The 57671-nt window shown below is 48.9% G+C and carries 56 protein-coding genes and 1 pseudogene (2 of these 57 running past the window's edge); 20 read left to right on the top strand and 37 right to left on the bottom strand.

Going from position 1 to position 57671, the window contains the following annotated elements; all coding sequences use genetic code 11:
- From ABDB98_RS02055 to ABDB98_RS02035, 5 genes are all read right to left on the bottom strand, one after another.
- Positions 1-67, bottom strand: partial view of a 3-hydroxyacyl-ACP dehydratase FabZ family protein gene (locus ABDB98_RS02055; protein ID WP_016937238.1) — the start only. 329 nt of this gene lie to the left of the window's left edge; the window shows 67 of its 396 coding nt (coding positions 1-67); it begins with the start codon at positions 65-67; its stop codon lies beyond the left edge, outside the window.
- A gap of 69 nt (positions 68-136) precedes the next feature.
- Positions 137-1258, bottom strand: coding sequence for a mannitol-1-phosphate 5-dehydrogenase (locus ABDB98_RS02050; protein ID WP_438421204.1), 1122 nt, complete (start codon positions 1256-1258; stop codon positions 137-139).
- A 1-nt stretch (position 1259) separates the two neighbouring features.
- Positions 1260-1691 carry a PTS sugar transporter subunit IIA gene (locus ABDB98_RS02045; RefSeq protein WP_012116817.1) on the bottom strand — a complete coding sequence of 144 codons (432 nt, stop codon included), beginning with the start codon at positions 1689-1691 and terminating at the stop codon, positions 1260-1262.
- Between the two features lie 25 nt (positions 1692-1716).
- The gene (locus ABDB98_RS02040; protein WP_438421203.1) at positions 1717-3150 is read right to left on the bottom strand and encodes a PTS mannitol transporter subunit IICB; all 1434 of its coding nucleotides are present in this window, start codon (positions 3148-3150) and stop codon (positions 1717-1719) included.
- 182 nt (positions 3151-3332) lie between these two features.
- Positions 3333-3674, bottom strand: coding sequence for a hypothetical protein (locus tag ABDB98_RS02035; RefSeq protein WP_060963596.1), 342 nt, complete (start codon positions 3672-3674; stop codon positions 3333-3335).
- Between the two features lie 176 nt (positions 3675-3850).
- Between ABDB98_RS02035 and ABDB98_RS02030 the strand changes: the two genes are divergently transcribed.
- Genes ABDB98_RS02030 through ABDB98_RS02020 form a run of 3 tightly spaced genes read left to right on the top strand, consistent with a single transcriptional unit; the run spans position 3851 to position 6705 of the window.
- Positions 3851-4423, top strand: coding sequence for a DeoR family transcriptional regulator (locus ABDB98_RS02030; protein ID WP_438421202.1), 573 nt, complete (start codon positions 3851-3853; stop codon positions 4421-4423).
- Positions 4424-4455: 32 nt separating this feature from the next.
- On the top strand, positions 4456-6081 hold the full coding sequence (locus tag ABDB98_RS02025) for a copper resistance CopC/CopD family protein (protein WP_438421201.1): 1626 nt from the start codon (positions 4456-4458) through the stop codon (positions 6079-6081).
- Between the two features lie 12 nt (positions 6082-6093).
- Entirely contained in the window at positions 6094-6705 is a 612-nt protein-coding gene (locus tag ABDB98_RS02020) for a YcnI family copper-binding membrane protein (RefSeq protein ID WP_016937244.1), read from the top strand.
- Positions 6706-6750: 45 nt separating this feature from the next.
- Here the strand turns inward: ABDB98_RS02020 and gdh are convergent, their stop codons facing one another.
- From gdh to gabT, 4 genes are all read right to left on the bottom strand, one after another.
- Complete coding sequence (gdh, locus tag ABDB98_RS02015) at positions 6751-7536, bottom strand: glucose 1-dehydrogenase (protein WP_438421200.1); 786 nt, start codon at positions 7534-7536, stop codon at positions 6751-6753.
- A gap of 21 nt (positions 7537-7557) precedes the next feature.
- Positions 7558-8421: a RhaT/GlcU family sugar-proton symporter gene (locus ABDB98_RS02010; RefSeq protein ID WP_016937246.1), complete on the bottom strand. Its 864-nt coding sequence runs from the start codon at positions 8419-8421 to the stop codon at positions 7558-7560.
- Positions 8422-8576: 155 nt separating this feature from the next.
- Positions 8577-9965, bottom strand: a complete 1389-nt coding sequence (gene gabD, locus ABDB98_RS02005; RefSeq protein WP_045926242.1) for a succinate-semialdehyde dehydrogenase — start codon at positions 9963-9965, stop codon at positions 8577-8579.
- Positions 9966-10070: 105 nt separating this feature from the next.
- Positions 10071-11378, bottom strand: a complete 1308-nt coding sequence (gene gabT / locus ABDB98_RS02000; RefSeq protein WP_438421199.1) for a 4-aminobutyrate--2-oxoglutarate transaminase — start codon at positions 11376-11378, stop codon at positions 10071-10073.
- A gap of 109 nt (positions 11379-11487) precedes the next feature.
- Between gabT and ABDB98_RS01995 the strand changes: the two genes are divergently transcribed.
- The gene (locus tag ABDB98_RS01995; protein ID WP_438421198.1) at positions 11488-12897 is read left to right on the top strand and encodes a PLP-dependent aminotransferase family protein; all 1410 of its coding nucleotides are present in this window, start codon (positions 11488-11490) and stop codon (positions 12895-12897) included.
- A 26-nt stretch (positions 12898-12923) separates the two neighbouring features.
- Here ABDB98_RS01995 and ABDB98_RS01990 read toward each other — a convergent pair whose 3' ends face one another.
- Positions 12924-13238 carry an ArsR/SmtB family transcription factor gene (locus ABDB98_RS01990; RefSeq protein ID WP_003156322.1) on the bottom strand — a complete coding sequence of 105 codons (315 nt, stop codon included), beginning with the start codon at positions 13236-13238 and terminating at the stop codon, positions 12924-12926.
- A 141-nt stretch (positions 13239-13379) separates the two neighbouring features.
- Between ABDB98_RS01990 and ABDB98_RS01985 the strand changes: the two genes are divergently transcribed.
- The 4 genes from ABDB98_RS01985 (at position 13380) to ABDB98_RS01970 (ending at position 16909) form a co-directional block, all read left to right on the top strand.
- Positions 13380-13667 (top strand): putative quinol monooxygenase, encoded by a 288-nt coding sequence (locus tag ABDB98_RS01985; protein ID WP_060963601.1) that lies wholly within the window; start codon positions 13380-13382, stop codon positions 13665-13667.
- Between the two features lie 16 nt (positions 13668-13683).
- Positions 13684-14430, top strand: coding sequence for an oxygen-insensitive NADPH nitroreductase (gene nfsA / locus ABDB98_RS01980; protein ID WP_060963602.1), 747 nt, complete (start codon positions 13684-13686; stop codon positions 14428-14430).
- A gap of 161 nt (positions 14431-14591) precedes the next feature.
- Entirely contained in the window at positions 14592-15467 is an 876-nt protein-coding gene (locus ABDB98_RS01975) for a TetR/AcrR family transcriptional regulator (protein ID WP_438421197.1), read from the top strand.
- A gap of 17 nt (positions 15468-15484) precedes the next feature.
- A complete protein-coding gene (locus tag ABDB98_RS01970) occupies positions 15485-16909 on the top strand; it encodes an MDR family MFS transporter (RefSeq protein ID WP_047476239.1) in 1425 nt (474 codons plus the stop codon).
- Between the two features lie 41 nt (positions 16910-16950).
- Here the strand turns inward: ABDB98_RS01970 and ABDB98_RS01965 are convergent, their stop codons facing one another.
- Genes ABDB98_RS01965 through ABDB98_RS01950 form a run of 4 tightly spaced genes read right to left on the bottom strand, consistent with a single transcriptional unit; the run spans position 16951 to position 20559 of the window.
- Positions 16951-17895 carry a siderophore ABC transporter substrate-binding protein gene (locus tag ABDB98_RS01965; RefSeq protein ID WP_438421196.1) on the bottom strand — a complete coding sequence of 315 codons (945 nt, stop codon included), beginning with the start codon at positions 17893-17895 and terminating at the stop codon, positions 16951-16953.
- A gap of 21 nt (positions 17896-17916) precedes the next feature.
- Positions 17917-18675, bottom strand: a complete 759-nt coding sequence (locus ABDB98_RS01960; protein WP_047476235.1) for an iron ABC transporter ATP-binding protein — start codon at positions 18673-18675, stop codon at positions 17917-17919.
- On the bottom strand, positions 18669-19616 hold the full coding sequence (locus ABDB98_RS01955) for an iron chelate uptake ABC transporter family permease subunit (RefSeq protein ID WP_045926247.1): 948 nt from the start codon (positions 19614-19616) through the stop codon (positions 18669-18671). The genes ABDB98_RS01960 and ABDB98_RS01955 overlap by 7 nt, the downstream gene beginning before the upstream one ends.
- The gene (locus ABDB98_RS01950) at positions 19606-20559 is read right to left on the bottom strand and encodes an ABC transporter permease (RefSeq protein ID WP_016937258.1); all 954 of its coding nucleotides are present in this window, start codon (positions 20557-20559) and stop codon (positions 19606-19608) included. Before ABDB98_RS01950 ends, ABDB98_RS01955 begins: the two co-directional genes overlap by 11 nt.
- 415 nt (positions 20560-20974) lie before the next feature.
- On the opposite strand from ABDB98_RS01950, the gene ABDB98_RS01945 reads away from it, so the two are divergent.
- The gene (locus tag ABDB98_RS01945; RefSeq protein WP_438421195.1) at positions 20975-22339 is read left to right on the top strand and encodes an aspartate kinase; all 1365 of its coding nucleotides are present in this window, start codon (positions 20975-20977) and stop codon (positions 22337-22339) included.
- Between the two features lie 97 nt (positions 22340-22436).
- A complete protein-coding gene (locus tag ABDB98_RS01940; protein WP_016937260.1) occupies positions 22437-22535 on the top strand; it encodes a YjcZ family sporulation protein in 99 nt (32 codons plus the stop codon).
- Positions 22536-22678: 143 nt separating this feature from the next.
- Here ABDB98_RS01940 and ABDB98_RS01935 read toward each other — a convergent pair whose 3' ends face one another.
- From ABDB98_RS01935 to ABDB98_RS01920, 4 genes are all read right to left on the bottom strand, one after another.
- Positions 22679-22798, bottom strand: a complete 120-nt coding sequence (locus ABDB98_RS01935; RefSeq protein WP_016937261.1) for a PhrC/PhrF family phosphatase-inhibitory pheromone — start codon at positions 22796-22798, stop codon at positions 22679-22681.
- Positions 22782-23930, bottom strand: coding sequence for a tetratricopeptide repeat protein (locus ABDB98_RS01930; protein WP_438421194.1), 1149 nt, complete (start codon positions 23928-23930; stop codon positions 22782-22784). The genes ABDB98_RS01935 and ABDB98_RS01930 overlap by 17 nt, the downstream gene beginning before the upstream one ends.
- Before the next feature lie 153 nt (positions 23931-24083).
- Complete coding sequence (locus ABDB98_RS01925; RefSeq protein WP_162492439.1) at positions 24084-25517, bottom strand: sensor histidine kinase; 1434 nt, start codon at positions 25515-25517, stop codon at positions 24084-24086.
- On the bottom strand, positions 25504-26187 hold the full coding sequence (locus ABDB98_RS01920; protein WP_060963609.1) for a response regulator transcription factor: 684 nt from the start codon (positions 26185-26187) through the stop codon (positions 25504-25506). Before ABDB98_RS01920 ends, ABDB98_RS01925 begins: the two co-directional genes overlap by 14 nt.
- Positions 26188-26399: 212 nt before the next feature.
- Here ABDB98_RS01920 and ABDB98_RS01915 point away from each other — a divergent pair, with 212 nt between their 5' ends.
- On the top strand, positions 26400-27842 hold the full coding sequence (locus ABDB98_RS01915; protein ID WP_438421192.1) for an ABC transporter permease: 1443 nt from the start codon (positions 26400-26402) through the stop codon (positions 27840-27842).
- A 14-nt stretch (positions 27843-27856) separates the two neighbouring features.
- A complete protein-coding gene (locus ABDB98_RS01910) occupies positions 27857-28540 on the top strand; it encodes an ABC transporter ATP-binding protein (protein ID WP_438421191.1) in 684 nt (227 codons plus the stop codon).
- A gap of 104 nt (positions 28541-28644) precedes the next feature.
- On the opposite strand, the gene ABDB98_RS01905 is transcribed toward ABDB98_RS01910, so the two are convergent.
- The 10 genes from ABDB98_RS01905 to gerKA all read right to left on the bottom strand — a co-directional run bounded on the left by ABDB98_RS01905 (position 28645) and on the right by gerKA (position 39432).
- Positions 28645-29991, bottom strand: coding sequence for an MmgE/PrpD family protein (locus ABDB98_RS01905; protein ID WP_438421190.1), 1347 nt, complete (start codon positions 29989-29991; stop codon positions 28645-28647).
- Positions 29988-31139 carry a M20 peptidase aminoacylase family protein gene (locus tag ABDB98_RS01900; RefSeq protein WP_438421189.1) on the bottom strand — a complete coding sequence of 384 codons (1152 nt, stop codon included), beginning with the start codon at positions 31137-31139 and terminating at the stop codon, positions 29988-29990. Before ABDB98_RS01900 ends, ABDB98_RS01905 begins: the two co-directional genes overlap by 4 nt.
- A 17-nt stretch (positions 31140-31156) precedes the next feature.
- Positions 31157-31906 (bottom strand): amino acid ABC transporter ATP-binding protein, encoded by a 750-nt coding sequence (locus ABDB98_RS01895; protein WP_060963614.1) that lies wholly within the window; start codon positions 31904-31906, stop codon positions 31157-31159.
- A 13-nt stretch (positions 31907-31919) separates the two neighbouring features.
- A complete protein-coding gene (locus ABDB98_RS01890) occupies positions 31920-32594 on the bottom strand; it encodes an amino acid ABC transporter permease (protein WP_016937270.1) in 675 nt (224 codons plus the stop codon).
- Positions 32595-32616: 22 nt separating this feature from the next.
- The gene (locus ABDB98_RS01885; protein WP_060963615.1) at positions 32617-33408 is read right to left on the bottom strand and encodes an amino acid ABC transporter substrate-binding protein; all 792 of its coding nucleotides are present in this window, start codon (positions 33406-33408) and stop codon (positions 32617-32619) included.
- A gap of 28 nt (positions 33409-33436) precedes the next feature.
- Positions 33437-33928, bottom strand: a complete 492-nt coding sequence (locus ABDB98_RS01880) for a GNAT family N-acetyltransferase (protein ID WP_016937272.1) — start codon at positions 33926-33928, stop codon at positions 33437-33439.
- A 13-nt stretch (positions 33929-33941) separates the two neighbouring features.
- On the bottom strand, positions 33942-35264 hold the full coding sequence (locus tag ABDB98_RS01875; protein WP_047476218.1) for an LLM class flavin-dependent oxidoreductase: 1323 nt from the start codon (positions 35262-35264) through the stop codon (positions 33942-33944).
- A 171-nt stretch (positions 35265-35435) separates the two neighbouring features.
- Positions 35436-36554 carry a GerAB/ArcD/ProY family transporter gene (locus tag ABDB98_RS01870; RefSeq protein ID WP_438421188.1) on the bottom strand — a complete coding sequence of 373 codons (1119 nt, stop codon included), beginning with the start codon at positions 36552-36554 and terminating at the stop codon, positions 35436-35438.
- Between the two features lie 24 nt (positions 36555-36578).
- On the bottom strand, positions 36579-37805 hold the full coding sequence (locus ABDB98_RS01865; RefSeq protein WP_438421187.1) for a Ger(x)C family spore germination protein: 1227 nt from the start codon (positions 37803-37805) through the stop codon (positions 36579-36581).
- Positions 37792-39432 (bottom strand): spore germination protein GerKA, encoded by a 1641-nt coding sequence (gene gerKA, locus ABDB98_RS01860; protein WP_438421186.1) that lies wholly within the window; start codon positions 39430-39432, stop codon positions 37792-37794. Before gerKA ends, ABDB98_RS01865 begins: the two co-directional genes overlap by 14 nt.
- A 121-nt stretch (positions 39433-39553) precedes the next feature.
- Between gerKA and ABDB98_RS01855 the strand changes: the two genes are divergently transcribed.
- A complete protein-coding gene (locus ABDB98_RS01855; RefSeq protein WP_060963620.1) occupies positions 39554-39775 on the top strand; it encodes a hypothetical protein in 222 nt (73 codons plus the stop codon).
- A gap of 92 nt (positions 39776-39867) precedes the next feature.
- Here the strand turns inward: ABDB98_RS01855 and ABDB98_RS01850 are convergent, their stop codons facing one another.
- Positions 39868-41613 (bottom strand): right-handed parallel beta-helix repeat-containing protein, encoded by a 1746-nt coding sequence (locus ABDB98_RS01850; protein ID WP_438421185.1) that lies wholly within the window; start codon positions 41611-41613, stop codon positions 39868-39870.
- Positions 41614-41890: 277 nt separating this feature from the next.
- On the opposite strand from ABDB98_RS01850, the gene ABDB98_RS01845 reads away from it, so the two are divergent.
- On the top strand, positions 41891-43369 hold the full coding sequence (locus ABDB98_RS01845) for a peptide MFS transporter (protein WP_438421184.1): 1479 nt from the start codon (positions 41891-41893) through the stop codon (positions 43367-43369).
- Between the two features lie 41 nt (positions 43370-43410).
- Here the strand turns inward: ABDB98_RS01845 and ABDB98_RS01840 are convergent, their stop codons facing one another.
- The 4 genes and pseudogenes from ABDB98_RS01840 to ABDB98_RS01825 form a co-directional block, all read right to left on the bottom strand.
- Positions 43411-43872 (bottom strand): pyridoxamine 5'-phosphate oxidase family protein, encoded by a 462-nt coding sequence (locus ABDB98_RS01840; protein WP_438421183.1) that lies wholly within the window; start codon positions 43870-43872, stop codon positions 43411-43413.
- Complete coding sequence (locus tag ABDB98_RS01835) at positions 43872-44099, bottom strand: non-oxidative hydroxyarylic acid decarboxylases subunit D (RefSeq protein ID WP_060963624.1); 228 nt, start codon at positions 44097-44099, stop codon at positions 43872-43874. Before ABDB98_RS01835 ends, ABDB98_RS01840 begins: the two co-directional genes overlap by 1 nt.
- 17 nt (positions 44100-44116) lie before the next feature.
- A complete protein-coding gene (bsdC, locus tag ABDB98_RS01830) occupies positions 44117-45538 on the bottom strand; it encodes a phenolic acid decarboxylase BsdC (protein WP_016937282.1) in 1422 nt (473 codons plus the stop codon).
- A 2-nt stretch (positions 45539-45540) separates the two neighbouring features.
- Positions 45541-46160, bottom strand: a pseudogene (locus ABDB98_RS01825) (non-oxidative hydroxyarylic acid decarboxylases subunit B).
- A gap of 85 nt (positions 46161-46245) precedes the next feature.
- Between ABDB98_RS01825 and ABDB98_RS01820 the strand changes: the two are divergent.
- The 6 genes from ABDB98_RS01820 (at position 46246) to ABDB98_RS01795 (ending at position 50994) form a co-directional block, all read left to right on the top strand.
- On the top strand, positions 46246-47118 hold the full coding sequence (locus tag ABDB98_RS01820; protein ID WP_438421182.1) for a LysR family transcriptional regulator: 873 nt from the start codon (positions 46246-46248) through the stop codon (positions 47116-47118).
- 129 nt (positions 47119-47247) lie between these two features.
- Complete coding sequence (gene tcyA, locus ABDB98_RS01815) at positions 47248-48045, top strand: cystine ABC transporter substrate-binding lipoprotein TcyA (RefSeq protein ID WP_016937284.1); 798 nt, start codon at positions 47248-47250, stop codon at positions 48043-48045.
- On the top strand, positions 48032-48736 hold the full coding sequence (locus tag ABDB98_RS01810) for an amino acid ABC transporter permease (RefSeq protein ID WP_016937285.1): 705 nt from the start codon (positions 48032-48034) through the stop codon (positions 48734-48736). The genes tcyA and ABDB98_RS01810 overlap by 14 nt, the downstream gene beginning before the upstream one ends.
- A gap of 12 nt (positions 48737-48748) precedes the next feature.
- Positions 48749-49492 (top strand): cystine ABC transporter ATP-binding protein TcyC, encoded by a 744-nt coding sequence (gene tcyC / locus ABDB98_RS01805; RefSeq protein ID WP_060963627.1) that lies wholly within the window; start codon positions 48749-48751, stop codon positions 49490-49492.
- Between the two features lie 99 nt (positions 49493-49591).
- Positions 49592-50221, top strand: a complete 630-nt coding sequence (locus tag ABDB98_RS01800) for a YczE/YyaS/YitT family protein (RefSeq protein ID WP_438421181.1) — start codon at positions 49592-49594, stop codon at positions 50219-50221.
- Positions 50222-50319: 98 nt separating this feature from the next.
- Positions 50320-50994 carry a 4'-phosphopantetheinyl transferase family protein gene (locus ABDB98_RS01795; RefSeq protein WP_438421180.1) on the top strand — a complete coding sequence of 225 codons (675 nt, stop codon included), beginning with the start codon at positions 50320-50322 and terminating at the stop codon, positions 50992-50994.
- Positions 50995-51029: 35 nt separating this feature from the next.
- Here ABDB98_RS01795 and ABDB98_RS01790 read toward each other — a convergent pair whose 3' ends face one another.
- From ABDB98_RS01790 to srfAB, 4 genes are all read right to left on the bottom strand, one after another.
- Positions 51030-52340: an aminotransferase class I/II-fold pyridoxal phosphate-dependent enzyme gene (locus tag ABDB98_RS01790; protein ID WP_438421179.1), complete on the bottom strand. Its 1311-nt coding sequence runs from the start codon at positions 52338-52340 to the stop codon at positions 51030-51032.
- Positions 52341-52461: 121 nt separating this feature from the next.
- The gene (gene srfAD, locus ABDB98_RS01785) at positions 52462-53193 is read right to left on the bottom strand and encodes a surfactin biosynthesis thioesterase SrfAD (RefSeq protein ID WP_016937291.1); all 732 of its coding nucleotides are present in this window, start codon (positions 53191-53193) and stop codon (positions 52462-52464) included.
- A gap of 18 nt (positions 53194-53211) precedes the next feature.
- Positions 53212-57048: a surfactin non-ribosomal peptide synthetase SrfAC gene (gene srfAC / locus ABDB98_RS01780; RefSeq protein WP_438421178.1), complete on the bottom strand. Its 3837-nt coding sequence runs from the start codon at positions 57046-57048 to the stop codon at positions 53212-53214.
- 34 nt (positions 57049-57082) lie between these two features.
- On the bottom strand, positions 57083-57671 hold the 3' portion of the coding sequence (gene srfAB / locus ABDB98_RS01775) for a surfactin non-ribosomal peptide synthetase SrfAB (protein ID WP_438421177.1). Its footprint extends 10172 nt past the window's final position; 589 of the gene's 10761 nt are visible here — the last part of the coding sequence; its start codon lies beyond the right edge, outside the window; the stop codon is at positions 57083-57085.

Below are 57671 nucleotides of genomic sequence, written 5' to 3'. Positions count from 1 at the left end.
CTTCGCTGTTTGTCGTGCCGTCAATCAAAAGAAACGGAAAACGGTGGGGTAAGAGCTTTTGAGTCATCATACAGCCTCCCTTCTCCCACATTATAACAGAAGAAAAAAAAGCCGCGTCCCCCGACGCGGGTTCATCTTATTGATTCAGTTTTTTGAGCACGATGCCGTGCAGCGGCTCATGCGGCTGAATACCGCAAATGTCTTGCAGAACACCGCTTGTTCCTTTTTCCGCGATAAGCTTCTGCAGCTCAACCGCTTCCGGATCATCCTGATAGTCAAAGCGCAGGGCGGCGGCGATGCCTTCCGCCAGCGCGTTCGGTTCTTTTATTTTTTTGGCCGGTCCTACTAATCTATCATTCGCTCCGAGTTTTCTGAGCGGTGATCTGGCGACTCTTGTCACATCATCCGTGATGTATTCATTTTCAAAACGGCCGATGATTTTCTTCATGTACTGCTCGTGTTCAGCTTGCTTAAAGCCGTACGCTTTCACCAAGTACTCGCCCGTTTCTGAAAGTGCATCGTACACGACACGCCGGATTTCAGGATGGTCGATGGCCTCTTTGACGGTTTTTAATCCGCGCTGATAGCCGACGTACGCCGTCACGGCATGCCCGGTATTGACGGTAAACAGCTTTCTCTCGATGAAAGGTGTAAGATCATCCGTAAATATCGCACCTTTAAGTGCCGGCTGACCGCCGGCAAAGCCGGTTCTGTCTATAACCCATTCAAAAAACGGCTCTACGGATACTTTCAGCGGGTCTTCATGGTGCTGAATCGGCACGATCCGGTCCACCGCAGAATCAGGGAAGCCGACCGTCCGGTTCACGAGTTCCCGCTCCCCTTCCGTCAAATGTCCGAAAACTTCTTTTTTCAGAAAACGGCTGCCGCCGATCATATTTTCACAGGCAATGATATTGAGAGGCTCAGAGGACGTTCTGCGCTTCAGCCCTTCCGCGATCGACGGGGCGATGAGCCTGAGAACGTTTGGGCCCACCGCCGTCGTAATGATCGCCGCGTCATTGATCAGCCTGTACAGCTCTTGTTCTTGCACCGCGCTGTTGATGGCTGAAACGGGGCCGATAATTTCTGTCTGCCGGCCGCCGTCGGCAAGCTCCACGGTATATTCCTTCTTATCATTGAGAAGACCGACCATCGTTTCATTCACATCAGCGAAAACTACGTCATAGCCGGAATGATGGAGCAAAGCGCCGATAAAGCCCCGCCCGATATTTCCCGCTCCGAAATGAAGGGCAATCATGTCAGTTCACCTCGCTGAAAATCGCGGCCAGTTCTTCTTCCGTCTTTGCACTGATCAGCCGCTCGATGTTTTCTTCCTCTGAGCAGATGATGGCGATGTTTGACAGAATGTCTAAGTGTTCATTGTTTTTTCCGGCAATACCGAAAACGACCTTTGCCGTATTGCCTTCACCGTATTCCACCCCGTCCGGAATCTGGATGACGGAAATGCCTGAATGAAGCACCTCATCCTTCGCATCTTCCGTGCCGTGCGGGATCGCAATGAAATTCCCCATGAACGTGGATGATGTTTCTTCACGTTCGAACATTTTTTCCACATAGCCGTTTTTCACGTAACCGTTATCAATCAACGTCTGTCCCGCCAGGCGGATGGCATCCTCTTTTGAATTCACTGTCTGGTTCAGTTTGATGTTCGCTTTAGCCAATACTTCCATGATGAAAATCCCTCTTTCTGTTTGATTAGTTTTTAAGCTTTTCAATCAGTTCATCGTATTTCGGGCTGTTCAAGAAATTATCAACCGAAATGTGCACCGCCTGCGGCAGCTTCGCTTTCGCGCGGTCAGTCAGGTCCTTATGCGTAATGACGATATCCGCGTCATTCGGAAGATTATTGATTGATGTATTTGTCACATCAATGTCAAGTTCTGCTTTTTTCACTTTGTTTCTTAAAATGGAGGCGCCCATTGCGCTCGATCCCATACCCGCGTCGCACGCGAAGATAATGCGGCTGACTTGGTCAGCGGACATATCAGCGGCGCTGTTTTCCGGCTCTTCCTCTTTGTCCGCCAATGCGGCCGCCGCTTCGCTTTTCCTGCCTTTCATTTCCTGCATTTTTTCCGCTGCGGCTGTCAAATCTTCTTCGCCCGCTTTAGACGATTTCAAAATAAGCGCCGAGACGATAAACGATACGGCCGCTGCCACGATGACGCCCGCCAGCACGCCGAGATAGCTTCCCTTCGGTGTCAGCGCCAAAATGGCGATGATGCTGCCCGGAGATGATGCGGCGACAAGACCTGCGTTAAAAATCGAGAATGTGAGCAGTCCGCTCGCTCCCCCGGCGATCGCAGCGAGGATCAGCATCGGTTTCATTAAAATGTAAGGGAAATAGATTTCATGAATCCCCCCGAAGAAATGAATGATCGCCGCTCCCGGAGCCGTCGATCTTGAAGAACCTTTCCCAAAGAACATATATGCCAGTAAAATACCGAGTCCAGGCCCGGGGTTCGCTTCCACTAAGAACAGAATGGATTTACCCGCTTTGGCGGCCTGCTCGATTCCGATCGGACTTAAAATGCCGTGGTTGATCGCGTTATTCAGGAACAGGACTTTCGCCGGTTCCACGAAAACGCTTGCAATCGGCAGCAAATTCGCGTGGACAATGACTTCCACACCCGCCGCCAGCAATTTGTTAAGAGACAGGACGACCGGGCCGATTGCATAAAACGCGATAATCGTCAGCACCGCGCCGATAATTCCCGCCGTGAAGTTGTTGATCAGCATTTCAAAACCCTGTCTGACTTTATCTTTAAACACACGGTCTAATTGTTTAATGAGATAGCCGCCCAAAGGCCCCATAATCATTGCGCCTAAGAACATCGGTATGTCCGCTCCGACAATGACTCCGATGGCCGCTGTCGCTCCGACGACTCCCCCGCGGTGATCGTAAATCATTTTTCCGCCCGTATATGCGATTAAAAGCGGCAGAAGATACGTAATCATCGGGCTTACCAATGTATTCAGCTGCGGATTCGGAAACCATCCCGCAGGAATAAACAGCGCGGTGATAATTCCCCATGCGATAAATGCGCCGATATTCGGCATGATCATACCGCTTAAATAACTGCCGAACCGCTGTATCTTTACTTTCATGCCAGCTTGCTGTTCTTGCTGCATATCATTTCCCTCCCTGTTTGCCTGCCTTAAGATGAAAATAAATAAGACACGGGGTTTTCTTTCGCCCCTGTGCCTTCATCATAAAACGCTTACAATTCTCATTCAATGAAAAGTAAAGAGGAGTTTGGCACAGAGACTGTGACAAATCCTTAACTAAAAAAAGACACCTCATCAAAGGTGTCTTACCGCTTCCTGTATATAATGTGTCCTTTTGTAACGACAAGTTTGGCAATGATCCGCTCACTGACAATAAACACCGGATACGCACATACGAGCGCAAAAATGGCGGCCGGCACATACCGCGCGGCCGGAATCATCGGCATGACGGCGGTTCTGGCCATCTGCACAAGATAAATCAAAAGCACGGTTATCGCAATGGCCACAGCCATAATCGGAGCTGATACTTTATATTCACGCAATTTCACATGGCAGTGTCCGCACTGAAACTGGCACGGGATCATGGATGATCTGACCATGTCGCCTGTAATCGGCTTGCCGCAGTTCGGGCAGGTCGTTTCTTTCATGTTTATTCCTCCATTCAACTCTTCTATTATAACAGAGTCTGTCTCCGCGTTTTACATTTGTGAATGTTCAACATATTTTCACACATTTTATCATCAGGCTCTTGTGCACATTTGTGAAAACATCTACTCTTAAAGGGAGGTTCATCACTCATTCGCATAAAAAGGAGGATGCAGAATTGCTTCCGATTAACAGACAGCAAACCTTGCTTGAATGGCTGAAAGAGGAGGGCGCGCTGAAAATCTCTGACATAAGCGAGAGATTCGGCGTCTCCGAGATGACCGTGTACAGAGACGTCAATCAGCTGGCGGATGCAAACCGGATTATCCGGACACCCGGCGGCATTACGCTCCCGCCCGCTTCAGAAAAAAGCGCCAATCAATGCGGCTATTGCCTGCGGCCGATTCAGCATTCATATTCTGTCCAGCTCATTACTGTTTCACAAGCCGTTGAGCAGATGTGCTGCATTCATTGCGCGATTTTGCGGTATGAGGATAAAAAGGAAGAAGTGTCTCATGTCATTTGTAAGGATTTTCTTCTCCAGACAACGCTGACGGCCTCTTCTGCTTACTTTTTAGTCCATGCCGATATTGACCTTCATTGCTGCCGGCCTCAGGCGATTCCCTTCTCAACGCGTGATTACGCAGAACGGTTTCAAAAAGGATTCGGCGGGGTCATTTGCACCTTTGACGAGGCGGCGGACATCATCTTACACGACAGGCAGAAGGGATGCACCTGCAGCAAGACATAACAACAACCAACCGGAAGGCGGTGTCACAAGCCATGAGACAGAACAAACGCTGGCTCATCTTTTTGCTGTTCCTTGTTTTGATTCCGAAAATAAGTTTCGCCCACGCCTACATCACAAACTCAAATCCGGGTGAGAACAGCGAATTAAAACAAGCGCCGAAGCAGATTGAAATTGAGTTTAATGAACAGATTGAAGAAGGCTTCCACTCCATTAAGGTCTATAATTCATCCGGCGAACGGGTCGATGCCGGCAAAACGGTGATTCAAAAAAGTGATGCCCGCATCATGACCGCGGCCTTGAAAAAAAATCTGCCGCATGATATTTACAGAGCGGAATGGAACGCGGTGTCGGCCGACGGTCACCCGGTATCCGGCGTCATTCCTTTCAGTATCGGGAAAGCCGGCGGTGAACTTCAGGAGCAAACATCATCACAAGCGGCGCTTCATCCCGAAGCGGCCATCGACCGCGGTATTTTGTATACCGCTCTCTCCCTGTTTATCGGCACGGCGTTTTTCCACTTGTTTTGGTACAGAAAAAATGATTCATCAAAAGCAAAACGAACTGTAAAGCTGCTCGTGATTTCCTTATGTTTAACGGGGCTTGCGCTTGTCTGCCAGCTCCCGATCCAGACGAAAGAAAACGCGGGCGGCGCTTGGAGCGCCGCGTTTCAGCCGGACTATGTAAAAGAAACGCTTCTGAAAACGGCAGGCGGGTGCGTCTGGATGATCCAGATCAGCCTATTTATCCTGCTTGTCCTGTCCATGATCCCGCTGCTGAAGAAGAAAGCTTTCCGGTCATTTGCGTACTGGACGGCGCCGCTGCTGTTCTTTTTCGCTTCGCTTTTGGCAAAAGCATTCGCCGGACATGCGGCGGTTATTGACGAAAAAGCGGTCGGCATCGCGATGGATTTTCTCCATTTATCAGCTGCGTCTATATGGGCCGGCGGTATAGCCGCACTTGTGCTCCTTCTTTCATCAGAGTGGAGAAAAACAGATAAAACCGCCGCCTGGGAAACGGTCAGACGCTTTTCTCCTTGGGCGTTCGCTTCTGTCGGCGTGCTTTTATTTTCAGGTGTGCTGAACGGATTTTTCATTATCCGTTCGTTTGATTCACTCTTTCACACCGCTTACGGCAAGACGCTCCTTTTGAAAATCGGGCTGTTTGTCATCATGCTTGCGCTCGGCGCCATTCACGTATGGATGACGAAGTTCCGCAGAAAAAGGAGCATCAGCGCAACGATAAAGGCCGAATGGGCAATCGGCATTGCGGTGTTATTTACAACCGCTGTCTTCACAAGCCTGCCCAGCCCGCCGCCGCCCGCGCCATTGCCTTTTAACGGCTCAGAAATGATCGGAAACGGGGAAACCCTGTCCTTGCATATTACGCCGAACCAGCCGGGTAAAAATGAATTTCAAGTCATTGTCACCGATCATAACGGCGGCTTGGTAAAAGACATTCAGCAATTTACGGTGACTGTTTATCAGACGGGCTTCAGCGGCAAACAGCATGAAAGCACCTTTGATTTGAAAAAGACGAAGGAAGGCACATTCGAAGCCGCCAACCTGTCCATCACCGAAAAGGGAAACTGGAAGATCAAAGTCCACGGACTGACAAGCGATTTCAATGAAATCAACCAAGTATTCTCAACGACAAACTAAGGAGTGTATCTCATGTTGAAAAAAAAGGCTTTCGTATTCATATTTGCCGTGACCCTGTCACTCATCGGTTTTACGGCTGCAGCAAGCGCCCACGTCTCCGTCAAACCCGCGGAATCCGCGGCGGGTTCTTGGGAAACGTACACAATGAAAGTGCCTGTGGAAAAAAATGAGCCGACAACGAAAGTCGTGCTGAAAATGCCCGCGGGCGTTGAGTTCCAGCAGTATCAGCCGATTCCGGGCTGGAAAACGTCCGTAGCAAAGCATGATGACAAGGCGGTCTCCGTCACTTGGGAAGCAAAGGACGGCGGCATTCAGCCCGGCCAATTCCAGCAGTTCACATTCGTTGCGAAAAACCCTGAAAAGACCGCGGATGCCGCTTGGGACGCCTACCAATATTACAAAGACGGCAGCATTGTAGAATGGACGGGTGATGAGAACGCCGACACGCCTCACTCGATTACGAAAATCACAAAAGCGGCGAACGTGACGGATGCACACGGAGCTGAACAGTCAAATGAAGAAAGCAAATCCGGCGTATCTGCGCTTGATATTGCGGCCATCGTTCTGTCAGCTGCGGCGATTATCCTTTCGATCGCGGCGCTTGTAAAGAAAAAACGCGCGTAAGCAAAAAGCGATCCGGCTCTAAAGAGCCTGCGATCGCTTTTTTTCTTATCCGCGGCCTGCCTGGAATGACGGATATTTGGTCATTCCGCCGTCAGCAAACAGTGTAATGCCGGTCACGTAGCTTGATTCCTTTGAAGCGAGCCAGACGGCGACGGCCGCAATTTCTTCCGGCTCACCGATATATCCCATCGGAATCATGCTTTCCACATCTTTTTTCTGGACGGGATCCGCGAATTTTTCCGCATTGATCGGCGTATTGATCGCGCCTGGTCCGATATTGTTAACACGGATGCGCTTTGGCGCGTACTCAAGCGCCAGCGTTTCCGTCATCAATTTAATGCCGCCTTTACTTGCCGCGTAGTGGACAAACAGCGGCCACGGAATCATTTCATGCACGCTCGACATGTTAATGACGTTTCCTTGAATATCATTTTCTACGTAATATTTAATGGCTTCGCGGCTTCCCAGAAAAGCGCCGGTCAGATTGGTATTGATGACTTTGTTCCAGTCTTTTAACGGCATTTCATGCGACTGAACCGGGTTTTCCATGCCGGCGTTATTGATCATGATATCCAATGTGCCGAATTCTTTCACCGCGGTCTGGACGATGTTTTTCACATCTTCTTCTTTTGTGACGTCACCTTGAATGATGACTGCTTCACCGCCCGCTTTTTGAACCTCTTCTTTTACGGTTTGTGCCTCTTTTTCATTACTGTAGTAGTTAATGACGACTTTCGCCTGCTCCTGTCCGAAGCGGAGCGCCATCGCTCTTCCTAATCCTGATGATGCTCCCGTAATGGCTACGACTTTTCCTTTTAAATCCGTGTACATGTTCAAACCTCCTGCATGTTGTTATGAATTTGATTTTGCAATGCCTAAGAATATTGCGGCCACGATGATCAGGATAATCCCGATGGCAATGGCGACCAGCTGGCGCTTCGTTTTGCTCTCACGGAGGATGAAGATTCCGCCGAGCGTGCTGATGACGATCCCCATTTGAGACAGGGAAAAACTTGTCGCAACACCGACGCGCGGCTGTGAGATGAACAGAAACATATTCCCGAGCGCCCAGATGATTCCCGGCAGAATGTTCTTGAGGGCGTACTTATTAAACGGTTTATGCTTGTATGTCAGGAGCAGCCCGCCGATAACCATCCCGATCGCCTGCGGCAGAAGCGCTGACCAGCCGGATACGCCGAACAGCCGGGCCACGACGACATAGACCAAATAACCGAGCGTAGAGATCAGCAGGATGACAATGCCTTTTTTTAAGTTTCCCGGTTCTCCGTCAGCCCGCCCTTTTTTATCTTCTAAAGATGTGAGCACTATACCGACGATGATTAAAATAAGGGCGAGAATACCCAGCGTAATCGCGATGGGGGTTGACCATTCTTTGAATACAATCACCCCGAACAAAGAAGTCGAGACGAGCTGCATTCCCGTTGATATCGGCATCGTTTTTGAAACGCCCATCAGCTGGATGCTTTTTAGCTGATTGCTTTGACCGAGCGACCAAAACAGCCCCGATATGATGCCGACAATAAAAATGCGCCCAGACAGCACCGGATGGACAAACAGATACAGTACAAACGAAACGATGAGCGCTCCGATTGTCGTACCCAGCGTCTGGCTGTAAGGCCCGCCGCCTAATTTGACGTTAAATAACACGATGCTCCCCCAAAACAAAGCCGGGAGAAGAGCCAGTAATATATCCATGATGGCGACCTTCTTTCAATCGTATTTGCTGTTATTTTGTCTGGAATTGAACCGATTATTCTCAAATCAGAACAAAAAAGCCTGCCGGCGATTTTACCGGCAGACTGCCCATTAAAAAAAGCCCCGCTCAGAAGCAGGGGCTCTTTTTTTGGCTATTAAAGTCCGATTGACATGTATTTGGTTTCCAGATACGGCTCAATGCCTTCCGTACCGCCTTCACGGCCGATGCCGCTTTCTTTCATTCCGCCGAACGGCGCTTGAACCGCTGACGGGCCGCCGTCATTCCAGCCGATGATGCCGTATTCAAGCTGTTCAGAAATATAGATGCCGCGGCGGTAGTTTTCTGTAAAGAAATAAGCCGCAAGCCCGAACGGCGTATCGTTCGCAAGCTTGATCGCTTCATCGATATCTGAGAACGTAACGATCGGCGCAACCGGGCCGAATGTTTCTTCATGCATGATGTTCATGGATGTATCTACGTTTGACAGCACGGTCGGCGTCACGAAATAGCATCCTTTTTCATCGTTTTGGTCATATGTTCCGCCTGTCAGCACTTCTGCGCCTTTTTCCACGGCATCATTAATTTGAGCGACGATTTTATCGAACCCTTTTTTGTTGATGACAGGACCGACGTTTACGCCTTTTTCAAGACCGTTTCCGACTTTGAGTTTCGCAGCTTCTTCACTCAGTTTTTTCGCAAACTCGTCTTTCACGGATTCGTGTACGATCAGACGGTTCGCACAGACGCAGGTTTGGCCGGCATTTCTGAATTTAGAGGCCATTGTTTGGGCTACCGCCAGATCAAGATCAGCGTCTTCATCTACGATCAGCGGCGCATGTCCGCCAAGCTCCATTGACATATGTTTTACGGTGTCGGCGCTGTTTTTCATCAGGATTTTGCCGACAGGCGTTGAGCCGGTAAAGGTAATTTTGCGGATTTTCGGACTGCTGGTAAAGACGTTTCCGATTTCGGCTCCGTCACCGATCACCACTTGCAGCACGTCCTTCGGAATTCCCGCTTCATACGCGAGACGCGCAAGGGCGTAAGCGGAAAGCGGCGTATCCTCCGCGGGTTTGATGATGAACGTACAGCCTGCGGCCAAAGCGGGCGCCGCTTTTCTTGTAATCATCGCATTCGGGAAATTCCACGGCGTGATCGCGGCTACCGGGCCGACCGCCTGGCGGGTGACGACGATCCGTTTGCCCGTTGTCGGCGCAGGGACGGTTCTGCCGTAAATCCGTTTTGCTTCCTCGGCAAACCATTCAATATAGCCGGCGCCGTATAACACTTCTCCGACCGCTTCTTCGTACGGTTTACCGTTTTCCTTCGTAATTAATTCCGCAAGTTCTTCTTTATTTTCAACAATCAGCTCATACCATTTTCTCAAAAGTGAGGCACGTTCTCCCGCTGACGTTTTGGACCATGATTGAAACGCTTGATGTGAACGTTCAATCGCTTTTTCAACTTCTTCGGCCGTCTGCTGGGGGATGCTTTCAATCGCCTCTCCCGTTGCCGGGTTGTACACTGTTAATTGTTCTGGCATATTGAACATTCCTTTCTCTGCTATAGTAAAGCCATTGAATGCTTGTTGATATATCTCACACTCTCATGATAGCAGACCCATCCGCCGGCATACCAATAATTGAACTCACAGAGCGGCTTCGATAATGGAAAGGCCTTCTTTGAGCTGTTCATCCGTCACGACAAGCGGCGTCAGAAATCTGATAATGTTGCCGTTAATCCCCGCCGTCAGCAGCAGCAGTCCGTTCTCATTCGCCGTTTTAGCGATCGCCGCGGCTTTTGCTTTGTCCGGTTCACGCGTGTCCTCGTCTTTGATAATTTCGATGGCCGCCATCGCGCCGAGTCTGCGCACTTCTCCGATACACGCATGCTCTTTTTTCCATTCAAGCGCTTGATGCTCAATGATGCGGCCGATCTCTTCAGAACGCTGATTAAGTCCTTCTTCTTCAATAATATCCAGGACGGCAAGCGCAGCCGCACAGCCGAGAGGGCTTCCCGCATATGTGCCTCCAAGTTCCCCCGGCGCAGCGGCATCAAGCATTTCCGCCCGGCCGATGACGCCGCTCAGCGGCAATCCGGCCGCAAGTGATTTGGACACGGTGATCAAATCAGGGACGGCCCCGAAATGCTCGATTGCAAAATACGTTCCCGTTCTGGCAAATCCGGTCTGAATCTCATCCGCCACAAAAACGATGCCGTGTTTTTTACAAAAAGCGGCGACGTGCTGCACGAAACGTTTTGAAGGAATGATGAAACCGCCTTCTCCCTGAACCGGTTCCATTACGACACAAGCGACCGTTTCCGGCGCAACTGCAGCGATAAAGAAATCATCAAAAGCGCTGATGATCAAGTCGTCATACTGCTCGTCAGTCATGCCGGCCGGCTTTTGATAATAGTAAGGAAACGGCGCCTGATACACTTCCGGGGCAAACGGGCCGAATCCGTATTTATAAGGTTTCACCTTGCTCGTCATGCTCATCGTCATGTTCGTGCGGCCGTGGAACCCTCTTGTAAATGACACGACAGCCTGGCGCTTCGTATATTTTCTGGCGATTTTCACGGCATTTTCCACCGCTTCCGCTCCGGAGTTGAGAAAAATCGCTTTTTTCGCATGATCTCCCGGCGCAAGGGCGCAAAGTTTTTCGGCAAGCTCAATATAAGACGGATACATCATGACGTTAAATCCCGGGTGAATCAGATCCTCCGCCTGTTTCTTCACCGCCTCCACCACTTTCGGATGGGAATGGCCGACATTCAGCGTTCCGATCGCTCCGGCAAAATCAATGAATCGTCTGCCGTCCAAATCGTATAAAAGCGCCCCTTCCCCTTTTACCGCCATGCTGCGGTTTCCGTTGCCGACCCCTTTGGAAACGAATTGATCCCGTTTTTGCTGCCACTGGGCAGTTGTCACTTCCGTTGATGCTGTTTGACTCATAGATTTCATCCCCTTGCGTTATTTTCTTATCATTCTGACTTCTTTTTGGTATGATGAAAAGTACCAAAATCAATTTATCTATGGTACCAGAAAGGGGGTCATGGTCTTTATGCTGACAATTTCCATTGATCATTCGGAAACGGCGGATTATATATACCAGCAGATCTACCAGCACATAAAAGCGGCCGTTTTGAAGCGCAGCCTGCTGCCCCACACAAAGGTGCCGTCTAAACGGGAGCTTGCCGAGACACTGAAGGTCAGCGTGAATTCAGTGAATTCGGCTTATCAGCAGCTGCTTTCGGAAGGTTATTTATATGCAGTCGAAAGAAAAGGTTTTTTCGTTGAGGAAATTGATACGGTTTATCATGAAGAAACGCCTTCGCTCTTATTGCCTGAAGATTTAAAAGAGCGGGAGACGGATAAAAGCGGCTGGATTTCATTTTCACATATGAGCTTGGATACGGCGCATTTCCCCCTGAAAAGCTGGTTCCGCTGTGAGCATAAAGCAGCCGCCCGTTCATTTCATACACTCGGAGAACTCGTCCATCCGCAAGGCTTATATGAAGTCCGCGAAACGATTTCGAGGCTTATTTCCCTGACAAGGGGCGTTACATGCCGCCCGGAACAAATCGTGCTCGGGGCGGGCACGCAAATGCTGATGCAGCTGCTGACGGAACTGCTGCCGAAAGACGCGCTGTACGCGATGGAGAACCCGGGATATATGAGGATGTACCGGCTGCTGCAAAACCTCGGGAAAAAAACGGCCACGATCAGCCTCGATGAAAAAGGCATGTCCATGGCCGAAATCGAAAAGCGCCGGCCCAGTGTATTGATCACCACGCCGTCCCATCAATTTCCCTCAGGGGTAATCATGCCCGCTTCCCGGCGGATTCAGCTTTTAAACTGGGCCGCCGAACAGAACGGCCGCTTCATTATTGAGGATGACTATGACAGTGAATTTAAATATGACGCCGACACGATCCCAGCGCTTCAAAGCCTTGACCGGTTTCAAAATGTCATCTACATGGGGACCTTTTCAAAGTCCCTTTTCCCCGGCCTGCGCATCAGCTACATGGTTCTGCCGCCCGGGCTTTTGCGGACGTTTAAAGAGAGAACGTATGACCTTAATACGTGCAGCACGCTTGCCCAGCTGGCGCTTAAAGAATTTATCGATTCAGGTGAATATCAGAAACATATAAAAAAGATGAAGCAGCATTATAAGAACATGCGGGAGCGCCTTATATCGGCTTTGGAAAAAACCTTCGGGGAAAGAATCCATGTAAAGGGCGCCAATGCCGGGCTTCATTTTGTCACGGAGTTTGACTGCGCCCGTTCAGAAAAAGAAATGTTGGCGCGGGCGGATGCAGAACAGCTCGATCTGTTTGCGATGAGCCGGTTCCGCCTGAAAACGGGAGGCGATTCCAACAAACCCCAGCTCATTCTCGGCTTCGCCCGCCTGAAGGAGAGCGATATTCAGGAAGGCGTCACAAGGCTTTACCGGACGGTTTTCGGCGCATAAAAAAACCCCCGGAATTCGGGGACTATTTACCAGCGGTCCGGCTCTGTCTGCAAAATCGCCTCCAGCAGGCCGGGAAACGCCGCTTGTAAATCATCTTTGCGCAGGGAATAATAACGGTGCTTCCCGTCTATGCGCACTTGGGCGATCCCCGCTTCCCGGAGCACTTTAAAGTGATGGGACAGCGTTGATTTGGCGACCCGGACATCCGCACATGTGCCGCACGTTTTTTCAGTTGTTTCCGCCAATTGTTTGACCAGCTCTAAGCGGAGCGGATCACTTAGAGCATGAAGAACCTTTGTCAGCTGTAAGCGGTCGGTTTCAGGATGATTTGGAATGTTCATGAGTCAAATGTAACACAGATCATCGGCGGGTGACAATTTAGGCGGTGAGGGTTTTTTCTTTACCATTCACTGCGAAACATGTTACAGTTAGTTCGATAATATTCGAACTATAACAAATAAACCCAATCAGGAGGAATTACAATGATCGTCTTACAGGCTTACATGAAAGTAAAAGCGGATAAACGCGAGGAATTTTTAGGAGAAGCGCAATCACTTCTTCAGCATTCACGTGCGGAAGAAGGAAATGTGCAATACGATCTTTTCGAAAAAATCGGTGAAGAAAATACGTTCGTCATGCTTGAACAATGGAAAGATGAAGAAGCAATGAAATTCCACAACGCCACTGACCATTTCCAAGGATTCGTGGCAAAAGCAAAAGAAGTGCTGAGTGCGCCGCTTGACGTTGTCCGCACAGAGCTGTCAGAGTAACGAAAGGATGAATAACATGAACGAAGTCCTTCAATTATTAACAGACCACCGTTCCATCCGCAGCTACACAGATGAGCCCGTATCAGATGAACAGCTGGACCTTATCATTCAAGCCGCTCAGGCAGCGCCGACTTCCATTAACGGCCAGCAATTTACCGTTATTGCCGTGAAAGATAAGGAACGGAAGAAAAAAATATCCGAATTGGCGGGCGGCCAGCCGTGGATTGACCAAGCGCCGGTTTTCCTTTTATTCTGCGCTGATTTTAACCGCGCCAAAATTGCGCTTGAAGAATACAATGATACGCCGCTTGAGATCACGAACGGTTTAGAGTCCGTTCTTGTCGGCGCCGTAGACGTCGGGATTGCGCTCGGTACGGCAACTGCCGCGGCTGAATCAATGGGACTCGGCACTGTGCCGATCGGAGCCGTGCGCGGCAAGCCGGATGAACTCATTGAAATGCTGAAACTCCCGAAATACGTTTTCCCGGTTTCCGGTCTCGTCATCGGCCATCCGGCAGACCGCTCCGCGAAAAAACCGCGTCTGCCGCAAGCAGCCGTTCTGCATCATGAAACGTATCAAGAGGAAGATTTAAGAACACATATCGAAGCCTATGACAAGCAGATGTCCGAATACATGAAAAACCGCACAGGCGGACAGGAAACAAGAAACTGGTCACAAGGCATCACCTCCTACTATAAGCAGCTTTATTATCCGCACATTCGTGAAATGCTTGAAAAACAAGGGTTTAAAACGGATAAATAAGCGCATCAGCCTGCCGGAAACGCTCCGGCAGGTTTTTTCTTTTTCTCAAACAAAAGCGTTGACACTGCGCAAAAATTTTTGTTAATATTTTCATCATATACTCATTGGTTTTCTGTGAACCGATGGGTTTTCTATTGTGACGAAAGAAGGAATCTGGGCTTATGAATGATAAGAAAACGGATATTCTGCTGGCGGCAAGAAAGCTTTTTTCGGGGAGAAGCTTTTCGTCGGTATCGATGCAGGCGATTGCTGAGGAGTGCAAAGTCTCCAAAGCATCTTTATATAAGCTGTTTGAATCGAAGGAAGACCTGCTTCTGGAGCTGCTCGATTTTAACCAGAAACAGATGGTAGCGGCCGCTTCACTATTAAATGAAGAAACAAGCCTGTCCCCTGAGGAACGGTTTGCCAAAAAACTGATGGCTGAGCTTGAAGGCTTCAGGCGCAATCAGCAGTTTTTTAATATGCTGATGTACGGAAGCCCTTCCTCTATTAATGACCGGGTAAAACGGCATATTCACAGGGCCCGTTCCACTTTTATCTGCTGGCATCGCGATTCACTGATTCAGACGTACGGCGAAGACATCATTCCTTATGTATGGGAGCTGGTGATTGTCCTGCAGGGGCTCCTGAGAGAATGCATCACGCTGATTAAGCTGGAAAAAGAACCGCTCGACCTGAAGCCTCTCACGGAGTTTATCATCCGCCATCTCAATCTCATCGTCGAAAACAGGAAAACCGAAACCGCTTTGCCGCAGGAGATGATTGACCTTTATATCGCCTCGGCTTCCTCATTTGAGCCGAAAGACAAAACCGTATTGCTGGCTGAAAGCCTGAAGGAGCTGAAAGAAGCCGTCTCAGCCCTTCCTGAGGAGAAATATGATGCCGCGGGTCTCGTTTCCGCGGCGGCCATGCTGGAGAAAGAATCAGCGGACAAACAGCCGCGGGATTTTCTCATAAAAGCGCTCATCGGTTATTTGGAACAGGCCGGACCGCTGCACCAGCCGCTTGCAGCCGTTAAAACATTGCTCAAACTATAAAGAAAGAAGGAATCAGCTTGAATAAGAGTATTAAAACTGCACCGTACAACCGCTCTGTCATTGTCGGGATTCTTTTGGCGGGAGCGTTCGTCGCCATTTTGAACCAGACGCTGCTTATTACGGCGCTGCCGCACATTATGAATGACTTCAATATAGACGCCAACAAAGCGCAATGGCTGACAACATCGTTTATGCTGACGAACGGGATTTTAATCCCGATTACCGCGTTTTTAATAGAAAAATTTACGAGCCGCACCCTCTTGATTACCGCCATGAGTATTTTCACGGCCGGAACCATTGTCGGTGCATTCGCTCCGAACTTTCCGGTATTGTTAACGGCCCGGATTATCCAGGCGGCCGGCGCCGGAATTATGCTGCCGCTCATGCAGACGGTATTTCTCACGATTTTCCCGATTGAAAAGCGCGGCCGCGCAATGGGTATGGTCGGCTTGGTGATCTCGTTCGCGCCGGCAATCGGCCCGACGCTTTCCGGATGGGCGGTCGAAGCATTCTCTTGGCGCTCTTTGTTTTATATCATCTTTCCGATCGCGGTCATCGATTTGCTTTTAGCGATTATTCTGATGAAAAATGTCACGACATTACGCGAAACACAGATTGATATTTTATCCGTGATCTTATCGACCCTCGGATTCGGCGGCCTGCTTTACGGCTTCTCAAGCGCCGGTTCATCAGGGTGGACCAGTACTGAAGTGCTGACCTCGCTGCTTGTCGGAGCTGTCGCGCTGATTTTCTTTATCGCAAGACAGATGAAGCTCAAAAAACCGATGCTGGAATTCCGCGTGTTTTCCTTCGGGATTTTCAGCCTGACCACCCTGCTCGGCACGCTTGTTTTCGCGCTGCTGATCGGAACGGAAACCATTCTCCCGCTCTACACGCAGAAGGTCCGGGGCGTATCCGCGTTTGATACCGGATTAATGCTTTTGCCGGGCGCGGTTGTGATGGGGATGATGTCTCCGTTTATCGGCCGGATTTTTGACAAAATCGGCGGAAAGGGCCTTGCGATGACCGGATTCTTTATCATCCTGCTCACGTCCCTGCCGTTTATGAATCTGACGGACTCGACTTCTCTCATTTGGATTGTCGTCGTTTATACCGCGCGGCTTTTGGGAACAGCCATGATTATGATGCCGGTGACGACAGCAGGAATCAACGCCCTGCCGCGCCACTTAATTCCGCACGGCACAGCCATGAACAATACCGTTCGCCAAATCGGCGGTTCTATCGGTACGGCGCTGCTTGTTTCCATTATGAGCAGTCAGGCTGCGCACGCAAATACGTCAGCTCCGGCAAACGCCGCCTTGCACGGTATGAATGCGGCATTTGTCGTGGCCGCCTGCATCGCGCTGGCCGGCTTCCTGCTATCTTTCACTTTGAAGAAAAAACCGCGTCAGCCTGAGCAGCAGCAGGCCGTCACGCGTTAAACGAAAAAGAACCCGATCACTTATGTGACCGGGTTCTTTTTTTATTTCTCGATTCCGTCTTTTACTTCTTTCACCATTTGCAACATGGATTCCAGGCCGCCTCCTGATAAATACCATGTAGCTGAGTCAAGGTAGACAACATGGTTGTTTTTCACGGCTTTCACCGATTTTACATAATCATTTTCAACCACTTGTTTCGTTGAAGATTTTGTGCCGATCGCTGTTCCGCGGTCAACGACAAACATGTAATCAGGGTTTGTTTTGGCGATATATTCATAGGAAATGCTTTGTCCGTGCAGTGATGCTTCGATGTTTTTGTCAGCTGGTTTAACGCCGAACACATCATGAATGAAGCCGTATCTTGATTTAGATCCGAACGCGCTGATTTTGCCGTCGTTCGCCATCACCACTAGACCGTTTTTATCCGTGCTGCTTGTCTTTTTCTTCAGATCGGCAATGGACTTGTCAATGTTCGCAAGCTTATCTTTCACTTCATTTTCTTTGTTAAAGATTTTGCCGATCACTTCGGTGTTGTGTTTGAATCTGTCAACGTAGTTTGTATAGTCATCATCAAGATAAATCGTCGGCGCGATTCTTGAGAACTCTTTATAAGAATCAGATTGTCTGTGGGCGATAATGATTAAATCCGGATCAATATCTGCGACTTTTTCAAAATCCGGTTCTTTTAAACCGCCTGTATTGGCGTATTTATCACTATTATATGAAGATAAGTATTTTGGAAGGTTTTGTTTCGGAAGTCCCGCCACATGATCCTGTAAACCGAGTTCATCCATCGTGTCCAGCATTCCGAAGTTGAATACGACGACTTTTTTCGGGTTCTTCGGCACTTTGACTCCTTCTTTGTTCATGTCGTCCTTAATCGTGACCATTTCTTTTGATTTGCCGGATGTTTTGTCCCCGTTTCCGCATGCAGAAACAACAAAAATCGTAACGAGCGCAATAAATAGCAATGCGAATTTTTTCATGTCTCTCACCTCATCTGGTTTTTAAGAAAAATACACACCGATCCGCTGACTGTCAATCTCTTGAATCGGAATAGTCATATCATAAATGTCTTCAAGCACGGAAGTGTCAATAATCTCCTCCGCCGGCCCTTCTTTGACGATCCGGCCGTTTTTCAGAGCAACGATATGGTCTGAGTATACGGAAGCGAAGTTGATATCGTGAATCACTACGACGACCGTTTTTCCGAAGTCCTCCACAAGCCGCTTCAACAGCTTCATCATTTCAACGGAATGCTTCATATCTAAATTGTTCAGCGGCTCATCGAGAAAAATATAATCCGTATCCTGAGCGATAATCATCGCGATAAACGCCCTCTGGCACTGGCCTCCGCTGAGCTGATCGAGATATTTATCCTTTAAGTCGTCAAGCTTCATATAACTGAGGGCCTGGTTGATGTGCACCCAATCCTCATCCGTCAGCTTCCCCTGGGAATACGGAAATCGGCCGAAGCTGACCAGGTCTTTAATCGTCAGCCTGATATTGATTTGGTTCGTCTGCTTCAGGATGCTGATTTTTTTCGCCAGATCATTGCTTTTGCAGGAACCGATCTCTTGACCGTCAACCGTGATTTCTCCGGAATCCGTCTTAATCAGTCGGCTCATGATAGACAGCAGCGTGCTTTTTCCCGCGCCGTTCGGACCGATAAACGAGGTAAGCCTGCCCTTTTGAATGGAAAGAGACGTTTTCTCAAGGACAACTTTCCCGCCGTATTGTTTGCTTACATTTTTGACCTCTACCATGATTTATTCTCCTTTAACAGCAGATAGATAAAATAAATCCCGCCGGCAAAATTAATGATGACACTCAGCGTTGTGGAAAACGTGAACACTTTTTCCACGACGAACTGGCCTCCGACAAGCGCGATGATGCTGATCAGAACAGACCCCGCGATTAAATACGTGTGCCTGAAGGTTTTTAAAAACTCTCTCGCTAGATTGACGACAAGCAGTCCTAAAAACATAATCGGCCCGACAAGAGCCGTAGAGACAGACACAAGAACAGCGACGACAATGAGCATCTGTTTCACAAGCTTATCGTAATCAATCCCAAGGTTGACGGCGTGTTCCCTGCCGAGCGACAGCACGTCAAAAAAACGCGTGAACCGCCAGACATAAATGCCTGTCAGAAGAAAGACGGCACCGGCAAATCCTAAAAGATCGGTGTTGATATTGTTAAAGCTGGCAAACATTTTGTCCTGAACAACCTGAAACTCATTCGGATCAATCAGCATCTGCATAAAGGATGACAGACTGTTGAACAGCGTGCCGAACACGACGCCGACAAGCAGAAGGAAAAACACGTTCCGCCCCTCGCCTTTAAACATGAGCTGATATAAAACGAGTGACAAGAGCACCATCAGCCCGACGGAGATGACGAAATTAAGGTTTTTGTTCATCATGACGATATTCATTGAACCGAACAGAAACACGATGACGGTCTGAATGAGCATATACAGGGAATCGAGGCCTAGAATGCCCGGTGTCAGTATGCGGTTATTTGTAATCGTCTGGAAGATGACCGTTGAAAATGCGATCGCTCCCCCGGTGAGCATCATGGCAAGCACTTTGAAGCACCGTCTCGGCAGGGAGTATTCCCAGTTGCCCAGTCCGTAGAACAAAAAGAATCCGATACATATCATGGCGAGCGCCGCCAGCAGCGTAATTTTTTTATTATGACTCATATGCTTTTCTCCTTAACAGCATATACAGGAAGATGCCGCTGCCGATCACACCGACCATCAGGCCGATGGAAATTTCGTAAGGGAAGATGATCACCCTTCCCAAAATGTCGCAAAACAGCACAAAAACAGCGCCCAAGAGAGCTGTGTGGGGCAGACTGCTCCTCAGGTTGTCCCCTTTGTAGATCGACACGATATTGGGAATGATCAAACCGAGAAACGGCAGCATCCCGACGGTCAGAATCACAAGTGAAGCGATAAGCGACACGATAATCAGACCGATATTGACGACGCGTTTGTATTTCAGGCCGAGATTGACGGAAAAGCTCTCTCCCATTCCCGCCACCGTAAATTTATCCGCATAGACATAAGCGATGATCACAAGCGGGATACTCAGATATAAAAGCTCGTACCGGCCTTTGACGACCAATGAGAAATCCCCCTGAAGCCAGGACGACAGATTTTGGATCAGATCGTATTTATACGCGATAAACGTGGCGACTGAACTGACGATATTCCCAAGCATTAAACCGACGAGAGGAATAAAAATCGCATCATTGAACTTGATTCTCTCGAGGATTTTCATGAACAGGAAATTTCCCGCCAACGCGAAAATAAAAGCGATAGACATTTTCACAAGCGGACTCGCTGACGTAAAAAGCATTAATGAAATCAAAATCCCGAGCCTTGCCCAGTCCATCGTTCCCGCAGTCGTCGGCGATACAAATTTATTCCGGCTGATCTGCTGCATGATTAATCCGCAGATGCTCAGGCTCATGCCGGCAATAATAATGCTCACCAAACGCGGCAGCCGGCTGTCAAATAATGTACTTGCCTGTTCTTTATTTAAATGAAAAATATCCAGCGGCGACAAGTCTTCTACACCGATAAAAATAGAAGTACACGCCAATACCGCCAGTAGCAAAAGTAAGTAACGTAGCTTCATGCTGCCTCCCCGCACCCATCACAAACGGTATGACTCATTGCCAAACAACTCCCATACATCCCCACTCGTAATGATTATCATTATCAACGACAATTATAATCTTATCATCTTTCCAAGCGCAGTCAATACGGTTTTGCTTTTAAAAGCGGTCATCCGCGGGCCGTACACTAAATTCTTTTACAATCAGTCTATCAAGAATTTGCAGGATTTACTATAACCTTCATTTGGCTGCTTATCATTTTTTGCACAGGATGACACACTTTAAGGAAGCAAATCTGACAAACAGCGACGAAATTCCTCTCTGTGAATACAAATGTGCTTTCCACGTAGAAAAAAACCCTTGATTTACCTCTTTGAAAGAGAGATAATAAAAATTAAATTTGTGAGAAAATTTAAATATTAGGGGATGTAAATCATGAAAGTTGTAAAATTCGGAGGCAGCTCCCTTGCGTCAGGAGCCCAGCTTGAGAAAGTGTTTCAAATCGTGACGGCCGATCCCGCGCGGAAAGCCGTCGTCGTATCGGCGCCGGGAAAACGCTTCTCGGACGATACAAAGGTGACGGATCTGTTAATCCGCTGTGCGGAGCATTATTTGCAAAAAGGAGCGGCTCCCGAGCTCGCCGAAGCGGTCATTGAGCGGTACGCCGCCATCGCGCGCGAGCTGGATCTCGATCCCTCTATTATAGAAAGAATCCGCCGTGACTTATTCGCTCTCTTAAACAGCAGCAAAGCCAATCCCGATCAGTATATGGATGCGGTGAAAGCGAGCGGCGAGGACAATAACGCGAAGCTGATCGCGGCCTACTTCCGCAGGCAGGGCGTGAAAGCCGAATACGTAAGCCCGAAAGAAGCGGGGCTGTATGTGACGAATGAACCCGGCAGCGCACAGGTGCTCCCTGAGTCTTATGATCATTTGTACCGTCTGAGAAACCGTGAAGGCTTGATCATTTTTCCTGGTTTTTTCGGCTATACGAAGGAGCATGAGATTGTGACGTTTTCCCGGAGCGGTTCAGATATTACCGGCTCCATTCTCGCCAACGGCTTAAAGGCCGACCTGTACGAAAACTTTACCGATGTGGACGCCGTCTATTCCGTCAACCCGTCAATCGTGCAGCATCCGAAAGAAATTAACGAACTGACGTATCGGGAAATGCGTGAGCTCTCCTATGCCGGGTTTTCCGTTTTTCATGATGAAGCGCTGATTCCCGCTTTTCGGGCCGGCATCCCCGTTCAGATTAAAAACACGAATAATCCTGATGCGAAAGGAACGCGCGTCGTCAGCAGCCGCGACAATACGAACGGGCCTGTCATCGGCATCGCAAGCGACACGGGCTTTTGCAGCATCTACATAAGCAAATATTTAATGAACCGGGAAATCGGTTTCGGCCGCAAAGCCCTTCACATTTTGGAGGAAGAAGGATTGACGTATGAGCACGTTCCATCCGGGATTGACGATATCACAATCATCCTTCGGCACAATCAGATGGACTTAGAACTGGAAGAGAAGCTCGTCACCCGTCTGAAGCAGGAACTTCAAGCAGATGAAGTCACCGTCAGGCACAATCTGGCGCTGATTATGGTAGTGGGCGAAGCGATGCGCCATAATGTCGGCACAACCGCCAGGGCATCCAAAGCGCTGTCGGGAGCCGGCGTCAACATCGAGATGATCAATCAGGGATCATCGGAAGTCAGCATGATGTTCGGGGTGAAAGAAGAACAGGAAAAACACGCGGTGCGGGCGCTGTATGACGAATTTTTCGCCGGGGTCTTACTCTCATAGGGCACAGCCTCTTTTTTCTCTTGTCCACTACTATCCCTTACAAAACAGCTTCTGAAACATATTGTATGGTATAGACAATATGGAGGTGAAGCAAATAATGGGATACTCAGGAGAAGGAATTAGCTCTTTCGCTTTGATCGTTGTTTTATTTATCCTGTTAGTCATTGTAGGTACTGCCTTTGTTGGCGGTTTCTAAGCATCACTCCGTCTATATGAGGACGCTGCGGGTTTTGACCTGCGGCGTTTTCTTTTTTTCTTTGAGCCGCTTCCATGCACGCAAAAAAAGACTGCTGAGAACATTCTCAGGCAGTCTTTTTCTTTGTTCAGGTTATTTTCTTCTCACGTCATTCCTCTTTCAGTTACATGGAAGTCAGCCTGATCTGTCTGGCCTGCACCTGCAACTGTAAAAATCGCGGCGGCTGCTAAACAAATAACAAACCATTTAGATTTCAATTTCATACAAACCCTCACTCCTTTGTATTTGTTTTCTTGCCTCTTCGACTTTCAGAAAATAGTCAGAAGAAATTTTAAAGCAATTTTGTTCATAGTAATATTTAGCTGCTTCTAGTGCTAAATCCTCTATATCGGCGTACAAATTTTTATTCTCCAGGTAGCAAAAACACGCGCTGATTGTTTCCTCATCCGGTTTCGCCTGATACAGAGCCTGCAGCCATTCGAATTTTACCGTGTAAACGGGATCGTCTGTTTCTTTAGCATATTCATATCCCCGCCTGTGATATTCCGACGCTTTATCTTTTTTTCCGAGTTTAAAGTAAATGAGTGTGATTAGAAAATATGCTTGAGGAAGAGAATTGACGATTCTTTGTGATTCAAATGTATCAACCGCCCGTTCAAAGTAAGGAATCGCTTCGTCGGTGCGGTCCTGATTGTAGTAGCACAGTCCGAGGTTATACAGCGCCCTCCCGACAAGCTGCGCTTTTTGTTCTTTTTCAGCCATTTGCAGAGCGTGCTGAAAATGTTTGGCCGCCTGTTCAAAACGTCTTTCATCCATTAAATTGACGCCGAACACAAAATGGCATTGAATGATCCGGACGTTGTATGTGTCCTGCTCTACGTAAATTTCATAAGCATTCTTTATATGTATCAAAGAAAAATACGTTTGTTTCATATGATAATAAGCTTCGGCCACCTTAAAATAAAACTCTGCCCGCTCCACGTGGTCCGATACGAAGGCCAGTTTTTTCTCAGCCTGTTTATAATACGTAATCGCTGATATAAATTCTCTTTTATCAAATTCAAACATGCCTTTGAAAAAGTTGACGTAATAATCGAGAAGCCCTTTGAGTCCGGCCTGGCTGTTATCAATATTATCAAGAATTTCCGACAGGGTCGGCTGGTCTTCTATCTTCAGTTTTTCCAGCGGCTCCAAGTAGTCCAGCATCAGCTGATGGCGAAATTCCATGAGGGAATAATAAAGCACCAAGTTCGAATCAGGCTCCATATGGTCAAGCTCTTGTTTGATCTCGGCCTTCAAGATCTCCGCATCCGGCACGCTGAATGTTCTTATGTATCGATACCACTCGTTAATCTTCTGCCCGACTGCTGAAGAAGGAATTAACCCGCTCTTCATTCCTTCACCCTCCCCATCCAAGACCTGTTTACCAGTTATTTTATCACGTTTCCGTGTCTTTCCATCCCGAAAAACACGCAAACTTTGTTTCGGCAGAGCGCAATTTTTCGCAGTGAAGATGAAACAGCCGGCAGCCAAACAGGACTGCCGGTTTTAAAATGATTCATGTTTCGTATTCAGCGGAAGGCGGATTGTAAAGGTTGTGCCTTTTCCCTTTTCGCTGTCAATGTCTATCGTGCCTTTGTGCATTTCGACGAGCTGCCTGACGATGGACAGGCCGAGTCCGTATTCGCCGTATGCCGTATTCGTTCGGGACACATCCGCCTTATAAAAACGCTCCCATATGTGCTCAATTTCTTCTTTCGAAATACCGATTCCGGTGTCTTCGATTTCAATAACTGTTTCCTTATAGCCTTCATACCCGCGCAGCGTAATGTCTCCGTTTTGCGTGAATTGAATGCTGTTTTTCGTAATGTTGACGAGAATCTGGATCAGCCTGTCATAATCGGCGAACACTTTGACGCCGTCCTCCGCTTCAATCCGGAGCCGGTTTTGTTTTTCCTCGGCCTGCTGATTGAGATGCTCTTTAATAATCTCAAACACCTCGATGAGCGGCAGGCTCAGCTTGTCCAGCTTGATCTGCTGGGATCTGATTTTTTCATAATCCAGGTTTTCTTTCACGAGCCTGAGCATCCGCTTCGTTTCTTCGCTGATCAGCGAGAAGCATTTCTCTTTATCTTTTTCCGGGATGGTGTTGCTGTTAAGGCCCTCCACCAGCCCGTTAATGGTCGTCAAAGGCGTTCTCAGCTCATGGGAAACATCGGCGATAAATTGGCGCCTCCGCTTTTCAAGGCGGTCAATCTGCTCTCTCGATTGCTTCAGATTTTTAGCCATCGTATTGAAATCGGACGCCAGCATGCCGATTTCATCGCCGCCGCTGTTCTTGAGCGAAATATCGTAATCACCGCAAGCCACTTTTCCCGTCGCATCCCGCAATGTCTGAATCCGCTTGACGTGAAACTTAGATAAAAGCCAGCTTAACAGAATCGTGATGATAAGGGTGCTGATAATCGCGTAAATCATATAGCGGTTGACCTGGCTGATCATCTGCTCGACCCCTCTGACAGGAGACACGAGCAGCACCGCGCCTTTAAATTGATTGTTGATAAAAAGCGGTTTTGCGACGAGCGATACTTCTAAGCCTTCCGTATTAAAACGATTCATCTCCGCTCTGATCTGAACGGTTTTCCCTTGCTTCAGCATGCGCCACTCTTTACTTTTCAGCTTCTCGCGCGGCGGCATATCGTCAGGAAAAAAGTAAGGCCGCTGATGTTCATCAAAAATAATAAACCTTGTCTCGCGCGTTTTTAACATGTCCTGATACGGATACAAGCGGCGCAGATCAAGTTCGCGCCCGTTCAGCTCACTTGTGATCTGTTGGGCATAGGATGACAGCTCATCCACTTTGTTTTGATACGCAAAATCTTTCACAAAATGTGAAAACAGGGAAATGATGATGAAAAAGGCCAAAATCAAAATGCTGACATGGCTCAGCAACAGCTGATATAAGTATTTAATCCTCATCAAATTTGTATCCTACCCCCCACACCGTGTATAAAAACGTTTTTTCGTCACTGGACAGTTTTTTGCGCAGCCGTTTAATATGAACATCAACCGTACGTTCATCGCCGTAAAATTGATAGCCCCACACCTGCTCAAGCAGCTGCTCTCTTGAAAAAACCTGGCGCGGGTTCTGTGCGAGATAAAAGAGCAGATCAAATTCCTTCGGTGTCAGATTCTCGACAGCCTTTCCGTGCAGAAACACTTCCCGCGTCTTCTTATTGATTGAAAAACACGCCGTTTCGATCAAGTCATCGCTTTTTACGGCCTGCCCCGTCGCCCGGTATCTTCTGATCACCGCTTTAATCCGCGCTACAAGAGTCAGCGGGCTGAACGGCTTGGTGACATAGTCGTCGGCCCCCATTTCAAACCCGATCACCTGATCAGACTCCGTGTCCTTTGCGGTCAGCATAATAATCGGCACACTGCTCGTCTCTCTTATTTTCCGGCAGATCGTCACTCCATCCATGGACGGAAGCATAATGTCCAGAATGACCAAATCCCACTCCTCTTCTGTGAACCGCTGATAGCCTTCCACTCCGTCATGGACAAATTCGGCTTCAAATCCTTCTTTAAAAAAGAACATTTCCGTCATGGTGCATACGCTTATATTGTCTTCTATCATTAATATCTTCATTGGTTCCTCCGCTTATCTTGACGCTTTTACTTATAATAGCACCATTTTACCCGGATATTTTCGCGTTTCACAATTGTTAGTTTTTATTTCATCACCCGGAAATAGTTTGTTCATATTTTTTTCATACATTTCTCCTACTATATACATATCGGATGACCGGTGCTAAAGAAGGCCGGTTTTACAAGATCTGACACCCACACGGAGGAACCGACATGAACTTTATAAAAAGAGCCTTTTGGAGCATGAAGGCAAAAAAGGGAAAAACATTTTTGCAGCTGGTTGTGTTTTCAGTGATTTGCATTTTTGTCCTGTCCGGTCTTACGATCCAAACTGCGGCAAAGAAATCAAGCGAACTGGCAAGGCAGCAGCTTGGCGGAAGCGTCACACTCCAGGCTGACCGCCAAAAGCAAATGGCGCAGCAGCAAAAAGACGGTGAAAAGAGGTCGTTTGAGTCAACGCCGATTTCCGTCTCGGATGCAAAGAAGCTTACATCCTTACAGCACGTTAAAAATTACAACTTTCTCACGACAGCGTCAGCAAATGCAGAAAGCTTTGAGGCGATTGAAAGCTCAGACGAGTCAGCCAATAATAATTCCGGCGGCAGCCGTTTTCAAGGCGGCGGCGGAAGACAGATGATTTCAGCGGATATTTCGGTCGAAGGCGTGCTCTCTGCGGCATTGCTTGACGATTTCACGAGCGGCGGCTCAAAAATCACTGACGGACGCAATATCACAAAAACAGATGCGGACGCAAAAGTCGCCGTGATCAATGAAACGCTGGCAGATCAAAACAAGCTGAAGGTCGGCAGCTCCATTACCGTTTCCTCAGCAGCGGATGATTCGGTGAAAACGAAGCTTAAAATTGTGGGAATCTATAAAACAACATCATCAGGAGACGATCAGGCACAGCATTTTTCGTTCTTAAATCCTGACAATAAAATCTATACACCTTACACCGCCGCGGCGGCGTTAAAAGGATCTGATAACAAAAACAACATCAGTTCAGCCGTTTATTACATGGATGATGCCAAATATATTGACTCATTCGTTGCGGCTGCGAAAAAAACATCCATAGATTATAACACCTACACGCTGACGGCGAACGATCAGGTGTATCAGCAAATGGTCGGCCCGATTGAAAATGTCGCATCGTTTTCTAAAAACGCGGTGTATCTGGTATCCATCGCGGGCGCGGTCATTCTCGGATTAATCGTGATGATGTCGATCAGGGAACGCAAATATGAAATGGGTGTCTTAATGGCGATCGGTGAAAAGCGCTGGAAGCTCATCGGACAATTTTTAACGGAAATTCTGGCTGTCGCTGTCATTGCCATCGGCATCGCATCCGCAGCAGGCAGCCTTGTGGCGAATCAGCTCGGAAACCAGCTTCTTTCCCAGCAGATCAGCTCAGCCGATGATTCACAGCAGCAATCAGCAGGCGGCTGGGGCGGCGGAGAAATGTCGCACAGAGGCGGCTGGGGCGGCCAGCATTCATCCAGCGCGGACGTCATCAGTACGATGCAGGTAAACGTCTCGCTGAATGATCTTCTGATTCTTGGCGGAATCGGCATCGCGATTGCCGTCATCGCCACATTACTGCCGTCTGTATCAGTCATGCGGCTTCATCCTAAAACCATTCTGACCAAGCAGGAATAAGAGGAGGCAGCGTAATGAGCTTATTAACCTTTCAGCAGGCCGGCTATTGGTACAAAGACAAAACACAGCCGCTGTTTCAGAATATAACGATCAGCTTTGAAAAAGAGAAGTTTTATACAATTGCCGGCGCCTCCGGAACGGGAAAAACCACGTTTCTGTCACTGGCGGGCGGCCTTGATACACCTAAAGAGGGAAGCATCCTTTATAACGGAGAAGACATCTCCAAAATCGGATTAACCAAATTCAGAAATCAATATGTTTCTATCGTCTTTCAATCTTATAATCTGATTCCGTATATGACGGCGCTCCAGAACGTCACAACGGCGATGGAGATTACCGGTTCTAAGGAGAAAAACAAAGATGCGTTCGCGCTCAGCATGCTGGAAAGGGTCGGCATCACGGAACAGCAGGCCCGGCAGCGGGTGCTGACATTAAGCGGAGGACAGCAGCAGCGGGTTTCGATTGCGCGGGCTTTCTGCTGTGACACGGATTTGATTTGCGCGGACGAGCCGACGGGAAATCTCGACGAGGATACGTCAAAGGAAATCGTCCGGCTCTTTCAGGACCTGGCGCATAAAGGCGGCAAATGCGTCATCATGGTCACGCACGACGAACAAATCGCCAAAGTTTCGGATATCAACATCCGCTTATCAAGAGGAAGTTTCACGGTAAAAGCAAACGGCACGGCCGTTTCCTGATACCGCGCCCCTGCCAGCGCAGACAGGGGCGCACCCTATATCCCCCCTATTCAATAGAAGTGAACGTAAAAAAAGCGAGGGCTGCATCCCCTCGCTTTTTTTATTTATATCAGCTGTAAATAGCGTTCAATATTTGATTGGCCGGCTGCTTTAATCAATTCTTCCGCCTTTTCCTCTTCCCCCGGCAAAGCGAGCCGGAGTTTGTCTTCAATGTCTTTTTCAGAAAGACCGTTTCCCGGCGCTCCCTTCGGACAGTCGATACGTGTTTCATAGACATGATTGCCGGAAGCCGTGACCCGTACAATTGTAAAACGGCCCTTCGGAACGGCGTTGTCAGCCGGCTGAATTTGATCATCATAGCTTCGGTGAATCCTCGCAAACCCCTTTTGAAGGGATTCCGGAATCGGCTCGGAGGTAAAGTGTTTTGCTGAAAAATCTTTACCGTGCAGAGCCAGGGCAATCACATATTCCACGCTGAAGCGCCCCGCTTCGCCTGTTTTCGGGCGCCGTTCTGTCAATGCGGCATCCCCGCCCGGCGGATAAATAACGTCGGTCCGTTCCATTTGGCCGAAAGTGAGACCGTGCTCAGCCTTCAGCTTGAGAATGGCGTCCGCCGCGTGATGGGCCGCCGAGCAAAACGGATAAACCTTAAACCAAAGCCCCGGGCTCACAATCCGCCAAGGGTTTCCCCACCCGTTTAAAAGCAGGGTTTCTGCCCGTTCAAGATCGCCGTACAGTCCGAAGAAGCCTTTCTCCCCGTCAAGCGCATGATCCGACCCGCCAAAACCGGCCTTCGCAAGCTTTACGGCGAACAACCCGGCTTGAGCGGCCAGTCCGGCATGAAGCGGCTTCATTTCTGTACCGAACTGCACCCGCATGCCTCCGGAACGGGCGGCCGCAAAGCCGATCGCTTTTTGCAATTCGTTTTGATTGAGGTTCTCCGCGAAACCGACGGCGCAGGCCGCCGCAATCGCGCCTAACGTTCCCGTATTGTGCCAGCCTTTCTCGTAATGGTGTCTTCCCGCTGACTCACCGAGCCGCGCCATCACTTCGATGCCTGTCACGTAAGCACCGAGAAAACGGCTTTCGTCTATATGGCCGGATGATGCCGCTGCGATCAGAGCCGGAAGGATGACCGCGCTCGGATGTCCTCTTACATCAGAATGAACATCGTCAAAATCAAGCGCATGGGCAATGAATCCGTTAATCAGCGCGGATTGGGACGGCGTTGTTTTTTGATTTCTGCCGATAAGCGGAGCTGTCGGCGCCCCGCCTTCTTCTTCGGCCAGTTTAATCAGCTTCTCAATGCCTTTATCCCGTCTCCCCGCAAAGGCTGCCGCTGTAAAATCAAGCAGGCCTTTGCGCGCTTCTTTCATCGCTTCGGCGGATGTTTCCGGTACAGACGACATGACGGCCTGAGCAAGCCCGGCCGTCAGATGTTCCGTATTCATTCCCCCTGCTCCAATACATTAACGGCCAGCCGGGCAAAAAACTCAGCCGCTTTCGGGAGCGCTTTTTCGTCGAGTGTGAAGGCGGGATGGTGCCATTCTTCCGTTCCGTTTGTTCCCATCCAGACGAAGAAGCCGGGGATTTTTCCTTGATATAACGCGAAGTCTTCCCCGCCGGGAGACTGTTCTGCCCGAACCGTTTGAAGCCCGAGATCTTCAGCCGTCTGTTCCGCCGCATGGATGAAACGGGCGTCGTTCATCACTGACGGAAGGTAAGGATACCAGCGGAATTCGGCTTCTGCCCCGAATCCGGCCGCGATTCCTTCGGCAACCCGCTTCATATGTTTCGGAACAGCGTCACGCGCTTCTTTTTGAAACGTCCGGACGGTGCCTTCCATTTCCACATGGTCCGGGATGACATTCCAAGAGCTGCCGCCTTGAACTCTTGTGATGCTGACGACGGCGTTGTGAAGCGAGCTGATATTTCTGCTGACAACTGATTGCAGGCCGCCGATGATCTGCCCTGCCGCCTGAATCGGATCAATGCTGTTATCAGGGATTCCGGCGTGGCCGCCTTTTCCTTTAACAGTGATTTCAAAGCGGTCCACACTTGCCATCAGCGGGCCTTCTTTCAGACCGACCGTACCGACGGGGAGGTCGGGTTTGTTATGCATGCCGAATATTGCCGATACACCGTCAAGCGCGCCGGCTTCAATGACCTGTCTCGCTCCGGCGGCGATTTCTTCCGCAGGCTGAAAAATAAACCGCACCGTTCCTTTCAGCTCGTGCTTTCTCTCATTTAATAAGAAAGCCGTGCCGAGAATAGATGCCGTATGGAAGTCGTGGCCGCAGGCATGCATGACGCCGCTGTTTCGCGAAGCAAACGGAAGGTTTGTTTTCTCTTCGATCGGCAATGCGTCAATGTCCGCTCTGACGGCGATGACCGGGCCGCTTTTGTCTCCTTTGATTTCGGCGATCACTCCGGTTTGAAGTTTCGGAATATCAAGAACCGTGATCCCCTCTTCCTCCAGCCAGCGGCGGATTTTATTCGTCGTTTCGTATTCCTCGCCTGACAGCTCAGGGTGTTCATGAAGGTCGCGGCGGATATTGATTAAACGTTTGTTTAATGATTCATACGTTTCTCTTGCCATTTCTTCTTCGTCCCTTCCTATACAAGCTCAGCAGGCTCTCCCACTTGCTTTATAAATTTTTTCGTCCGTTCGTTCTGCGGATTGTCAAACAGCTCTTCCGGTGTTCCCTGCTCGATAATGCGTCCGTCCGCCATAAAGATGACCTGGTCGGCCACTTCACGCGCAAAAGCCATCTCATGTGTGACGATGACCATGGTTGTCTGTTTTTCGGCAATTGATTTGATGACTTGAAGCACCCCGGTTACAAGCTCAGGGTCAAGGGCCGAAGTCGGTTCATCCAGTAAAATCGCGTGAGGGTCAACGGCCAAAGCACGCGCAATGCCGATCCGCTGCTGCTGCCCGCCTGACATCGTAATCGGGTAGCTGTCCGCTTTTTGCTCTAAACCGACTTGCCGCAGCAGATCCATACCGATCTGTTCCGCTTCTTTTTTCGGTTTCTTTTGCGCGGTGATCAGCGCTTCTGTCACGTTTTGCAGCGCGGTTTTGTTTTTGAAGAGATTGTAATTCTGAAACACCATCGCCGTCTGCTGGCGAAGCTTGTGTACGTCTTTGCGCGAATAGGACACTGCATTCAGCTTGGCATCACCGATTTCAATAATGCCGTCATCCGGGCGCTCCAGCAGATTCAGGCAGCGGAGGAGCGTTGATTTTCCTGAGCCGGACGGACCGATGATGGCCGTGACTTCGCCGCTTTTGATCTCAAGATCGATCCCGTCAAGTACGGTAAGGTCTTTAAATGCTTTTCGAATATGTCTGACTTGTATCATCCTGAGCCTCCTCCTATGTGCGATAAGGCTTGCTGATCGCCCGTTCGAGCAGATCCTGCAGCACGCTGTAAATAATCGTAAGAATCCAGTACATGATCGCAACGGCTAAATACGTCTCAAAATATTTGAGGTTGCCTGATGCGTACATTTTTCCTTGGGCGAACATTTCCATCACTCCTAATGTAAAGGCGAGCGATGTTTCTTTTAACAGGCCGATAAACGTATTTCCCGTTGCGGGAAGCGCGTTTCTGACGGCCTGCGGGAAAATGATCCGTCTGTACGCCTGTGATTTTGTCATTCCGACGGACAGGCAGGCTTCAAGCTGCCCTTCATCGACTGAGTTGAGCGCGGCGCGGAAAATTTCAGCGAGGTAAGCGGCATTTTTCAGGCTTAGCCCGATAATCGCCGCCGTTAACGCCGTCATCTTGCTCATTCCGGGGAACAGCTGAGGCAGGCCGTAATAAATTAAGAAAAGCTGGACGAGCGTCGGCACACCCCGGAAAAATGAAATATACACCTTTGACAGCTGGTGAAGCACAGGAATACGATTTTTTGTGATAAGCGCTAATATAAGGCCGCCGATCACGGCAAATACCATGGCCGCGACGGCCATTAGTAATGTGATCGGCAGGGCTTCGATTAACGCGGGAAAAGCTGAAAACATAAATCCCCAATCAATGCTGTTCATTCTCGATTTTCACCGCCGTTTCTTAATGCTTTGCTTCCGTTGTGATATCTTCTTTAAAGTACTTTTCAGACAGCTTTTTGAGCGTGCCGTCTTTCCGCAGTTCTTCAATGGCTTTGTCTACTTTTTTGCGGATTTTATCGTGAGCCGCATCCTTTGCAAACGGGAAGGCGACTTTTTCATAGACAATCGGATCTCCTGCTAATTTCAGAGGCAGGCCGGTCTTTTTGATTTGGGCGATCAGGACGCTGCGGCTGTTTACATAAGCGTCAACACGCCCGTAAGCCACGTCTTTCAGCGTGCCTTCTTGTGTTTCATACGTTTTAATGTTGATTTTTTTATCCGGGTCCTTGCTCTCAAGGTTTTTCGCGTGGTTTGAGCCGAGAACGGCCGCCACTGTTTTTCCTTTTAGATCATTGACTGATTTGATGTCTTTGTTGTCGTCTTTGACGACGATTTGAGTGCCCGCATACGAATACGGTTCTGTGAAGTTATACGTTTTCTTGCGTTCGTCCGTGACAGCGACCTGGTTTGAGATGGTGTCGAGTTTGCCGGTCTGGAGCTCTCCCATCAGTCCGCTGAATTCAAGCAGCTTCCAGTCCAGCTTCATGTTGATTTTTTTCGCAACGGCTTCCATGACATCCACGTCAAAGCCGGTCAGCTTGCCGTTTTCTTTATATGCGAACGGATAGCTTTGCCCCGTGGCGCCGACATGCAGCACGTTAGCGCCGCCTTCGCTTTCTTTGCCGTTTCCGCATGCTGATAAGACCGCCAGAAGAGCGGCAGAGAGCAGCAAAGCCCATGTTTTCTTCTTCATTGAAATCCCGCCTTTTCCTATTCATATGTTAATCGTGCAATTGTTTTTTTAAATAGATGGTGATGTGCCCTTTTCCTAAATCCTTTTCGCCTGCGCGGACGTAGCCTTTCCGCTCGTACATGCCGATCAGCCACGGATGCTTGTCCGCTGTGCCCAATGATACGAAGGGCGCTTTTAGTGTATCGCGGAGCACTGTATTCTCCAGCCACTCCAGCATGTCTGAGCCTGTCCCTTTTTTTCCGGTTTCAGGGTCGACGGCGAACCACCAAATATGAGGGACACCGTACGGACCGGGATTCGGCCCCCACGGCATCCGCAGAGAAATCGTCGCCACGATGCGTCCGTCTTCCTCCAGAACGTAACAGGCGTTTTTTTGTATATTATTCAAAACGAGCTCTTTGTCCGCCGTTGCCGCGGCAAAGTTGATGCCGAGCTTACGGATCGGTTCATATGCCCTCAGTGTCAGTGAAAGCAGTTCATCAGCGTCCGCTTCCGTTGCGAGCCGGTATCGTTTTGACATAATGAGCCCTCCTTTAATCGGCATATCGGTTTGCCGGTTTTTCCAGTCCGAAATGTTCTCTCAGCGTCGTTCCTTCATACTCTTTTCTGAACACGCCCCGCTCTTGTAAAATCGGAATCACTTTGTCTACAAAAAGAGTGAGACCTTCAGGCAAAAGCGGCGGCATAATGTTGAAGCCGTCACAAGCTTGTTTTTCGACCCATTCCTCCATCTTATCGGCAAGCTGTTCAGGCGTTCCGACAAAGATGTGATGGCCTCTTGAACCCGCCACATATTTGTACAGCTCGCGGATGGTCATGTTATCGCGTTTGGCCATCTCCTGAACGAGCTTGAACCGGCTTTTAACGGCATTTGACGCTTCCGCATCCAATTCAGGCAGCGGGCCGTCAAGCGGGTAAGCGGAAAGATCGACGCCGCCCAGATAGTTTTGCAGAATGTTCAGGCCGACAGACGGGATGATGAGGTCTTGAAGCTCTTCATATTTGGCCCGCGCTTCTTCTTCGGTATCGGCGATAACGGGAAAAATCCCCGGCATGATCGCGATTTTTTCAGGATCACGGCCGTAAGAAGCCGCTTGTTCTTTAATAGATTGATAGAATTCCTGCGCGGATTCCAGATGATTTTGCGCGGTGAAAATGACCTCCGCCGTTTTAGCTGCCAGCGCCTTTCCGTCACCTGATGAGCCAGCCTGAATAATGACCGGGCGGCCTTGCGGTGTGCGGGCGACATTTAACGGCCCTCTCACGGAAAAATAGGTTCCTTTATGATTCAATTCATGCATTTTGTCTTTTTCGAAAAATGTCCCTGACTCTTTGTCGCGGATAAAGGCGTCTTCCTCCCACGAATCCCATAACCCTTTGACGACTTCCACGAATTCTTCCGCGCGCTGATATCTGAGATGGTGCTCAAGATGCGTTTCACCGCTGAAATTAAGCGCGGTCGATTCAATTGATGATGTGACGACATTCCAGCCCGCGCGGCCGTTGGATAGATGATCCAGCGATGCAAATTGTCTCGCGATATGGAATGGTTCGCTGTATGTGGTAGACGCGGTCGCCGTCAGACCGATGCGGGATGTGACCTGAGCGAGCGCCGACAGCAGGGTAAACGGCTCAAAGCGCGTCAGCACATTCGGATGCGATTTGCTGTCTATTGATAAACTGTCCGCCAAAAACAGCATGTCCAATTTCCCCCGCTCCGCTGTTTTCGCCAGTTCTTTGAAATAATCCAAATTCATGCTCGCGTCCGCCGGCGCCTCAGGATGTCTCCAAGAGGCGACATGATGGCCGGTGCCTGCGAGAAACACACCGAGTTTGATTTCTTTTTTCTTTGTCATGACGGATCTCCTTCTATAATGAAATACGGTGCGGAACATATTAACACCACTAAACCTATATTTCCTATTAAATTTATAAGAATAAATCAAAATGTACAATTGTCGGGCAAGTTTGTCAATGCATTAAGAAAAAAATCATGATTTTAAAAATAACCCGGCGCACCGGCCGGGTTATTTCTTCGAAACGGTATAGACGCTCCCTTTGACTTTTTTCTTGATGACGGCAATGATAAGCAGCAAGACGGGGAACAGCACTTGAAACGGAAGATGAATATAGATCGGCACAATGTTTAAGCCTTCATTCATATGTTCCGAAAAATTGCTTGCGATGCTGATGGAGAGAATCAGCACCCCCAATCCGACCGGGAAGGCCAGCTGCGACGGATTTTTTTCTTTAAACAGCGTGGACACGCCCACGACAACCGCATATGTAAAAAGGCTGACTTTGAAAAAACCGCCGATGACGAGCACGAGCATGAAAAAGACATCCAGCCGGTCTAAAAACTCTTCCACTTTAATCGTCTGTATGGTGCTCAGCAGCGGGAATTGAGAGCGGAGCATTAAGTTGACATCAAGCACACAAATATTAATTGCCACTGACATCGCCAAAAACAGACCGCTGATGATAATCGCCAGAAATCCTGTTTTCTTCATCTTTTTCCGATCTTTTAAGTAGGGGAATATCATGACAAACACGATTAATTCACCGAACGGGATGAACATGGTCTGTTTAAATACGGAATAAATGACCGTCCCCATCCCGTCCGCCAAAACAGGCTGGAGAAATCTCAGGTTTATCGTGCCGGAGCTGATAATGAGGATCAGCCCGATGGCCGTCAGGAAATACATAATGCCAAACAGCAGCTCGCCGGCTCTCGCTATGACTTCAATTCCCTTTCTGACCGCAAATATCGCGGCGAGCATCAGCATGCCATTCACAATTAGAAGGGGCGTGTCCTGATATGCGAAGGTGACAAGCATTTCGCCAAAATCCCTCAATATGCGGGCGGCGATATAAGCAAAATAGAGAATATAAAGAAGAGAGACCGCCCAGCTCAGATGCCTGCCGATCAGTTCGGTCATGTAATCTCTCGGAGAGGACTCAGGAAAATATTGATACAGCGCCTGATATACGTAGAAAAGTCCGAGACCGGTAACGCACCCGAGAAGCACGGACAGCCATGCATCCCGCCCGGCCATCGTGCCCGGCGGGATCAATAACGAACTGCCCAATTCAAACAAAATGATCATAACAAACAGCTGGCGTGTGCCGATTTTCGCATTTTCCATACGCTTCGCTCCTTTCTCCTCAAATCAATCATGCTCAAGCTTGTCTGAGAGAGGGTTATTCCGCAAGCCCGTTCTTCTGATAATGACTTCCGTTTTTACGTCCACGGGGATGTTGGGGAAAATTTCTTCATCCCACTTCCCTTCGAGCTTTTTCCATTTGTCCGGATGTTTTCGATAGATCAGGTCTCCGAACCCGACGAAATCATTCTTATGGGCTTTAATACCTTCAATTGATTTGGTGATATCTCTATCAAGCTGCGTGCTGAGCGCCTTTTGCATGACCATGATCACTTTCGGATCAGACAGATGGAAAGGGTATCTGACAGCGTCCACAAGCCCTTCGACCTCAGCATGAACGTGAATATGCGGTTTTCCGTTCGGAAAAGTGGCCGTCACCTTTGTATTCTGGCGGGTGACCTGCAGACTGATGGCATGCTTCACGTTCTTCCAATCCGCATTGATGAACGTATGCTTGATTTTGTTCAGCAGCCATACAGCGCCGACACTGTCATCATCCTCGATCCAGTAGTCCAGTCTCCCATCCTTTTTGAACACCGCCAGTCCGTCCGCTGACAGCACCGCTTTCGGTTCAGTCGTCTGCGTATTTTCCATCGTAGGGCCGGCTTTATCGTCTCCGTGCATTTCATAACCCGGAATAAACGGCGACCCGGTCGGAGAAGCGAGATCAATCAGAACGTCCTGAAGGCTTGTTTTCACGACTCTGCCGTATTGTTCCTGTGTGAAGCTGAGCGTCTTGTTCACTTTATTGGAAGGGATTTTATCAATCGGCGTCAGTACTTTAATAATGTCTTCAGCCTTGCAATTATGCGCAATAACCGCGGTTGCGGTTGTTCTGAATTCGGTATCACGGTCAAGATTGTCCAGAATAAAATTGAGTCCTTCCTCTTTCGCGAGCTTTTCACTGAACACCACAAGATTCGTATGCGCAAAATAGAGCCTTCTGGACACCTTCATCGAGGCTTTTCTCAAAGCTTCCGTCATATTGTCTCCGGACACGGAATAGACGGAAACCGGCGGCCGGTCTCCCGCTCCGCCGCCCTGCAGGCCGCCGGCTACGTTTCCCGGGTTGATAATCTGAAAGTGAAGGACGTACTTTCCCGATTCGGTACGGTCAATACCGATGGCGGAGATTACGGCCAAATCGGTCAGCTCCCTTTTATCCCAGCATCCTGATACAAACATAAGAGAAACCATCGTACAAAGGAGGAGTATCCATTTACGTCTTTTCATTGCCGCCGCCCTCTTCTACATCTTTATTAACCATTCCTCTGGATGTCTCCGGTTTCGGTCTTTGATGTTCTCCTTGGCGCCTGTTGTTTTTCTGCACGAGCAGCCCCGGCCTTTTTTCATCCGCCCATAACGGAGCGCGGAAAATGGAATCCTTCAGCCCGCCCGGGGTCAAAGGAGCGAGCGGGGACATATACGGAAAACCGAACGAACGCAGTCCGCACAGATGGACAAACATCATGATAATGCCCAGAATCAGCCCGTAAAATCCCATGACGGCCGCGGTCAGAATAAAGACAAACCGGATCAGGCGCGCAGATATCGCCATGTCAAAAGCCGGAGTCGCAAAGCTGGCAATCGCCGTCAGCGCGACGACGATCACCATGGCCGGGGAGACGATGCCGGCCTGTACGGCGGCCTGGCCGATGACAAGCGCTCCGACAATCGAAACGGCGGAGCCGACCACTCTCGGAAGACGGACGCCCGCTTCCCTGAGAATCTCGAAAGCCACTTCCATCGTCAGCGCTTCAATTACGGCCGGGAACGGCACGGTCTCCCGCTGGGCCGCGATGACGATCAGCAGCTGCGTCGGAATCATTTCCTGATGAAAGGTCGTCGCCGCCACGTAAATCCCCGGCGCCACCAGCGAAATGAAGAAAATCAAAACCCGAAGCAGCCGGATGCTCGTAGCGATATCAAATCGGGAATAATAATCCTCAACCGATTGAAAAAATTGAATGAATAAGGCCGGCGCGATAAGAACAAACGGCGTTCCGTCCACAATAATCGCAAATCTTCCCTCCAGCAGATTCCCCGCCACAACGTCCGGCCGTTCCGTATGATACACAGTGGGAAATACGGAAAACGGCGCGTCTTCAATAAGCTGTTCAATGTAGCCGGATTCCAGAATGCTGTCGATGTCAATGTGCTTCAGCCGTCTGCGGACTTCCTTAATCAGCTTTTTCTCGCAGATTCCGTTAATATACATCAGCGCGACGTCCGTATTCGTTTCGTGCCCGATCTCCATTTTTTCCACCCATACATCAGGATTTTTTACATACCTGCGGATCATGGAAATATTGGTTTGCAGAGATTCAGTGAATCCCTGCCGCGGTCCGCGGAAGGACACCTGAGTGCTCGGTTCTTCAATGGACCGCTGCTCTCCCCCTTCCGTGCTGGCGATCAGCGCCTTGTCAGCTCCGTCGACAAAAATGAGCGTGCTGCCCGCCACCAGCCCGGCATAAAGGCTTTTCCATTTCTCTTCTTCTTTTACTCCGCCGATCGCAAGCGTTTTTTCATATATCAGGCAGACCGCCTGTTCCGGCTGAACGGACGGGATATCAATTAAATCCTCCAGCAGGGATTGGCTGACAAGCTGCTCGTCTACCAAACCGGCGATATACACGATCGCAGCCGGAAGCTCTTCTTTTCCGATTTTCAGCCGGCGGATGACGACATCGGCACTGTTGCCGAATCTCTCAGACAGCTTCTTCATATTTTCCTTTAAGCTTGCGGAGATCGGCTCTTCCCGCTCTTTATCTGATTTGGTTTCCGCTTCTTTTCTATCTTCATTGTCACCGTTCTTTTGATCGTCTTTTTTTCGTTTCTTCTGCTTAAAAAATGGCGGCATATCGCAAAAAACCTTTCCTTGTTTTTTTCATATTCTTCCTGTACGGCAAAAGATTATGCACGGCGGATAGTCTGTATAAGTTTTGCGTAATCGAAAAGGATAAAAAGGGAGAGTGATGTGCATGAAAATATTAGGAGTTTCAATTTTTTTGTTGGCTGCCTGTCTGATGATTTCGATAGGAACGGATATGCTGCAAGGTTTCAGTCTCTATGGAGCGGTTCGAAACAACCTGTCCGCTTTTAAATTAATGACCTTCTCGGAATGGCTGATGCTGTTTTTCTTCGCCCTCTTTTTAATGAAAGAAATGCTGGCTTTATATAAATCAGGTAAAAAAGATGCCTGACAGGCGCACGGCTGTATGGTGTCAAAAAAGAACACATCCCTCCCGTTGTCGGAGTTCATGTGTTCTTTTTATTTTTCCGGCGGGGATGGTTTTCAGATGACGATATTTCCGATTTCCGTATCTGTCGTGTGTTTCACAATGACGCCCTTGATAATGCGATTGCCGATGATTTTGGTGCTTGCCGAGGAACTGGTTTGGATGGCGGATGCAGAAGCGGCGGAAAGGTTGTTGATGGTATTGCCCGAAATGAGGGAATTGGAGGCACCGTTCAAATAGATGCCGATCGGGCTGCCCGCCGTTCGGTTGATCGTGATCGTATTGTCTATGACTTCATGCGTGCCTGAGTTCAGATACACGGTAACGATAAGCGGTGATGATTCAAAGCGGTTGCCGATGACAGAGGTCCCTGAGGATGTTGAACTGAAAATGGGGTAGTTTTTGTAGCTTTTGAAGAGATTTCCCTTAATGACAGCCCTGGCGTCATTTGTAACAGATACGGCATAGGACTCCGCGGCGCCCTGAAACGCATTCGGGATGAGCGTATTTCCTTCAATGACGGCATTTCCGCCTGTGACCCATATGCCCCGGCTGAATGATGTCAGCACATTCTGTTTTATAGTGATATTGCCGGCTGACATGCTGATTCCGTCTGTTACCTGATTCAGAGTGTTATTCATAAAGACGGCGTTGTCCGAGAGCGTCGCCCGCATCCCCGTGCTTCGTCTCGTTTCGGAACGTCCGTTTTCAATGACATTGCCGTCAACGGTCACATCTTCCGCCTGATAGACGGAAATACCCGCATTTTCAAACTGATTGATTTTGTTGTGAGTGACGAGGACGCTTTTTCCTCTTACATCTATTCCCGTGGAAAAACCGGTAATCAGATTGTTGGAAATGACGGCATTGCTGCTGTCCTGTCCTTGGGATACACCTTGTCCGGCGATTCCGGTCCTTGAGCCGCCGTTTGACCAAAAGAGAACATTCCCGGAAATGACGGTATGTGCGCCGTATCCGTAGCTGATTGTGTTGTCGGAATGATTTCCTTCAATTAACACATGATATCCGTTAAAGTTGGTGACTGAGCTTGCGGCATTACCGGAAAAGAAGTTGTTGCGGATCGTAATATGAAGAGCCTCTTCATAATCAACATCGCCTTCTCCGTACGATTCAATGTCGATTCCGAATTTCGGAGCTGTTCCGTTCCCTTGCCCGGCGTCTTCGATCACGCATTCCTCCACCGTAATGGTATTGCAGCCGGTGATTGAAATGTTGTTCCGTCTTGACTCCCTGATCTCACAGCGGCGGATGGTCACATGTTCTGATGTTTCGTAATCACTGTTTGTTTTTAAACCGAGCGGGCTGACAATAATGCCGTCTCCCGTAAAATCCGATATTTTCACATTTTCGATCAGCACATTGCTGCTGCCTTCAATACAGATGCCAAACCCCCATTCATGAGTCGACCGCAAAGGAACATTGGTATACGTGTGTTCATCCCGTTCCCCGATGATGCGGCCGCCGGTGATGGTGACATTTTCCCGCCTGCCTATATAGAAAGCCGAATAACCCCAGGAGCTGTTCGGCGCCACTTTAATCGTGCATTCCGGATCCATGATGATGGAGAGATGGCTCGGCACATTAATTCCCGCGTTCCTAAACGGCTGGCTTTTGTCACCGCCGAGCGTGCCGTTGATTTTATATGTTCCGGGCGGAAAAAACACCGTATGACTGCCCTCGCTGACAGCTTTGGCCAAGCATTGATTGATGGCGGCCGTCACATCGGCAGTCCCGTCTGCTGCCACACCGCAATCCGTTATATCTAAAATACGATTCGGCAAGTCATAATCTCCTCCTTCCTCTCTTATTTCATCTTATTCCGTCATAACCCGCCCCGCCTGTACATACTATAAATTTTATTAAAAAAGTTTATATAGATAGTTTAGTCAGATTATATGACAAAATAAGCCATTGGAATTAGGAAGTTCCGTCTATATTCAATGTTTCAATATCTTTTCATTCTGGAATTTTTTGAATTCAGTATAAATTATATTGACACAAGTATTATATAAGAATATGATTTTTGTAATACACTTTTTTAAGAAAGGGTTGGCTCAGGTGGCATCTATTGAAAAGGAATCTATAACAGAAACTGTGCCGCAACGAGGCTTTTTCGGTCATCCCCGCGGCCTGTTCACACTGTTTTTTACTGAATTTTGGGAGCGTTTCTCCTACTATGGTATGAGAGCTATACTGCTTTACTATTTATACATGGAAGTCGCTCATGGCGGTCTCGGATTTGATAAAACCACCGCAGTTGCCATCATGTCCATATACGGGTCTCTCGTATACATGTCGAGCGTCATCGGCGGGTGGCTGGCCGACCGGGTATTCGGTACGGCAAACACCGTTTTTTACGGCGGAATTTTAATTATGTTCGGGCACATCGCTCTTGCCTTCCCTGGCAGCACGGCGGCGTTTTTTACCAGCATGACTCTGATCATTATCGGAACCGGCCTGCTTAAACCAAACGTATCCAGCGTTGTCGGAGCTTTATATACGAAGGAAGACGAGCGCCGCGACTCAGGTTTCAGTATCTTTTACATGGGGATCAACCTCGGCGGATTGCTTGCGCCGCTAATTGTCGGAACACTCGGACAGAAGTACAACTACCACTTAGGCTTCGGATGCGCCGCGGCCGGTATGTTCCTCGGACTGATTGTTTTCGCTCTTACGAGAAAGAAATACCTCGGCAAAGCAGGCTCCAATGTACCGAATCCGATTTCTAAATCATCAGTGATCGGAACGGGAATCGGAATAATCATCGCAGCAGCCATTATCATTGTTCTGATTCAAACCGGCTGGCTGACGATCCAGCGTGTGATTGACATCGTCAGTATCCTCGGCATTGCCATTCCGATTATTTACTTTATTGTGATGTTCATGAGCAAAAAAGCGACAAAAACGGAAAAATCACGGCTTGCGGCTTATATTCCGCTGTTTATTGCGGCGGTTATGTTCTGGGCGATTCAGGAACAGGGCGCAACGATTCTTGCTTTATATGCCGATCAGCGCACGAGGCTTTCTTTTGCGGGCATACATCTTGAGTCATCATGGTTCCAGTCTCTGAACCCATTATTCATCGTCATTTTCGCACCGGTGTTCGCTTGGATCTGGCTGAAGCTCGGCAAACGCCAGCCTTCAACACCGATTAAATTCGCGATCGGCATTATTCTTGCCGGATTGTCATTTTTAGTCATGGTGCTTCCTGTTATGGGCGGAAGCGGCGAGCTTGTGAGCCCGCTTTGGCTTGTGCTCAGCTTCCTTTTGGTTGTGCTTGGTGAGCTTTGCCTTTCACCGGTCGGTTTATCCGTCACAACGAAGCTCGCGCCTGCCGCCTTCTCAGCGCAGACCATGAGCATGTGGTTCTTAACAAACGCCTGCGGTCAAGCCTTGAACGCAAAAGTAGTCGGTTTGTTTGATAAGGTTTCTGAAGCGGCCTACTTCGGCTCAATCGGTCTTATTTCGATCATTCTCGGTATTATTTTAGTACTTCTTTCCCCTGTTATTAAACGGGCGATGAAAGGCGTACAATAAGAGAAAAGCCTGCGGAACCGTCCGCAGGCTTTTTTTGTCGTCTATCCTTTTAATTCCTCAAGCGTTTCGCTCCACCTCTTCAGGACACCATCCGGCTCGTGAAGCCGGATGACCGGTCCGGATGTCAGATCTGCGTATTTCGCCCGATCTTCCTTGACGGTGATCACGCGGCAGCTGAACCGCTCCCTTTCGTATTTCGCCTCTTTCAGCGGCGGAAGCGCCTCACATTCCAATGTCACGTAATATGCGGCTCCTCCGTGCCAGGCGATGAAAAGAGCTTGTCCCGAATGCAGCAGGTTTTTTACGGTCGTCGTGTTTTTCCATAAGGCGAGCCGGAGATTTGTGCTGCTTACAGCCAGTATTTCACCGGCGCTGATCATGGCTGCGTGCGGACGGCCTTCTTTTGTCACGGATTGCAGCACAAATGCGTCGTGCTGTTTTTTTTCAAGCTCCGTTCCGTCTAAAAGCGTGTAAAGCGCCTCCGGCAAGTGCTCCGTCAGCATTACGCTTTTCTTTCCGGGACAGCGGGAACATGTATGGCCGTCTCCGTTTCTTTCGGATCAATTTTAAATGCCGGGTTGAATGCCGCCGGATTCGTGATGCTTTCCGGTTCACAGGATCTCCATGTGAAAAAGCAGGTTTGGCATTGGTATATTTCCCAAGCGCCTTTGACCGGCGATTGGCTGACGGTTTCTCCTTTTTTCGATTCACAGCGCGGGCATGTTTTCATAGCAAACTCATCCTTTCTTATTGATTCATTAAGTCCATCAGTTTTTGTTCCCACTCTTTCGTTGTCAGCGGAGAATCAAGCGGCTGCGAATAATGGCCTCTTGTTTCCGGCGCGACAGGCGTCGTGGCGTCAAGAATCATTTTGTGTGTCATCCCAGCCGGATCAGATCCCGGGTCAAGCGGAAGGACGGACAGGTCAGGAATGATGACCGCGTCGTGTTTCGGATGCATTTTCGTTGAGAGCGCCCACATGACTTGCGGGAGGTTAAACGGATCGACATCCTCATCCACGACAATGACCATTTTGCAGTAGCCAAGTCCGTGCGGCGTCGTCAGGGCGCGCATGCCGACCGCCTTGGCAAAGCCGCCGTAGCGTGTTTTCGTTGAAATGATGGCGATCAGGCCGTGCGTATACATCGCGTTGACGGCGACAATTTCGTTCGGATAGGCTTCCTTCAGCTGCTGGTAAAGCGGCACGCACGTATTAATGCCGATCATATAATCGCACTCCGTCCACGGCATGCCTAAGTATAAATGTTCAAAGATCGGATTGTTTCTATGATATACCCGTTTGATTTTGATGACCGGCATGCTGCGGCCGCCTGAATAATGGCCCGTGAACTCACCGAAAGGGCCTTCGTATTCCCGTTCTCCCGCGAGGATCTCTCCTTCCAGAACGACTTCAGCGCCCCAAGGGATGTCTAAATCAGACAGCTTAGATTTGACGATTCTGTAGGGCTCCCCTTGAATCGCGCCGGCCATTTCATACTCGGATTGATCGTATAGCAGCGGAGTTGACGCAGCTGTCGTAATCACCGGCTCACAGCCGAGCGCAATCGTAACGGGAAGATTGACGCCGCGTTCTTCAGCCTGGCGAAGATGAATCGCAATATCATGCTGAGGAACGGGCTGAATGCCGAGGCGGTCTTTTCCCTTCACCTGCATTCTGTAAATGCCGACATTCTGCTTGCCGAAATTGTCCGGATCTTCAAGATCGCGGGAAATGACGCACGCTTTATCCAAGTAATAGCCGCCGTCCCCCTGGTTGATTCTGAATAGCGGAAGGATGTCAAAAAGGTTGATGTCCTCAGTAATTTCATTTTCATGAAACGGCGCGGTTTCTTCACGTTTGACCGCTACCGGGAATGAATCGTACCGTTTGGCGAACTCAAAGAATTGTTCTTTTACAGGCGTATCTTTCGGCATGCCCAGCATCATCGCGTGATTCGGCCATGATCCGATGACATTCAGGGCGACCTGCGCATGGTGATGTCCGTAAATATTGTTAAACAAAAGCGCGGGGGTTTTATCCCCGAGGTTGCTGGCTGCACGCGCGGCGGCGCCCAGATCCGGCTCCGGTTTTACCTCTTCGTTGACTGTTAAGAGCTGCCCTTCTTTTTCAAGAGCGGCAAGAAATTCCCTAAAATCCTGATAGGCCATTATCAGATTCCTCCTTTTTGTTTTTCAATTCCGTACCACCGTTTCGCTTCCGGCAGACGGATCCCGAACTGGTCGAGCGTCCGGAACACGATGTGGTCGATCAATTCGTCCATGTCAGCCGGCTTGTTGTAAAAGGCCGGCATCGGCGGAAGAATGACGGAACCCATTTTTGTAAGCGCTAGCATGTTTTCTAAATGAATTTGGCTGAGCGGCGTTTCTCTTGTCAGCAGCACAAGCTTTTTCCGCTCTTTCAGGATGACGTCTGCCGCTCTTGTCAGCAGATTATCAGCCATTCCGGTGCGGATGCTTGCAAGTGATTTCATGCTGCACGGAGCGATGATCATCCCGTCCGTTTCAAACGAGCCGCTTGAAATCGCCGCCGCCTGGTCTTTGTGAGAATACGTATAGGACGCCAGTTTCTCGACATCTTTTAACGTATAATCGGTTTCATGTGTAATGGTGACATTTGCCCAAGGTGACACGACAAGATGGGTTTCGATCTCCGCGGCTTTTAAATATTCTAAAAGCCTGATCCCGAATATGGCCCCCGTAGCCCCGGTCATTCCGATGACGAGCTTCATATTGACACTCCTTTACGCTTGAAATATGGTGTCAAAACCATCATACTCCTGATATATCCATATGAAAAATATTCGTTAAATCTATGTATCATACCTTAAAGGTATAATAGAAGGGAGCGCGTTCTCATGGATATCAGGCAATTGCGTTATTTCGTCACCATCGCCCAAGAGCAGAAAATCACGACGGCCGCCAAAAAGCTTCATATGGCGCAGCCGCCGTTAAGCAGACAGCTGAAACAGCTGGAAGATGAATTGGGCGTCATCCTGTTTGACCGCAATAAAAAGAAACAAATGACCCTTACATATGAAGGAAATGTTTTTTTGAAAAGAGCGAAAGAGATTCTTCATAAGTTTGAGGATGCCATTATCGAGGTACAAGAGCTGAAGGAGGAAGTGGCCGGCACGCTTGCCGTAGGGTCTACCATTTACTGCGCCGCGCTCATGCTTGAAAAAGTGTCACAGATGAAAGAACGGTATCCGCATCTTACCTTTAACATTTGGGAAGATGAACCCGTCTCACTGCTGGAGCTATTGGAATCCAGACAGATTGACGCCGCCGTCACCACCACCTTGATTAAAAACGACGGCATTGAATCGAAGGAACTTGAAGACATTCCGTGCGTCTTGGTGCTGTCCGAGCATACGAAACGTCTGTGCGGAGAAACGATTAAGCTGAATGATATCGCCTCTTTGCCTCTGATCCTTTTGCGCACCGTCAATGGAAGGGGTGTGTATGATCAAGTCCTCCATGTTTGTGAACAGTACGGTCTCGACCTTCGGGTTGTCTGTGAATGCCATGATTCCGCGACGCTCTTGAGCCTCGTATCATCAGGGTTCGGCGCCACGATTCTGCCTTTGACGATGATTCCCGTCCATATGCGCTCGCATGTCAAAACGGTTATCATCGAGGACAACCCGTTTGTCATGACGCCGGCCGTCATCTGGAGAAAAGACAGCTATCTCCCGAAGCCTGTCAGACAGTTTTTGGAATTATTTTGATCGTGAAACACGGAGATTTCACACTCATGAAAACCAATTACTTGACTCATACTAAAAAAAAGTTATCCTTTACAATTGGGAGCTATTTTTTCTCAATAAAACTACTCAGAAAAGTGGGGAATAAAGAAGATGAAAAAAGCATTGTTCGCTTTATTCATGATGGTCAGCATCGCGGTGCTTGCAGCCTGCGGAAACTCACAGGGCAGCGGATCTAAGTCAAAAGACAGCGATCTTTGGGCTTCTGTCAAGAAAAAAGGCGTACTGACCGTCGGTACAGAAGGAACGTACGAACCGTTTACCTTCCATGATAAAAAGACTGACAAACTGACCGGATATGATGTGGAAGTGATTCAAGAAGTCGCGAAACGTCTCGGTCTGAAAGCTGACTTCAAAGAAACGCAATGGGACAGCATGTTTGCCGGTTTAAACTCGAAACGGTTTGACGTCGTCGCCAACCAAGTCGGCAAAACAGGCCGTGAGAACCAATATGATTTTTCTGATAAATACACAACGTCAAATGCAGTCGTCGTGACGAAAAAAGACAGCACGATTGCGAAAGAAGCTGATGTCAAAGGAAAAACAGCGGCTCAGTCATTAACAAGCAATTACAATAAATTAGCGAAAGATGCCGGCGCGAAAGTTGAGGGCGTTGAAGGCATGGCGCAATCCCTTCAGCTCATTCAGCAGGGCCGCGCTGATCTGACTTACAACGATAAGCTTGCCGTACTGAACTACTTAAAAACGTCCGGCAATAAAAACGTGAAAATCGCGTTTGAAGCAGGCCAGCCGCAGCAGACATATTTCGCATTCCGAAAAGGAAGCGGCGAACTTGTGACTCACGTCAACAAAGCGTTAAAAGACATGAAAGAGGACGGGACTCTTTCTAAAATAGCTAAAAAATGGTTCGGCGAAGATGTTTCTAAGTAACATGCCCGAGCCGGTGATTGCGGCAGCCATTCCTTGGGACCTGGTGCAGCAGTCATTCTGGCCGATTCTTTCCGGGGGAATCTATTACTCGATTCCCCTTACTATTCTTTCCTTTATTTTCGGAATGATCATCGCGCTGATTACGGCGCTCGCCAGAATGTCAAATATGAAACCATTGAGATGGGTGTTCAGCGTATACGTATCAGCAGTGCGCGGCACTCCTCTTCTCGTTCAATTGTTCATCATTTTTTATCTGTTCCCGACCTTTAATATTACGCTGGACCCTTTCCCAAGCGCAGTCATCGCGTTTTCATTAAATGTGGGCGCCTATGCTTCCGAAATCATCCGGGCATCTATTTCATCCGTGCCGAAAGGGCAATGGGAAGCCGGTTATACGATCGGCATGACCTATCGCAAGACATTGTTCCGCGTGATCCTGCCGCAGGCGTTTCGCGTGTCCATTCCGCCATTATCAAATACATTTATCAGCCTGATTAAGGATACGTCTCTCGCGTCACAGATTCTCGTCGCGGAGCTGTTCAGAAAAGCGCAGGAGATCGGCGCGCAAAACCTTGATCAAATCTTGGTCATCTATATTGAAGCCGCCTTTATTTATTGGATCATCTGCTTCTTGCTGTCAATCGTACAGCATGTGATCGAACGGCGTCTCGACCGTTATGTGGCCAAATAAGGAGGTTTCGATATGCTTTCCGTCAAAGGATTGAATAAATCATTCGGCCAGAATGAAATTTTAAAAACGATAGATATGGAGATAGAAAAAGGGAAAGTCATCGCCATTTTGGGACCGTCCGGTTCAGGAAAAACGACGCTTCTGCGCTGTCTGAACGCGCTTGAAATCCCCAACCGCGGCGAACTGGCATTCTCCGATTTTTCTATAGATTTCTCTAAAAAAGTGAAGCAGGCTGATATCCTCCGCCTCCGCCGCAAATCAGGCATGGTCTTTCAGGCGTATCATCTGTTTCCTCACCGCACGGCGCTTGAAAACGTCATGGAAGGACCCATTCAAGTGCAAAAACGCGACAAGGAGCAAGTCAGAAAAGAAGCGATGGAGCTTCTTGAAAAAGTCGGGCTGAAAGACAAAATGAACTTATACCCGTTCCAGCTTTCCGGCGGTCAGCAGCAGCGTGTCGGCATCGCCCGCGCGCTTGCGATTCAGCCCGAGCTGATGCTGTTTGACGAACCGACGTCAGCGCTTGATCCGGAGCTGGTCGGCGAGGTGCTTAAAGTCATTAAGGATTTGGCGAACGAAGGGTGGACGATGGTTGTCGTCACGCACGAAATCAAATTCGCGCAGGAAGTGGCCGATGAAGTCATCTTCATTGACGGCGGCGTCATTGTGGAACAAGGACCGCCGGCCCAAATTTTTTCCGCGCCGAAAGAAGAACGTACGCAGCGGTTCTTAAATCGTATACTGAATCCTTTGTAGGAGCCGGAGAAGAAGCGAAACACTGATTTCGCTTCTTCTTTTTTTCGGCGTTTATGCTACAATGACAATTAATGAAATTTTATGAAAGAAGGGACCTCTTTGAAGCGGGAATTCGTGATGCGCTGGACGTTTTATTTTGCCGGTCTGTTGATTTTGTCTTTCGGGGTATCTTTAACCATTAAAGGAAAAGCTCTCGGCATCAGCCCTTGGGATGCCTTTCATTATGGGCTTTTTCAGCATTTCGGGCTTTCCGTCGGCCAATGGTCCATCTTGGTCGGGGCGGTGATCGTCGTTTTAACCTGCCTGTTCACGAGAACGCTCCCGAAAATCGGCGCCATCTTGAATATGGTGCTGATGGGAATGTTTATTGATTTCTTTTCGTTTCTGCTTCCTGAGGCGCACGCTTTTTCCTTAGCAGCCGTGTTTTTTTCTTTCGGATTGCTGCTGATCGGCTGCGGCGTCGGGGTTTACGTATCAGCCGGGCTCGGTGCGGGCCCCCGTGACTCTCTGATGATGCTGATATCTGAAAAAACGGGCTGGAACGTGCAATGGGTGCGGAACGGCATTGAGCTGACGGTTCTGGCCGCAGCCTGGACGATGGGCGGACCGATCGGAGCCGGAACGATTATTACGGCGGTTTTAACCGGGCTGATTCTGCGCTTTTCTTTGCCGCAGTCCTCTAAACTGTTAACATATGCGATCTCCGGGCGGGCAACGTCCATTCATTAAAAACAAAGCCGAAATGGTTTTGTTTTTTTATTTTCGGACAGCTTGCGTCTGATATGATAGGATGGTTTTGACAATATTTGCAGACGGAGGATCTGGACATGAAGATTTACGGAGTATATATGGACCGGCCGCTTTCTCCGGAAGAAGAAGATCGGATGATGGCGGCCGTGTCCGCCAATAAGCGGGAAAAATGCCGGCGCTTTTACCATAAGGAGGATGCTCACCGCACCTTGATCGGCGATATGCTGATCCGCACCGCCGCGGGGAAGGCTTACGGACTTGATCCGGCCGCGATTTCATTCAGCGTCCAGGAATACGGAAAACCGTATATCCCCGCGCTTCCGGACATGCACTTTAACATTTCCCACTCCGGGCGCTGGGTCGTGTGTGCCGTTGATTCAAAACCGATCGGCATTGATATTGAAAAAATGAAGCCCGGCACGATTGATATCGCCAAACGTTTTTTTTCGCCGACGGAATACAATGATCTGCAAGCAAAACACCCCGACCGGCAGACCGATTATTTTTATCACCTGTGGTCGATGAAAGAAAGCTTTATCAAACAGGCCGGAAAAGGGCTTTCCCTGCCGCTTGATTCATTCAGCGTCCGCCTCAAAGACGACGGCCATGTGTCCATTGAGCTCCCGGACGGACATGAACCTTGTTTCATCCGCACATATGATGCGGACGAGGAATATAAGCTGGCCGTTTGTGCGGCTCATCCCGATTTTTGTGACGGAATTGAGATGAAAACGTATGAAGAGCTGCGGTAAGCATAGAAAAAGGAGGGTGTCCCCCTCCTTTTTTGTCAGCCTGATATTTCCGCCTGTTTCTGCAGCTGCTTTGCTTCTTGATAAATTTCTTCGAACACATCCGCGATGTGTTCTTCTTCGACGCATGAAAATGCGATTCGCAAATCCGTCTCATTGATGGATATCGTCCCGATTCCTCTTTTTTCAAGCAATGAGACTCTCAATTCACCGGCGCTTATATCTTTCAGCCGGACACACATGAAATAGCCCGAGTTAAACGGATAAGGCGTCCATACGTCTTCATAGTGCTTGTTTTCTGCAAGAACGGCTTTTACTTTGTCAGCCCGTTTTTTCATAATGTTATATTTCAGCGATTTTTCTTTCTCGTATTCCGGTGACTGCATCGCCCGCAGCATAAACGTTTGGGAAGGGTGCGGGGCGCTTGAAATCGTTCCCCTGATGATCCCTTTTGTTTTTTCCTCGAGCACGCGCAGCGCTTTTTCGCTTTTTGTGCTGTACGTAATAAAACCGACGCGGAAGCCCCACGCGTAATTTTCCTTCGTCGCGCCGTCTATTTTCACGCAAAGCACCCGGTCGTGGACTTGGGCGAGTTTGCTGAAGATGGATTCCTGAATGGCCGTTTCATCGTAAAACAGATTGTAATACGCATCGTCTACGAGCACGACAATCTCTTTGCCGGCCTCCGCCGCCTCCAAGATCACGCTCACGATTTCTAACGCTTCCTCTTCTCCCGGCGTATAGCCTGTCGGATTATTCGGGAAATTCAGCACGACAATCGCCTTCTCTTCCTGCTTTTTCAGCAGCTCGGACAGCCCTGCCGCATTAAAACGCCCGTCGTGCTGAAAAAGCGGGTACGTCTCAATAGATGCCTTGCGCCGGACACCGAAAATGAAGTTGTAATTTCCCCAATATTTATCAGGCAGAAGGAGCGTATCCCCTTCATTGACGAACAAGTCGGCGGCAATACTCAGCCCGTGTGTCAAAGCGTTTGTCACGATCGGCGTGCTGATGTCTTTGCCGGCTAATGAAGGATTTTCGAGACGCATTTTTTTCAGCCATTCCTGTCTGAGCGGCTCTTTTCCCTGCGGCGGAGCATAATCGTAGATATCATCGGGGTTATAGGCGGACAATGTCTCTTGAATATGGGAAAAGTGCATGGACTCCCCTTGTGAGGTGGCGATTCCGATCGTGGCATTATACTTTCCGGCCTTGGCTTTCGCTTCTGCGGATTGTGTCAGCACCCCTTTCGGATAAAACAAATCTTTGCCCAAATCAGAAAGCATATGAAGCACGTGCGGGTTTTCTTCAGATAATGTTCTGTTCAGCTCTTTTGCTGCATCATTCATGTACGACAATCCCTTCAAAATTATATTCCATCAAATCATAACATAAAATTTTTGATAAATGAGAAAACGATCGGGCAGATTTTGTTACAAAAAACAGACAGCGAATGCTGTCTGTCATAACCTATAACAATTGGCCTGCAGTGCTTCTGTTAATAATCTCATAGATTCGTTCCGCTACTTTTGCAGTTTCACTTAATATGAACATGTGGCCGTCGGAAAACTCGTGAAATACGGGATTTGCGGCCCATTTTTTCCATCCGTCCGCATCTTTGATACATTTTTTATCCTTCCGCCCGTTAAAAATATGGACGGGTGATTGAATGGTGTGAAGATCAGACGGCCGGAAGCTTTCAAGCGCGCGGTAGTCGGATCTGAAAGAAGGCAGGAAAAATGACATGACCTCCTTATTTTCCACTAACTCCTGCGGCATTCCGCCAAGCTCGATAATATGGGCGAGAAATTTTTCATCATCAAGATGAGAAACCTTTTTCCTTTCCGCATGCGGCGGCTGAATGGCTGAGATGATCACGGCCTCAGGGTAAATGCCTTCCCGCTCCAGCTTTTGCGCCAGCCTGAAAGCGACCATGCCTCCCATACTGTGCCCGAACAGCACAAACGGACGGTCAGGACGGAGATTCAGCTCCTGCTTGTACAAGCTGACGAGCTGTTCAAAATCCTCAACGGCGGACATTTGATTTGTCCCGTGTCCAGGCGGTTCCGCGGCAAGCATCTCACACTCACCTTGAAGATAGGTGTGGAGCGGGCGGAATGATGCGGAATAGCCTCCTGCGAACGGAAAACAGATGAGCTGCGTTTTTTCTGTGGTATCGAACGATTTAAAGAGCTGGACCATTGGCGGCTTCCTCCTTTTCTATCGTGAAGTTGTCAGCTTCAGATGTTCATTTCTTAGGAATTCGAGCAAAAATGCCGCATTCCTTTCGAGATATTCACCCTGAAGCATTTCTGCGTGAGTCCCGCAGCCTTTTTTCACACGGTATTCACCTTTCGTAGCTTCCTCCCACGAAGCGAGCCACGGCGGCATCGCAAAGTCCGGTTCTGATGTTAATAGATCTATATCCGCATTGACGGTGCCGGTGCTGACGGCATGCACGAAATAAGAATAAAATGCATTTGTTTTTTTTGCGAGCCCTTCTTTGACGGCTTCGTTATTCAGTGCTTCATTGTCCCTGTTTACCTTCATCAGCGCCTCGACATCACTTTCTACGGTGCGGCCTTCCAAGTCGCTGACGCCTTGTTTTTTATAGGAATCAACCATGATCAGCCGCTCCACTTTACGTCCCCCGGCTTCAAGCCGTTTGGCGGTTTCAAAAGCGAGTGTGCAGCCTGCCGAATATCCGAACAGCTTGACCGGGCCTTCCGGCTGCAGCTGATTGATCAGCTCTGTGTAACGTTCGATACGGCTGTCTTCCTCGATAAAATCGAACGCACAGATTCTGTAGCCGGACAGCTGTTTTGCCAGAGGCTGATACATCAGTCCGTAACCGAGAACAGGCGGGAACGCAAACAGTGTGTCAGACTGATTTTCATTCATGATGGTGAGGTCTTTCATCCCTTTTTCTTCCCCGTGAAGCAGATAATCGGCAATGCCTGCGATTGTCGGCGCTTCGAACAACAGCTTCACAGGGATATCCGTACCGAGCTCTTTTTTAATACGGGACGCAGCCGTCATCGCTTTTAAGGAGTGTCCTCCGAGCGCGAAGAAATCATCATGAATGCCTATCTGCTGTCTGCCGAGAATTTCGGACAAGATGTGTGCAATCGTTTCTTCCGTCGCATTTCGGGGCCCAATCCATTCTTTCGCCAGCTGAGCGGGATCCGGTTTTGGCAGCATCCGTTTATTGACCTTCCCGTTTGTCGTTAAAGGAAGCTCCTCTAAGAAAGTAAAGGTTTGCGGCACCATGTAAGCAGGAAGCTGTTTTTTCAGGTGCGCCTTTACGTCTTCGGCTGACAGCTGCGCCCGGTTCACAAGGTAGGCGTTGATTGATGCATCTCCAGACTCATGGCGGTCAACAACAACAACCGCATCTTTCACACCCGGGTATTCCTGCAGCTGCTTTTCAATTTCTTCAAGCTCGATCCGGTGTCCGCGAATTTTGACCTGATCGTCAATACGGCCGGCGTATTCAATCGTCCCTTCCGGCAGCCAGCGTGCTAGATCCCCTGTGCGGTAAAGCGTTTCTCCCGGCTTGAACGGGTTTGGGATAAACATTTGCTCTGTCAGATCATGACGGTTCAGATACCCTTTTGACACACCCATTCCGCTGATGCACAGTTCACCGACAGCTCCGAATGGCTGAAGCTGGTTTTGCTCGTTAAGAATATAAACACTGGCATTGCTGATCGGCTTTCCGATCGGCAATGAAGAGATGGAATCCGGTAAATCATGCACGACGTGAGCTGTCGCAAACACTGTTCCCTCAGTCGGCCCGTAGCAATTAATCAGCTTGCCCGGTCCCATGATCTCAAACGCTTTTCTGACGTGAGGCACAGACGCGCGCTCACCCCCGAATAACACACAGCGAAGCCCTTTCAGCCAATCCTCTCCCGCATCGGTGAGAAGATTGAAAAGTGCGGTCGTCGCAAACATGACATTGACATTCTCCTGCCGGATCAGATCAGTCAGCCGTTCTGTATCAAGCAGTGTCTGTTCATCCGCGATAATGAGCCGTGCCGCATTCAGTATTGACGCGTAGACATCAAAGGTAAATGCGTCAAAGGCGTAATTGGAAACGGATAAGAACGTATCTTTTTCAGAAAATGCCATGTAGTCTACATGCTTGACCAATCCTTGAATATTGGCATGAGTGGTGATATTGCCCTTCGGCTTTCCGGTTGTGCCGGACGTATACATAATATATGCCGGATCATCGGGTTCAATTGAGGTTGCAGGGTCGCTTGCCTGCTCTTCGAACCGTGCGTGATCATCGATGAAGAGTATTGTTCCTGTATACGGCAGCTGATCTGCTTTTTCTTTCATCTCTTGATGTGTCAGCAGACAGGCTGCATCACTGTCAGTCAGCATATACGAGATTCGGTCCTCCGGCAGCTTCGGATCAACCGGGAGATAAGCCGCTCCTGCTTTTAATACGCCGAGAATCCCGATCACCAGTTCAAGCGAGCGCTTCGTGTACAACGCGACAACGGAGCCTTTACCCGCACCTTGCTTTTGCAAACGGCGTGCAAGGCGGTTCGCTTCCTCATCTAATTCGCGATAGGAAAGAGTCTGGCCGGAATACGTAAGCGCCGGCGCATCAGGATGAACATTCACCGCCTCTTTGAACCAATCCGTCAGAGGCTTCGCCTGATGGTTTTGAGCCGGCGGGTTTAAGCCTGTAAGCAGAAACTCTCTTTCCTTTTCATCAACAAGACTGATCGTATGAACAGGCTGATCCGGCTTCTGGATGAGCTGCTGAATCGCTGTGAGAAGCTGTGATTTTAAGCGCTGGATAAATGCCTCATCAAACACATTTTCATTATAGGCAAGCTTAATCAGCATCTCATCTCCCGGGGAAGCCATCAGGTTGAGATCATAATTCGACTTCTCAAAAACATGGACATCCTCCATTTCAAACCCGTTTTCATTGTTTTCTTCATTTTTTGCATCCTGAAGCGGATAATTTTCAAACACAATGATGTGGTCAATCAGCTTTGGCTGATCGGCCTGGCTTTGAATGTCATAGAGCGGCACGTATTGATGCGGCTCAGACTGCAGCGATTGCTCCTGCAGCTGCTTGAGCAATCCGTTAAATGTGATATCCTCAGACAGTTTCACCCGCCTAGGGACAACATTGATAAACAGCCCGACCATATGTTCAACGCCTTTGATTTCTGCGGGACGCCCGGAAACGACTGTACCGAAGATTAAATCGCCGGACTGCTGGTAGCGGCTGATTAATACACTCCACACTGCCTGCAGCGCCGTACTCAAAGTGGTATGCTGTGATTTTGCAAGCTCGTTAAACGCCTTTGTGTCCGCCTCCGGCAGTGAGAAGAGCAGCTCTTTCGGCTCATAGCCGTCCTTTTGTTTCTTTCTTTGCTCCGCAAATGTCGTTTGTCCTTCAAATTCCTCTAAGTACTCGCGCCAGTAATGCAGTGATGCTTGTTTATCCTGCTTTTCAAGCCACTTGATATAGTCCTTGTATGGTTTGACCGGCGGCAGGCTGTATGGCTTTTGTTCGCGCAGGGCATTGTATACCTTGAACAGATCCTGCACGACGATGCCAAAGCACCAGCCGTCTAAAATCATGTGATGATAGCTCCACACCCATTCAAAGCTTTCTTCAGCTTTTTTAAAAATAGCCGCACGCATTGGGATATCCCGCGTCAAATCAAACCCCTTGATCTTATCCTGTTCTTTGTATTCATTGATTTTGGCTGCTTGCTCGCTGCTCGGTAAGTGTGCCAGATCGATTTCTTCTATCTGAAACTGCCGTTTTTTCAATACGACTTGGACCGGCCTTTTTACTTTTTCGTGAATGAACACGGTACGAAATACATCGTACCGGTCCATGATCACATTCATGCTTTCTTCAAGGCATTTGATATTCAAGCTGCCTTTTACTTTCATTGTCATTTGTTCGATATAAAAGCTTTGGCCGGGATTCAGGAGAGTATGAAACAGCATTCCCTCCTGCATCGGCGACAAATAATACATGTCCTGAACTTGATCTTTTTTGAACTGGCTCATCTGCTCCGCTCCCCCCTTCTGTTAACTGTTTTTATCACGTTAAATTCTCCTCAAGCATGTCAAAGATGTCTCCCATTTCATCCATCTCCAGATCCTGCGCGCTGAAGTCGCTCGGCGTAAATTCTTTCTCTTCTTTGGCCGTGCAATGGCGGATGATCATTAAGAGGTTGTCTTTAAACCGCTGCATCTGTGCTTCGACGGTGCTTCTTTCATATTCTTCCTGATTGTATGAGCAGGAAATGACGAAGCGGCCGCCTGTAACCATCCCGCTGAAGCTCAGTGCGTATAACGCTTCTGACTCTTCGCTGACTTGGCGCCCCATATCATATGGAGACGGTTCAAACCATTCAGTTTTCACTTCATTGTCAAACTGCCCTAGGTAGTTAAAACTGATTTCAGGCGTGATGCCTTTTTCTGTTTCATCGGATGACAGATACCGGAGAATCCCGTATCCTACGCCTTTATCAGGTACGCGCCGCACCGTCTCTTTTACCGTTTTAATGACGGAAGAGACGCCGTCTTCCTTGCTGAACTGCAGAATCAACGGATATTGGGCCGTAAACCAGCCGACCGTCCGTGATATATTGACATTCGGTATGATTTCTTCCCGGCCGTGTCCTTCT

It is taken from the genome of Bacillus siamensis, from assembly GCF_051628075.1.
GTDB lineage: Bacteria > Bacillota > Bacilli > Bacillales > Bacillaceae > Bacillus > Bacillus siamensis.
Note: the sequence above shows the minus strand (reverse complement) of the source record. Positions and strands in the feature narration are given on the sequence as shown.

Coding starts and splice junctions, on each gene's coding strand:
- ABDB98_RS02050 (WP_438421204.1), bottom strand. CDS start 1,258: ATGATTGCCCTTCATTTCGGAGCGGGAAATATCGGGCGGGGCTTTATC.
- ABDB98_RS02045 (WP_012116817.1), bottom strand. CDS start 1,691: ATGGAAGTATTGGCTAAAGCGAACATCAAACTGAACCAGACAGTGAAT.
- ABDB98_RS02040 (WP_438421203.1), bottom strand. CDS start 3,150: ATGCAGCAAGAACAGCAAGCTGGCATGAAAGTAAAGATACAGCGGTTC.
- ABDB98_RS02035 (WP_060963596.1), bottom strand. CDS start 3,674: ATGAAAGAAACGACCTGCCCGAACTGCGGCAAGCCGATTACAGGCGAC.
- ABDB98_RS02025 (WP_438421201.1), top strand. CDS start 4,456: ATGAGACAGAACAAACGCTGGCTCATCTTTTTGCTGTTCCTTGTTTTG.
- ABDB98_RS02020 (WP_016937244.1), top strand. CDS start 6,094: ATGTTGAAAAAAAAGGCTTTCGTATTCATATTTGCCGTGACCCTGTCA.
- gdh (WP_438421200.1), bottom strand. CDS start 7,536: ATGTACACGGATTTAAAAGGAAAAGTCGTAGCCATTACGGGAGCATCA.
- ABDB98_RS02010 (WP_016937246.1), bottom strand. CDS start 8,421: ATGGATATATTACTGGCTCTTCTCCCGGCTTTGTTTTGGGGGAGCATC.
- gabD (WP_045926242.1), bottom strand. CDS start 9,965: ATGCCAGAACAATTAACAGTGTACAACCCGGCAACGGGAGAGGCGATT.
- gabT (WP_438421199.1), bottom strand. CDS start 11,378: ATGAGTCAAACAGCATCAACGGAAGTGACAACTGCCCAGTGGCAGCAA.
- ABDB98_RS01995 (WP_438421198.1), top strand. CDS start 11,488: ATGCTGACAATTTCCATTGATCATTCGGAAACGGCGGATTATATATAC.
- ABDB98_RS01990 (WP_003156322.1), bottom strand. CDS start 13,238: ATGAACATTCCAAATCATCCTGAAACCGACCGCTTACAGCTGACAAAG.
- ABDB98_RS01985 (WP_060963601.1), top strand. CDS start 13,380: ATGATCGTCTTACAGGCTTACATGAAAGTAAAAGCGGATAAACGCGAG.
- nfsA (WP_060963602.1), top strand. CDS start 13,684: ATGAACGAAGTCCTTCAATTATTAACAGACCACCGTTCCATCCGCAGC.
- ABDB98_RS01975 (WP_438421197.1), top strand. CDS start 14,592: ATGAATGATAAGAAAACGGATATTCTGCTGGCGGCAAGAAAGCTTTTT.
- ABDB98_RS01965 (WP_438421196.1), bottom strand. CDS start 17,895: ATGAAAAAATTCGCATTGCTATTTATTGCGCTCGTTACGATTTTTGTT.
- ABDB98_RS01960 (WP_047476235.1), bottom strand. CDS start 18,675: ATGGTAGAGGTCAAAAATGTAAGCAAACAATACGGCGGGAAAGTTGTC.
- ABDB98_RS01955 (WP_045926247.1), bottom strand. CDS start 19,616: ATGAGTCATAATAAAAAAATTACGCTGCTGGCGGCGCTCGCCATGATA.
- ABDB98_RS01950 (WP_016937258.1), bottom strand. CDS start 20,559: ATGAAGCTACGTTACTTACTTTTGCTACTGGCGGTATTGGCGTGTACT.
- ABDB98_RS01945 (WP_438421195.1), top strand. CDS start 20,975: ATGAAAGTTGTAAAATTCGGAGGCAGCTCCCTTGCGTCAGGAGCCCAG.
- ABDB98_RS01940 (WP_016937260.1), top strand. CDS start 22,437: ATGGGATACTCAGGAGAAGGAATTAGCTCTTTCGCTTTGATCGTTGTT.
- ABDB98_RS01935 (WP_016937261.1), bottom strand. CDS start 22,798: ATGAAATTGAAATCTAAATGGTTTGTTATTTGTTTAGCAGCCGCCGCG.
- ABDB98_RS01930 (WP_438421194.1), bottom strand. CDS start 23,930: ATGAAGAGCGGGTTAATTCCTTCTTCAGCAGTCGGGCAGAAGATTAAC.
- ABDB98_RS01920 (WP_060963609.1), bottom strand. CDS start 26,187: ATGAAGATATTAATGATAGAAGACAATATAAGCGTATGCACCATGACG.
- ABDB98_RS01915 (WP_438421192.1), top strand. CDS start 26,400: ATGAACTTTATAAAAAGAGCCTTTTGGAGCATGAAGGCAAAAAAGGGA.
- ABDB98_RS01910 (WP_438421191.1), top strand. CDS start 27,857: ATGAGCTTATTAACCTTTCAGCAGGCCGGCTATTGGTACAAAGACAAA.
- ABDB98_RS01905 (WP_438421190.1), bottom strand. CDS start 29,991: ATGAATACGGAACATCTGACGGCCGGGCTTGCTCAGGCCGTCATGTCG.
- ABDB98_RS01900 (WP_438421189.1), bottom strand. CDS start 31,139: ATGGCAAGAGAAACGTATGAATCATTAAACAAACGTTTAATCAATATC.
- ABDB98_RS01895 (WP_060963614.1), bottom strand. CDS start 31,906: ATGATACAAGTCAGACATATTCGAAAAGCATTTAAAGACCTTACCGTA.
- ABDB98_RS01890 (WP_016937270.1), bottom strand. CDS start 32,594: ATGAACAGCATTGATTGGGGATTTATGTTTTCAGCTTTTCCCGCGTTA.
- ABDB98_RS01885 (WP_060963615.1), bottom strand. CDS start 33,408: ATGAAGAAGAAAACATGGGCTTTGCTGCTCTCTGCCGCTCTTCTGGCG.
- ABDB98_RS01880 (WP_016937272.1), bottom strand. CDS start 33,928: ATGTCAAAACGATACCGGCTCGCAACGGAAGCGGACGCTGATGAACTG.
- ABDB98_RS01875 (WP_047476218.1), bottom strand. CDS start 35,264: ATGACAAAGAAAAAAGAAATCAAACTCGGTGTGTTTCTCGCAGGCACC.
- ABDB98_RS01870 (WP_438421188.1), bottom strand. CDS start 36,554: ATGGAAAATGCGAAAATCGGCACACGCCAGCTGTTTGTTATGATCATT.
- ABDB98_RS01865 (WP_438421187.1), bottom strand. CDS start 37,805: ATGAAAAGACGTAAATGGATACTCCTCCTTTGTACGATGGTTTCTCTT.
- gerKA (WP_438421186.1), bottom strand. CDS start 39,432: ATGCCGCCATTTTTTAAGCAGAAGAAACGAAAAAAAGACGATCAAAAG.
- ABDB98_RS01855 (WP_060963620.1), top strand. CDS start 39,554: ATGAAAATATTAGGAGTTTCAATTTTTTTGTTGGCTGCCTGTCTGATG.
- ABDB98_RS01840 (WP_438421183.1), bottom strand. CDS start 43,872: ATGCTGACGGAGCACTTGCCGGAGGCGCTTTACACGCTTTTAGACGGA.
- ABDB98_RS01835 (WP_060963624.1), bottom strand. CDS start 44,099: ATGAAAACATGCCCGCGCTGTGAATCGAAAAAAGGAGAAACCGTCAGC.
- bsdC (WP_016937282.1), bottom strand. CDS start 45,538: ATGGCCTATCAGGATTTTAGGGAATTTCTTGCCGCTCTTGAAAAAGAA.
- ABDB98_RS01820 (WP_438421182.1), top strand. CDS start 46,246: ATGGATATCAGGCAATTGCGTTATTTCGTCACCATCGCCCAAGAGCAG.
- tcyA (WP_016937284.1), top strand. CDS start 47,248: ATGAAAAAAGCATTGTTCGCTTTATTCATGATGGTCAGCATCGCGGTG.
- ABDB98_RS01810 (WP_016937285.1), top strand. CDS start 48,032: ATGTTTCTAAGTAACATGCCCGAGCCGGTGATTGCGGCAGCCATTCCT.
- tcyC (WP_060963627.1), top strand. CDS start 48,749: ATGCTTTCCGTCAAAGGATTGAATAAATCATTCGGCCAGAATGAAATT.
- ABDB98_RS01795 (WP_438421180.1), top strand. CDS start 50,320: ATGAAGATTTACGGAGTATATATGGACCGGCCGCTTTCTCCGGAAGAA.
- ABDB98_RS01790 (WP_438421179.1), bottom strand. CDS start 52,340: ATGAATGATGCAGCAAAAGAGCTGAACAGAACATTATCTGAAGAAAAC.
- srfAD (WP_016937291.1), bottom strand. CDS start 53,193: ATGGTCCAGCTCTTTAAATCGTTCGATACCACAGAAAAAACGCAGCTC.
- srfAC (WP_438421178.1), bottom strand. CDS start 57,048: ATGAGCCAGTTCAAAAAAGATCAAGTTCAGGACATGTATTATTTGTCG.